The 55,528-nt window shown below is 72.6% G+C and carries 51 protein-coding genes and 1 pseudogene (1 of these 52 cut by a window edge); 24 read left to right on the top strand and 28 right to left on the bottom strand.

The window, feature by feature from the left end; translation table 11 throughout:
- Positions 1–1,408, bottom strand: the 5' portion of a protein-coding gene (locus tag Q392_RS16170; RefSeq protein WP_038209918.1) for a DEAD/DEAH box helicase. The gene continues 311 nt to the left of window position 1, outside the view; only the first 1,408 of its 1,719 coding nucleotides appear in the window; it begins with the start codon at positions 1,406–1,408; its stop codon lies off the left edge, out of view.
- Positions 1,409–1,734: 326 nt separating this feature from the next.
- On the opposite strand from Q392_RS16170, the gene ettA reads away from it, so the two are divergent.
- Complete coding sequence (gene ettA / locus Q392_RS16165) at positions 1,735–3,396, top strand: energy-dependent translational throttle protein EttA (protein WP_038209915.1); 1,662 nt, start codon at positions 1,735–1,737, stop codon at positions 3,394–3,396.
- Positions 3,397–3,432: 36 nt separating this feature from the next.
- On the opposite strand, the gene soxR is transcribed toward ettA, so the two are convergent.
- Positions 3,433–3,906 carry a redox-sensitive transcriptional activator SoxR gene (soxR, locus tag Q392_RS16160; protein ID WP_038210025.1) on the bottom strand — a complete coding sequence of 158 codons (474 nt, stop codon included), beginning with the start codon at positions 3,904–3,906 and terminating at the stop codon, positions 3,433–3,435.
- 132 nt (positions 3,907–4,038) lie between these two features.
- On the opposite strand from soxR, the gene Q392_RS16155 reads away from it, so the two are divergent.
- The 4 genes from Q392_RS16155 to Q392_RS16140 are packed head-to-tail and all read left to right on the top strand — an operon-like array spanning position 4,039 to position 11,071.
- Positions 4,039–5,214: an efflux RND transporter periplasmic adaptor subunit gene (locus Q392_RS16155; RefSeq protein ID WP_038209914.1), complete on the top strand. Its 1,176-nt coding sequence runs from the start codon at positions 4,039–4,041 to the stop codon at positions 5,212–5,214.
- Positions 5,215–5,224: 10 nt separating this feature from the next.
- The gene (locus Q392_RS16150; RefSeq protein ID WP_051953569.1) at positions 5,225–8,398 is read left to right on the top strand and encodes an efflux RND transporter permease subunit; all 3,174 of its coding nucleotides are present in this window, start codon (positions 5,225–5,227) and stop codon (positions 8,396–8,398) included.
- Entirely contained in the window at positions 8,391–9,872 is a 1,482-nt protein-coding gene (locus Q392_RS16145; RefSeq protein ID WP_038209912.1) for an efflux transporter outer membrane subunit, read from the top strand. The genes Q392_RS16150 and Q392_RS16145 overlap by 8 nt, the downstream gene beginning before the upstream one ends.
- Positions 9,869–11,071, top strand: coding sequence for an MFS transporter (locus tag Q392_RS16140; RefSeq protein WP_051953566.1), 1,203 nt, complete (start codon positions 9,869–9,871; stop codon positions 11,069–11,071). The genes Q392_RS16145 and Q392_RS16140 overlap by 4 nt, the downstream gene beginning before the upstream one ends.
- Here Q392_RS16140 and Q392_RS16135 read toward each other — a convergent pair.
- Together Q392_RS16135 and Q392_RS16130 are read right to left on the bottom strand one after the other, a co-directional pair.
- Positions 11,063–12,466: a TAXI family TRAP transporter solute-binding subunit gene (locus Q392_RS16135; protein WP_038209908.1), complete on the bottom strand. Its 1,404-nt coding sequence runs from the start codon at positions 12,464–12,466 to the stop codon at positions 11,063–11,065. The genes Q392_RS16140 and Q392_RS16135 overlap by 9 nt on opposite strands.
- A gap of 2 nt (positions 12,467–12,468) precedes the next feature.
- Positions 12,469–13,503, bottom strand: coding sequence for a P1 family peptidase (locus tag Q392_RS16130; RefSeq protein ID WP_038209906.1), 1,035 nt, complete (start codon positions 13,501–13,503; stop codon positions 12,469–12,471).
- A gap of 74 nt (positions 13,504–13,577) precedes the next feature.
- Between Q392_RS16130 and Q392_RS16125 the strand changes: the two genes are divergently transcribed.
- Genes Q392_RS16125 through Q392_RS16115 form a run of 3 tightly spaced genes read left to right on the top strand, consistent with a single transcriptional unit; the run spans position 13,578 to position 16,865 of the window.
- Positions 13,578–15,233, top strand: a complete 1,656-nt coding sequence (locus tag Q392_RS16125; protein WP_038209904.1) for an ABC1 kinase family protein — start codon at positions 13,578–13,580, stop codon at positions 15,231–15,233.
- Between the two features lie 31 nt (positions 15,234–15,264).
- A complete protein-coding gene (locus Q392_RS16120) occupies positions 15,265–16,554 on the top strand; it encodes an NAD(P)/FAD-dependent oxidoreductase (protein WP_038209903.1) in 1,290 nt (429 codons plus the stop codon).
- Between the two features lie 23 nt (positions 16,555–16,577).
- Complete coding sequence (locus tag Q392_RS16115; RefSeq protein ID WP_038209901.1) at positions 16,578–16,865, top strand: acylphosphatase; 288 nt, start codon at positions 16,578–16,580, stop codon at positions 16,863–16,865.
- A 9-nt stretch (positions 16,866–16,874) separates the two neighbouring features.
- Here Q392_RS16115 and Q392_RS16110 read toward each other — a convergent pair whose 3' ends face one another.
- A complete protein-coding gene (locus Q392_RS16110; protein WP_038209899.1) occupies positions 16,875–17,759 on the bottom strand; it encodes a universal stress protein in 885 nt (294 codons plus the stop codon).
- On the bottom strand, positions 17,756–20,560 hold the full coding sequence (locus Q392_RS16105; RefSeq protein WP_051953577.1) for an HAD-IC family P-type ATPase: 2,805 nt from the start codon (positions 20,558–20,560) through the stop codon (positions 17,756–17,758). Before Q392_RS16105 ends, Q392_RS16110 begins: the two co-directional genes overlap by 4 nt.
- A 243-nt stretch (positions 20,561–20,803) precedes the next feature.
- Here Q392_RS16105 and Q392_RS16100 point away from each other — a divergent pair, with 243 nt between their 5' ends.
- The 4 genes from Q392_RS16100 (at position 20,804) to Q392_RS16085 (ending at position 26,051) form a co-directional block, all read left to right on the top strand.
- Entirely contained in the window at positions 20,804–22,519 is a 1,716-nt protein-coding gene (locus Q392_RS16100; RefSeq protein WP_038209897.1) for a PHA/PHB synthase family protein, read from the top strand.
- A complete protein-coding gene (gene fabI / locus Q392_RS16095) occupies positions 22,520–23,290 on the top strand; it encodes an enoyl-ACP reductase FabI (protein WP_038209895.1) in 771 nt (256 codons plus the stop codon).
- A 1-nt stretch (position 23,291) separates the two neighbouring features.
- On the top strand, positions 23,292–24,707 hold the full coding sequence (locus tag Q392_RS16090) for a bifunctional enoyl-CoA hydratase/phosphate acetyltransferase (protein ID WP_038209892.1): 1,416 nt from the start codon (positions 23,292–23,294) through the stop codon (positions 24,705–24,707).
- A gap of 126 nt (positions 24,708–24,833) precedes the next feature.
- Positions 24,834–26,051 (top strand): acetate/propionate family kinase, encoded by a 1,218-nt coding sequence (locus Q392_RS16085; RefSeq protein ID WP_038209890.1) that lies wholly within the window; start codon positions 24,834–24,836, stop codon positions 26,049–26,051.
- 8 nt (positions 26,052–26,059) lie between these two features.
- Here the strand turns inward: Q392_RS16085 and Q392_RS32855 are convergent, their stop codons facing one another.
- The 9 genes from Q392_RS32855 to Q392_RS16045 form a co-directional block, all read right to left on the bottom strand.
- A complete protein-coding gene (locus Q392_RS32855; protein WP_169748311.1) occupies positions 26,060–26,404 on the bottom strand; it encodes a hypothetical protein in 345 nt (114 codons plus the stop codon).
- Positions 26,405–26,624: 220 nt separating this feature from the next.
- On the bottom strand, positions 26,625–27,842 hold the full coding sequence (gltS, locus tag Q392_RS16080) for a sodium/glutamate symporter (protein WP_038209888.1): 1,218 nt from the start codon (positions 27,840–27,842) through the stop codon (positions 26,625–26,627).
- 20 nt (positions 27,843–27,862) lie between these two features.
- The gene (locus Q392_RS16075) at positions 27,863–28,255 is read right to left on the bottom strand and encodes a hypothetical protein (RefSeq protein WP_038209886.1); all 393 of its coding nucleotides are present in this window, start codon (positions 28,253–28,255) and stop codon (positions 27,863–27,865) included.
- A 37-nt stretch (positions 28,256–28,292) separates the two neighbouring features.
- Positions 28,293–28,589 (bottom strand): copper-binding protein, encoded by a 297-nt coding sequence (locus Q392_RS16070; protein ID WP_038209883.1) that lies wholly within the window; start codon positions 28,587–28,589, stop codon positions 28,293–28,295.
- Between the two features lie 178 nt (positions 28,590–28,767).
- Positions 28,768–29,217, bottom strand: a complete 450-nt coding sequence (locus Q392_RS16065) for a DUF411 domain-containing protein (RefSeq protein ID WP_038209881.1) — start codon at positions 29,215–29,217, stop codon at positions 28,768–28,770.
- A 23-nt stretch (positions 29,218–29,240) separates the two neighbouring features.
- Complete coding sequence (locus Q392_RS16060) at positions 29,241–30,629, bottom strand: multicopper oxidase family protein (protein WP_038209879.1); 1,389 nt, start codon at positions 30,627–30,629, stop codon at positions 29,241–29,243.
- On the bottom strand, positions 30,629–32,089 hold the full coding sequence (locus Q392_RS16055; RefSeq protein ID WP_038209877.1) for a TolC family protein: 1,461 nt from the start codon (positions 32,087–32,089) through the stop codon (positions 30,629–30,631). Before Q392_RS16055 ends, Q392_RS16060 begins: the two co-directional genes overlap by 1 nt.
- A 78-nt stretch (positions 32,090–32,167) precedes the next feature.
- Positions 32,168–32,536, bottom strand: a complete 369-nt coding sequence (locus Q392_RS16050) for a DUF2946 family protein (RefSeq protein ID WP_038209875.1) — start codon at positions 32,534–32,536, stop codon at positions 32,168–32,170.
- 9 nt (positions 32,537–32,545) lie between these two features.
- A complete protein-coding gene (locus Q392_RS16045) occupies positions 32,546–33,346 on the bottom strand; it encodes a DUF2189 domain-containing protein (RefSeq protein ID WP_038209873.1) in 801 nt (266 codons plus the stop codon).
- 125 nt (positions 33,347–33,471) lie between these two features.
- Between Q392_RS16045 and Q392_RS16040 the strand changes: the two genes are divergently transcribed.
- Positions 33,472–34,224 (top strand): class II aldolase/adducin family protein, encoded by a 753-nt coding sequence (locus Q392_RS16040; protein ID WP_038209871.1) that lies wholly within the window; start codon positions 33,472–33,474, stop codon positions 34,222–34,224.
- A gap of 39 nt (positions 34,225–34,263) precedes the next feature.
- Positions 34,264–34,494: pseudogene (locus Q392_RS16035) on the top strand (4-oxalocrotonate tautomerase); the annotation flags it as partial.
- Between the two features lie 6 nt (positions 34,495–34,500).
- Here the strand turns inward: Q392_RS16035 and Q392_RS16030 are convergent.
- On the bottom strand, positions 34,501–36,564 hold the full coding sequence (locus Q392_RS16030) for a heavy metal translocating P-type ATPase (protein ID WP_157008025.1): 2,064 nt from the start codon (positions 36,562–36,564) through the stop codon (positions 34,501–34,503).
- 67 nt (positions 36,565–36,631) lie between these two features.
- On the opposite strand from Q392_RS16030, the gene Q392_RS16025 reads away from it, so the two are divergent.
- Positions 36,632–37,105, top strand: a complete 474-nt coding sequence (locus Q392_RS16025; protein ID WP_038209869.1) for a MerR family transcriptional regulator — start codon at positions 36,632–36,634, stop codon at positions 37,103–37,105.
- Between the two features lie 6 nt (positions 37,106–37,111).
- Here Q392_RS16025 and Q392_RS16020 read toward each other — a convergent pair whose 3' ends face one another.
- On the bottom strand, positions 37,112–38,023 hold the full coding sequence (locus tag Q392_RS16020) for a LysR family transcriptional regulator (protein ID WP_038209867.1): 912 nt from the start codon (positions 38,021–38,023) through the stop codon (positions 37,112–37,114).
- A 174-nt stretch (positions 38,024–38,197) separates the two neighbouring features.
- Between Q392_RS16020 and Q392_RS16015 the strand changes: the two genes are divergently transcribed.
- The 4 genes from Q392_RS16015 to Q392_RS16000 are packed head-to-tail and all read left to right on the top strand — an operon-like array spanning position 38,198 to position 41,272.
- Positions 38,198–39,457 (top strand): aromatic ring-hydroxylating dioxygenase subunit alpha, encoded by a 1,260-nt coding sequence (locus Q392_RS16015; RefSeq protein ID WP_038209865.1) that lies wholly within the window; start codon positions 38,198–38,200, stop codon positions 39,455–39,457.
- Positions 39,458–39,459: 2 nt separating this feature from the next.
- Entirely contained in the window at positions 39,460–39,933 is a 474-nt protein-coding gene (locus tag Q392_RS16010) for an aromatic-ring-hydroxylating dioxygenase subunit beta (protein WP_211260244.1), read from the top strand.
- A complete protein-coding gene (locus Q392_RS16005; protein ID WP_038209862.1) occupies positions 39,930–40,307 on the top strand; it encodes a chorismate mutase in 378 nt (125 codons plus the stop codon). The genes Q392_RS16010 and Q392_RS16005 overlap by 4 nt, the downstream gene beginning before the upstream one ends.
- Complete coding sequence (locus Q392_RS16000; RefSeq protein ID WP_038209853.1) at positions 40,304–41,272, top strand: Bug family tripartite tricarboxylate transporter substrate binding protein; 969 nt, start codon at positions 40,304–40,306, stop codon at positions 41,270–41,272. Before Q392_RS16005 ends, Q392_RS16000 begins: the two co-directional genes overlap by 4 nt.
- 10 nt (positions 41,273–41,282) lie before the next feature.
- Here Q392_RS16000 and Q392_RS15995 read toward each other — a convergent pair whose 3' ends face one another.
- The 8 genes from Q392_RS15995 to Q392_RS15960 all read right to left on the bottom strand — a co-directional run bounded on the left by Q392_RS15995 (position 41,283) and on the right by Q392_RS15960 (position 47,054).
- Positions 41,283–42,104: an alpha/beta fold hydrolase gene (locus Q392_RS15995; protein WP_051953561.1), complete on the bottom strand. Its 822-nt coding sequence runs from the start codon at positions 42,102–42,104 to the stop codon at positions 41,283–41,285.
- A complete protein-coding gene (locus tag Q392_RS15990; RefSeq protein ID WP_084217111.1) occupies positions 42,101–42,352 on the bottom strand; it encodes a hypothetical protein in 252 nt (83 codons plus the stop codon). Before Q392_RS15990 ends, Q392_RS15995 begins: the two co-directional genes overlap by 4 nt.
- 38 nt (positions 42,353–42,390) lie before the next feature.
- A complete protein-coding gene (locus Q392_RS15985; protein ID WP_038209850.1) occupies positions 42,391–43,407 on the bottom strand; it encodes a glycerophosphodiester phosphodiesterase in 1,017 nt (338 codons plus the stop codon).
- 41 nt (positions 43,408–43,448) lie between these two features.
- Positions 43,449–44,036 (bottom strand): DUF1439 domain-containing protein, encoded by a 588-nt coding sequence (locus Q392_RS15980; RefSeq protein ID WP_051953560.1) that lies wholly within the window; start codon positions 44,034–44,036, stop codon positions 43,449–43,451.
- A gap of 146 nt (positions 44,037–44,182) precedes the next feature.
- Positions 44,183–44,959 carry an amino acid ABC transporter ATP-binding protein gene (locus Q392_RS15975; RefSeq protein ID WP_038209849.1) on the bottom strand — a complete coding sequence of 259 codons (777 nt, stop codon included), beginning with the start codon at positions 44,957–44,959 and terminating at the stop codon, positions 44,183–44,185.
- The gene (locus Q392_RS15970; RefSeq protein WP_038209848.1) at positions 44,943–45,596 is read right to left on the bottom strand and encodes an amino acid ABC transporter permease; all 654 of its coding nucleotides are present in this window, start codon (positions 45,594–45,596) and stop codon (positions 44,943–44,945) included. Before Q392_RS15970 ends, Q392_RS15975 begins: the two co-directional genes overlap by 17 nt.
- 7 nt (positions 45,597–45,603) lie before the next feature.
- Positions 45,604–46,260, bottom strand: a complete 657-nt coding sequence (locus Q392_RS15965; protein WP_038209846.1) for an amino acid ABC transporter permease — start codon at positions 46,258–46,260, stop codon at positions 45,604–45,606.
- The gene (locus Q392_RS15960; RefSeq protein ID WP_038209834.1) at positions 46,260–47,054 is read right to left on the bottom strand and encodes a transporter substrate-binding domain-containing protein; all 795 of its coding nucleotides are present in this window, start codon (positions 47,052–47,054) and stop codon (positions 46,260–46,262) included. The genes Q392_RS15965 and Q392_RS15960 overlap by 1 nt, the downstream gene beginning before the upstream one ends.
- 171 nt (positions 47,055–47,225) lie before the next feature.
- On the opposite strand from Q392_RS15960, the gene Q392_RS15955 reads away from it, so the two are divergent.
- Positions 47,226–48,200: an NAD(P)H-dependent flavin oxidoreductase gene (locus Q392_RS15955; protein ID WP_038209831.1), complete on the top strand. Its 975-nt coding sequence runs from the start codon at positions 47,226–47,228 to the stop codon at positions 48,198–48,200.
- 20 nt (positions 48,201–48,220) lie between these two features.
- Here the strand turns inward: Q392_RS15955 and Q392_RS15950 are convergent, their stop codons facing one another.
- The gene (locus Q392_RS15950) at positions 48,221–48,496 is read right to left on the bottom strand and encodes a hypothetical protein (RefSeq protein WP_051953558.1); all 276 of its coding nucleotides are present in this window, start codon (positions 48,494–48,496) and stop codon (positions 48,221–48,223) included.
- A gap of 193 nt (positions 48,497–48,689) precedes the next feature.
- Here Q392_RS15950 and Q392_RS15945 point away from each other — a divergent pair, with 193 nt between their 5' ends.
- A complete protein-coding gene (locus Q392_RS15945; RefSeq protein ID WP_038209829.1) occupies positions 48,690–50,411 on the top strand; it encodes a long-chain fatty acid--CoA ligase in 1,722 nt (573 codons plus the stop codon).
- Positions 50,412–50,423: 12 nt separating this feature from the next.
- Here Q392_RS15945 and opgC read toward each other — a convergent pair whose 3' ends face one another.
- Positions 50,424–51,632 carry an OpgC domain-containing protein gene (gene opgC, locus Q392_RS15940; RefSeq protein WP_051953556.1) on the bottom strand — a complete coding sequence of 403 codons (1,209 nt, stop codon included), beginning with the start codon at positions 51,630–51,632 and terminating at the stop codon, positions 50,424–50,426.
- A 173-nt stretch (positions 51,633–51,805) separates the two neighbouring features.
- Here opgC and Q392_RS15935 point away from each other — a divergent pair, with 173 nt between their 5' ends.
- Complete coding sequence (locus tag Q392_RS15935) at positions 51,806–52,873, top strand: NAD(P)H-dependent flavin oxidoreductase (protein ID WP_038209826.1); 1,068 nt, start codon at positions 51,806–51,808, stop codon at positions 52,871–52,873.
- Positions 52,874–52,962: 89 nt separating this feature from the next.
- Entirely contained in the window at positions 52,963–53,874 is a 912-nt protein-coding gene (locus tag Q392_RS15930; RefSeq protein WP_038209823.1) for a DUF3014 domain-containing protein, read from the top strand.
- Positions 53,875–53,884: 10 nt separating this feature from the next.
- On the opposite strand, the gene Q392_RS31350 is transcribed toward Q392_RS15930, so the two are convergent.
- A complete protein-coding gene (locus Q392_RS31350) occupies positions 53,885–54,259 on the bottom strand; it encodes an energy transducer TonB (RefSeq protein WP_051953554.1) in 375 nt (124 codons plus the stop codon).
- 90 nt (positions 54,260–54,349) lie between these two features.
- On the opposite strand from Q392_RS31350, the gene Q392_RS15920 reads away from it, so the two are divergent.
- Positions 54,350–55,462, top strand: a complete 1,113-nt coding sequence (locus Q392_RS15920) for a glycoside hydrolase 100 family protein (protein ID WP_084217103.1) — start codon at positions 54,350–54,352, stop codon at positions 55,460–55,462.
- Positions 55,463–55,528 lie beyond the last annotated feature (66 nt).

Here is a 55,528-nt window from a genome sequence, read left to right as displayed (position 1 = left end):
GGCGCTTGGGGGCGTGCTGGCGCGGCTGCTGCGCGCCGTCGCGCTGCTGGCCGCGGCCGCCGCCGGCATTGCCGTTGCCGTTGCCGCCGCCCGGCTTCTTCGGGCCGCGTCCGCCTTCCTGGCCCTTGTTCTCGCGGATGCGCTGCATCATCTCCTGGCGCGCGGCCTTGGCGGCGGCGGCCATCACCTCGCGGCTGGGCGGGCGGCCGGCACCGCCCCACAGCGTCTGGCGGCCCATGGCGATGGGCTCGGCCCGCTCGCCCTCGTCGGGGCCGAAGCCCTCGATCACCTGCACGGGGATCTGCTGCTTGGTGAAGCGCTCGATCTCCTGCATGAAGCCTTCCTCGTCCAGGCACACCAGGCTCACGGCCTGGCCTTCCTTGCCGGCGCGGCCGGTGCGGCCGATGCGGTGGACGTAGTCCTCGGGCACGTTGGGGATCTCGTAGTTCACCACGTGCGGCAGGTCGTCGATGTCGATGCCGCGGGCGGCGATGTCGGTGGCCACCAGGGCGCGGATCTCGCCCGTCTTGAAGCCGCCCAGCGCCTGGGTGCGCGCGCTCTGGCTCTTGTTGCCGTGCAGCGCCATGGCCGTGACGCCGTTCTTGTTGAGGAAGTCGGCCACATGGTTGGCGCCGAACTTGGTGCGGGTGAAGACCAGCACCTGGCTCCAGTCGTGCTGCTGGATGATGTGCGCCAGCAACTGCTTCTTCTTGGCGCGGCCCACCGGGTGCACCACCTGCGTGATGCGCTGCACGGTGGTATTGCGCGGCGTGACCTGGATGCTCTGCGGGTTGCGCAGCAGGCCGTTGGCCAGGTCGCGGATCTCGTCGCTGAAGGTGGCGGAGAACAGCAGGCTCTGCTTGTCGTCGGGCAGCAGGGCCAGGATCTTCTTCACGTCGTGGATGAAGCCCATGTCCAGCATGCGGTCGGCCTCGTCCAGGACGAGGATCTCGACGGTGGACAGGTCCAGGTGCCCCTGCTGCTGCAGGTCGAGCAGGCGGCCCGGGGTGGCCACCAGGATGTCCACGCCCCGCTTGATGCGGTCGATCTGCGGATTCATGCCCACGCCGCCGAAGATGACGGTGGAGGTGAGGGGCAGGTTCTTGCCGTAGGTGCGCACGGACTCCTCGACCTGTGCGGCCAGTTCGCGCGTGGGCGTCAGCACCAGGGCGGCGATGCCGTCCTTGCCGAACTTGTTGGTCCTTCCCTGGCCCTTGGAGAGCTTGTGCAGCATCGGCAGGGTGAAGGCGGCGGTCTTGCCGGTACCGGTCTGGGCGCCGGCGAGGAGGTCGCGGCCCTCGAGCACGGCGGGGATCGCCTGGGCCTGGATGGGGGTGGGGGTTTCGTAGCCTTGCTCGCGCACGGCCTCGAGGATGGCCGGGGCCAGCTTCAGTTCGTCGAAGTTCATTGAATCGAAAGAGCGCCTGACACGGCGCGGTGTTTCAGTGGCGTGACCGCCCGCCGCGGGCCGCCTTGAAGGGGGCGGCCGGGCCAGTCGAGGGCATGTCGAGTTGGGGGGTGGGAGCCTGCGAGGCGGGTGCCTCGTCGTCCCCGGCAGGAAGCCGTGTCGCGGATAACTGTGTCCGGCAACGGCGCCATTGTCGCACGACTCGGCAGGGGCACGCTGCGCCGGCCTGCCTCACGGGGGATAATCCACGTTTTGCGCCGCCCGGCACCCGGGCCCTTCGCCGCGCACACCCACCCCCAAGCATTCGCAGGTAAGCAAGCACCGCCATGGCCCAGTACGTCTACACCATGAACCACGTCTCCAAGACCGTGCCGCCCAAGCGGCAGATCTTGAAGGACATCTCCCTCTCCTTCTTCCCCGGCGCCAAGATCGGCGTGCTCGGCCTCAACGGCTCGGGCAAGTCCTCGCTGCTGAAGATCATGGCCGGCGTGGACAAGGAGATCGAGGGCGAGGCGATGCCGATGCCCGGCCTGTCGATCGGCTACCTGGAGCAGGAGCCCAAGCTCGACCCCGAGCACACGGTGCGCGAGGCCATCGACGAGGCGATGAAGGAGGTCAACGACGCCAAGAAGCGGCTGGACGAGATCTACGCCGCCTACGCCGAGCCCGACGCCGACTTCGACGCCCTGGCCGCAGAGCAGGGCCAGCTCGAGGCGGTGATCGCCGCCGCCGGCACCGACTCCGAGCACCAGATCGAGATCGCCGCCGACGCGCTGCGCCTGCCGCCCTGGGACGCCAAGATCGGCCAGCTCTCGGGCGGCGAGAAGCGCCGCGTGGCGCTGTGCACGCTGCTGCTGTCCAAGCCCGACATGCTGCTTCTGGACGAGCCGACCAACCACCTGGACGCCGAATCGGTGGAGTGGCTGGAAATCTTCCTGCAGCGCTTCACCGGCACCGTGGTGGCCATCACCCACGACCGCTACTTCCTCGACAACGCGGCCGAGTGGATCCTCGAGCTGGACCGCGGCCGCGGCATTCCCTACAAGGGCAACTACAGCGAGTGGCTGCTGCAGAAGCAGAACCGCCTGGAGGCCGAGCAGAAGGGCGAGGAAGCCCACGCCAAGGCCCTGAAGAAGGAACTGGAGTGGGTGCGCCAGAACGCCAAGGGCCGCCAGGCCAAGAGCAAGGCGCGCATCCAGCGCTTCGAGGAGCTGAGCGACTACGAATACCAGAAGCGCAACGAGACGCAGGAGATCTTCATCCCCGTGGCCGACCGTCTGGGCAGCCAGGTGATCGAGTTCAAGAACGTCAGCAAGAGCTTCGGCGACCGGGTGCTGATCGACAACCTGAGCTTCAACATCCCGGCCGGTGCCATCGTCGGCATCATCGGGCCCAACGGGGCGGGCAAGTCCACGCTGTTCAAGCTGATCGCAGGGCGCGAGCAGCCCGACTCGGGCGAGGTGGTGATCGGCCAGACGGTGAAGATGGCCTACGTCGACCAGTCGCGCGACGCGCTGGCCAACGACAAGACCGTGTGGGAGGACATCTCGGGCGGCCTGGACATCATCAACGTCGGCAAGTTCCAGATGGCCAGCCGCGCCTATGCCGGCCGCTTCAACTTCAACGGCCAGGACCAGCAGAAGAAGGTGGGCAACCTCTCCGGCGGCGAGCGCGGCCGCCTGCACCTGGCCAAGACGCTGATCCAGGGCGGCAACGTGCTGCTGCTGGACGAACCCTCGAACGACCTGGACGTGGAGACCCTGCGCGCGCTGGAAGACGCGCTGCTGGAATACGCGGGCACCGTGCTGGTCATCAGCCACGACCGCTGGTTCCTCGACCGCATCGCCACCCACATCCTGGCGGCCGAGGGCGACTCGCAGTGGGTCTTCTTCGACGGCAACTACCAGGAGTACGAGGCCGACAAGAAGAAGCGCCTGGGCGAGGAGGGCGCGGCGCCCAAGCGCGTGCGCTTCAAGGCGCTGAAGTGATCGGCGGCGGGTGCGGAGATTGCTCCGCACCCGCCTTCATTCGGCGCCGTCCAGCGGCGGATCGCCGAGCCAGCGGCGCGGCCCCGCGCCGCGCAGGCCCGCCTGGTCGCCCACGTTGGAGAGCAGGCAGCGCTTCATCGACAGGCATCCGCAGCCGATGCACTCCTGCAGCCCCATGTTCAGGGCCTGCAGCTCGGCGATCCGCGCCTCGATCCGCTTCTTCCACTGGCTGGACAGGCGCTGCCAGTCCCGGCCCGTGGGCACGTGGTCCTTGGGCAGGTGGGCCAGTTCGGCCGCCACCTCGTCCAGCGTGAGGCCGACCTTCTGCGCGAACACGATGAAGGCCACGCGGCGCAGGACCGAGCGCGGATAGCGGCGGTGCCCCGACTCGCCGCGCACCGATGTGATCAGGCCGCGCGACTCGTAGAAGCGAAGCGCAGACGCGGCGATGCCGCTGCGCTGCGCGATGCGTCCGATCGTGAGCAGCGGGTCCGGCTGGGAAGAGGACATGGCGGCCACCTCTTGACTTCAAGTTAACTTGAACTTTGATCATAGCGATTTCGACGGCGACCCGGGGTGACCGGGAGCGCCGTCGCGGCGGCCTTCGGGGCGCCGTCCTCCTGGCCTGAAGAAGGAAATCCTATGGTTCAACGCAATCGACCCCGTCCCGCCGTGCGCGGCGCGGGAGCCCTGGCCGCCGCGGCGGCCCTCGCGGCGCTGCTGGCGGGCTGCCAGCCCGCCGCCGGCACCGCACCTGCCGCGTCGCCGCCCGAGGTCACCGTGTCGCCGGTGCTGGCGCGCAGCGTCAGGCCCTGGGACGAGTTCAACGGCCGGATCGTGGCGGTGCACAGCGTGGAGGTGCGGCCCCGCGTGAGCGGCGCGATCGAGCGGGTCGCCTTCGTGGACGGGCAGGAGGTGCGCCGCGGCGACCTGCTGTTCGTGATCGACCCGCGGCCGTACCGCGCGGCGCTGGCGAGCGCGCAGGCCGGGCTGGAACGCGCGCGCGCCGCTGCCTCGCTGGCGCAGCTGCAGGCGCAGCGCGCACAGACGCTGGCCGCCGGCCAGGCCATCTCGCAGGAAGAGCACGACACGCGCAGCGCCGGCCTGGCGCAGAGCCGGGCGGACGTGCGCGCCGCGGAGGCGGCGGTGGCGCAGGCACGGCTGGCGCTGGAGTTCACCGAGGTGCGCTCGCCTATCGCGGGCCGCGCCGGGCGGGCGCTGCTGACGGCGGGCAACCTCGCGCAGGCCGACCAGAGCCTGCTCGCGACCGTGGTGTCGCAGGACCCGGTGCAGGTGCACTTCGATGCCGACGAGCAAAGCTACCTGCGCTACCTCTGCGCGGCGCGCCGGGGCGAGCGCGCCGTGCAGGTGGGGCTGGCGGACGAGGCCGGCTTCCCGCACACCGGCCGGCTGGACTTCATGGACAACCGCGTGGACCCGGCCACCGGCACCATCCGCGCGCGGGCCGTGCTCGCCAACCCGGCGCATCGCTTCACGCCGGGCCTGTTCGCCCGGGTCCGGCTGGAAGGCGGCGGTGAGGCCGAGGCGATGCTGGTCGACGAGCAGGCGGTGCTGACCGACCAGGACCGCAAGTACGTCTACGTCGTGGGCGACGACGGGAAGGCCGTGCGCAAGGACGTGACGCTGGGCCGCAGGGTGGGCGCCCTGCGCGTGGTGCAGTCCGGCCTGGACGGGCGCGAGCGCGTGGTGGTCGACGGCATGCAGAAGATCTTCTATCCCGGCATGCCGGTGCAGGCGCGGGAGCGGTCGCCGCAGGAAAAAGAAGACGCGCGCGTGGTCCGGGCCCCGGCACGCTGAAGGAGGCGCCGTGGACCTCTCCAAGTTCTTCATCGACCGGCCGATCTTCGCGGTCGTGCTGTCCGTCGTCATCTTCGCGCTGGGGCTGATCGTCATCCCCGCGCTGCCTTCGGGCGAATACCCCGAGGTCGTGCCGCCCAGTGTGGTGGTGCGCACCACCTACCCGGGCGCCAACCCCAAGGAGATCGCCGAGTCGGTCGCCATCCCGCTGGAGGAGGCGGTCAACGGGGTGGAGGGCATCATGTACATGAAGTCGGTGGCCGGCTCGGACGGCAGCCTCGCGCTCACCGTCACCTTCAAGCCCGGCATCGACCCGGACACCGCCGCGGTGCGCGTGCAGAACCGGGTGAGCCAGGCTCAGGCGCGCCTGCCGGCGGAGGTGCGCCAGTACGGCATCACCACGCAGAAGCAGTCGCCCACGCCGCTGATGTACGTGAGCTTCTATTCGCCGGACCAGCGCTACGACGCGCTGTACCTGCGCAACCACCTCAGCCTGCGCGTCAAGGACGAGCTGTCGCGCCTGGACGGCGTGGGCGACGTGGGCGTCTACGGCGCGGGCGAGTACGCCATGCGCGTCTGGCTCGACCCGGGCCGGCTGGCCGCGCGCGGCCTCACCGCGGCCGACGTGGTGCGGGCGGTGCGCGAGCAGAACGTGCAGGTGTCCGCCGGCCAATTGGGCGCGGAGCCCGCGCCGCGCGACAACCCGATGCTGCTGTCCATCAACGTGCAGGGCCGCCTGCACAGCGAGGCGGAGTTCGGCGACATCGTGGTCAAGCACGGCGAGGCGGGCCAGCTGGTGCGGCTGGCCGACGTGGCGCGCGTCGAGCTCGGCTCGGGCGACTACTCGCTGCGCGCGCTGTACGACGGCATGCCGCAGGCCACCATCGGCATCTTCCTGTCGCCCGGCGCCAACGCGCTCGCCGTGGCCGAGGCGGTGTATGCCCGGCTGGAGGCGCTGTCGCAGGCCTTCCCGGAGGGCATGGCCTACCGCGCCGTGTGGGACCCGACCGTGTTCGTGCGCGCCTCCATCCAGGCGGTGCAGAAGACGCTGCTGGAGGCGGTGGTGCTCGTGGTGCTGGTGGTGGTGCTGTTCCTGCAGACCTGGCGCGCCTCGGTCATTCCGCTGGTGGCCGTGCCGGTGTCCATCGTCGGCACCTTCGCGGGGCTGTACCTGCTGGGCTACTCGATCAACACCCTGACGCTGTTCGGCCTGGTGCTGGCCATCGGCATCGTGGTGGACGACGCGATCGTGGTGGTCGAGAACGTGGAGCGCTACATCGAGCAGGGCTTCTCGCCGCGCGAGGCGGCGCACCGGGCCATGCGCGAGGTCTCGGGGCCCATCGTCGCCATCGCCCTGGTGCTGTGCGCCGTGTTCGTGCCCATGGCCTTCCTGAGCGGGGTCACGGGGCAGTTCTACAAGCAGTTCGCGGTCACCATCGCCATCTCCACGGTGATCTCGGCGGTCAACTCGCTGACCCTGTCGCCCGCGCTGGCGGCGCGGCTGCTGCGCCCGCACGGCGCGCCGAAGGACGCGCTCACGCGCGGCATCGACCGCTGCTTCGGCCGCCTGTTCGGCGCCTTCAACCGCTTCTTCCTGCGCGGCGCGCACCGCTACGAAGGCACCGTGTCGCGCACGCTGGGCCGGCGCGGGCTGGTGTTCCTGGTCTACGCGCTGCTGCTGGCCGCCACGGCCGTGTTGTTCCGGGCGGTGCCCGAGGGCTTCATCCCCACGCAGGACAAGCTGTACCTCTTCGCCGGCGCCAAGCTGCCGGAGGGCGCCTCGCTCGCCCGCACCGAGGCCGTGACGCGCCAGCTCAACGACATCGCGCACCAGGTGGAGGGCGTCGAAAGCGTGACGGCCTTCGCCGGGCTCAATGCGCTGCAGCAGGTGAACACGCCCAACGTCACCAACTCGTACATCGGCCTCAAGCCCTTCGGCGAGCGCACGCGCAGCGCGCAGCAGATCGCCGCGGAGCTGGGCGAGCGCTTCGCCGCCGTGCAGGGCGGCTTCGCCTACGCGCTGATGCCGCCGCCCATCGAGGGCCTGGGCAACGGCTCGGGCTACTCGCTGTACCTGCAGGACCGCGCGGGGCTGGGCTTCGGCGCGCTGCAGAACGCGCTGGCTGCCTTCCAGGCCGAGGTGGCGAAGACGCCGGGCATGGGCTATCCAGTCAGCGCCTACCAGTCCAACATCCCGCAACTGGAGGTCCGGCTCGACCGGGCGAAGGCCAAGGCCCAGGGCGTGGCGCTGACCGACGTGTTCGAGGCGCTGCAGGCCAACCTGGGCTCGGTGTACGCGAACGACTTCAACCTGTTCGGCCGCGTCTACCGCGTGATGGTGCAGGCCGACAGCGCGCACCGCCAGCAGGTGGCCGACATCGGCCGGCTGCAGGTGCGCAATGCGGCGGGCGAGATGGTGCCGCTGGGCGCGCTGGCCACCGTCGTGCCCACCTTCGGGCCGGACCCGGTGGTGCGCTACAACGGCTACCCGGCCGCCGACGTGATCGGCGACGCCGACCCCCGCGTGCTGTCCTCCGGCCAGGTGATCGCCCGGCTGCAGGAGATCGCCGGGCGGGTGCTGCCGCGCGGCATCGCGCTCGAATGGACCGACCTGAGCTACCAGCAGGTCACGCAGAGCCGCGCGGCGCTGGCCGTGTTCCCGGTGGCGGTGATCCTGGCCTTCCTGGTGCTGGCCGCGCTGTACGAGAGCTGGACCCTGCCGCTGGCGGTGGTGCTGATCGTGCCCGTGTGCATGTGCGCGGGCCTGCTGGGCGTGTGGCTCAGCGGCGGCGACAACAACGTCTTCGTGCAGGTGGGCCTGGTGGTGCTGATGGGGCTGGCCTGCAAGAACGCGATCCTGATCATCGAGTTCGCGCGCGAGATGGAGATGCGCGGCATGGACACCGTGCAGGCCGCGCTGCAGGCCTGCCGCCTGCGCCTGCGGCCCATCGTCATGACCTCGGTGGCCTTCATCGCCGGCGCGGTGCCGCTGCTGCTGGGCGCCGGCGCCGGCAGCGAGATCCGGCTGGCGACGGGCGTGACCGTGGTCGGCGGCATGCTCGGCGTCACGGTGTTCGGCCTGTTCCTCACGCCCGTGTTCTACGTGGCGCTGCGCCGGCTCGCGGGCACGCGGCTGGCCGCGCCCGGCGCCGGTGCGGCGGGAGAGGAGGCGACGCATGCGTGAAGCCGTTGCAAGCCTGTGCCGCCGCCTGTGCGCGATGGCGGCCGCCGCCGCGCTGGCCGGTTGCGCGGTCGGCCCGGACCACCGGACGCCGCCGCCGCCCGCCGCGCTGCCGGATCGTTTCGCGCGGGACGCGCTGCCGTCCGCGAACGACGCGCCCGCCGACGCCGCGTTCTGGCGCGCCTTCCGCGACGACCGGCTCGATGCCCTGGTGGCCCGCGCGCTGGACGCCAACCAGGACCTGCGGCTGGCGCTGGCACGCTACGAGCGTGCGCTGGCCATGGGCCGCGAGGCCGGCTTCGACCGGCTGCCTACCGTCACCGCGCAGGGCAGTGCGCGGCATGCCCGGCTGTCCGAGGCCGAGGCCCAGGGCCGGCCGCGCTCCGTCGGGAGCGTCGGCGTGGCGATCCAGGCCGGCTGGGAGATCGACCTGGCCGGCCGGGTGCGCCGGCACATCGAGGCCAGCCGCGCCGATGCCGAGGCGGCCGGCGCCGATGCGCAGGCCCTGCGCATGGCGATCGTCGGCGAGGTGGCGGGTACCTACGCGCAGTTGCGCGGCCTGCAGGCGCGCCTGCGCGTGGCGCGCGAGAACGCGCAGGCCCAGCAGGAGACGCTGCGGCTGGTGCAGGCGCGGCTGGCGGGCGGGCGCGGCACCGCCTTCGACGAAGCCCGGGCGCGCATGCTGCTCGAAGGTACGTCCTCGCGCGTGCCGGCGCTGGCCGCGCAGATCGCTGTCGCCCAGCACCGCCTGGCGGTGCTGACCGGCCTGCCGCCGGGCGCGCTGATCGACGAACTGGATGCGCCCGGCCCGCTGTTCGCGCTGCCGCCGCGCCCGGACGCGGGCACGCCCGCCGCGCTGCTGCGCCGGCGTCCCGACGTGCGCGCGGCCGAGGCGCGTCTGCACGCCGCCACCGCGCGCGTGGGCGTGGCCAGCGCCGATCTCTTCCCCCGCGTCACGCTCGGGGCCGTGCTGGGCAGCGTCGCCGGCGGCGGCAGCGGCCTGTGGCGCAGCGCCAGCGAGTCGAACAGCGCCGTGCTGGGCATCGACTGGTCCTTCCTCGACGTGGGCCGGGTGCGCGCGCGCATCGAGGCCAGCCAGGCCGATGCCGCCGCGGCGCTGGCCGATTACCAGCGCGCGGTGCTGGCGGCGCTGGAGTCCGCGGAGAACGCGCTGGCGCGCTACGACCGCACGCGCGAGGAGGACGCCTTCCTGGCGCGCGCGGCGCTGGACAGCGAGGCCGCGCTGCGGCTGGCGCGCGTGCGGCTGGACGCCGGCAGCATCGGCCTGCTGGAGGTGCTGGACGCCCAGCGCGCGCAGTTGGCCGCACAGGATGCGTGGGCCGACAGCCGCACGCGCGCCGCGCAGGCGGCCGTGGCGCTGCACCAGGCGCTGGCCGGCGGATGGCCGAATGCGCCGGGCCGTGATGGCGCCGGCCCGGCCCGGGCGAACGCGCTCGCCAGCGCGCAGACGCGATGAACACGCGAGCGTCCACCCTGCGCGCCGTCCCGCAGGCCGAAGCCCGCTTCGACCGCGCCGTCGTCGTGCTGGTGATCCTGGCGGGCGTGGTGTCGGCGCTGCACGTGGGCAAGGCGCCGATCGCCATGAACGGCGTGGCGCGCGACTTCGGCCTGGGCCCGGCGGACCTGGGCGGCATGCTGTCGGTCTTCGCCGTCGTCGGCCTGCTGGGCAGCATGGCGGCGGGCCTGCTGGCGATGCGCTGCGGCGACCGGCGCGTGCTGGTCGCGGGCCTGTGCATCCTCGGGCTGGCCAGCCTGGCGGGCGGTGCGGCGCCCGCCTATGGCTGGCTCCTGGCGAGCCGGGTGGTGGAGGGCCTGGGCTTCGTGCTGGTGATGGTCGCGGCGCCGGCGGCGCTGAACCGTCTGACGCCGCCGGCGCGCCGAAGCGTGGTCTTCGGCTTCTGGAGCACCTTCATGGGCATCGGCATCGCGCTGTCGATGCTGCTGGGGCCGATGCTCGGCGGCTGGCGCATGCTGTGGCGGCTCGACGCGGCGCTCGCGCTGCTGATGGCGCTGTGGCTTGCATGGCGGCTGCCCGCACCGCCCGTGGCGGCGGACGCGCGGCCGGATGCGTGGCAGGGCGCGCGCGCCGTGCTGCGCTGCTGGCCGCCGCTGCGGCTGGCGCTGGCCTTCGCCGCCTACAACCTGCAGTTCTTCGCGCTGATGGCCTTCCTGCCGGCCTTCCTGGGGCAGCGCGCCGGCCTGTCGGAAGGGCAGGCCGGGTTAGCGAGCGCCTTCGTCGTGGTGGCCAACATCCTCGGCAACGTGGCGGCGGGCGCGCTGCTGCAGCGCGGCGTGCCTGCCGGGCGGCTGATGGCCGCGGCCTGCACCCTCACGGGCGCGCTGGGCCTGGCCGTCTTCCTGCCCGCCATGCCGGCGCCGGCGGTGATTCCGCTGTGCACGCTGTTCTCCGCGCTGGCCGGGGTGCTGCCGGCCGTCCTGCTGGCCAGCGCGCCGGGCGCGGCGCCCGCGCCGGAACTCGCGCCGATGAGCCTGGGCCTGCTGATGCAGGGCAACTACCTGGGGCAGGTGCTGGCGCCCGCGCTCGCCGGCCTGCTGCTGTCGGCCGTGGGCTGGCCCGCCGTCGGCGTGCAGATCGCCGTGGGCGCGCTGCTGGGCGTGGTGCTTGCCGGTGCGCCCGGCACCCGTTCACGGTGACGGCGATGGTGCGGGTCCCGTGCCCGCCGCTGCCGGGCGCTTCGCCAGCAGCCGCTTGCGCACCGCGTGGATGTTGTTGCGCAGCATGTAGAGCTCCTGCGCGTACGAGAGCGGCACCGTCACCTTGTTGGCGACGCGGTCCAGCTCGTCCAGTTCGTCCAGCAGCTCGTTGCGCTCGCCGGTGCCGGCGTCCACCTTGGCCTCGATCTCGCGCAGCCGCGCGTACCAGCGGAACACGCGCCGCCGCACGCGGAAGGTGTACAGCGGCGGCACGATGCGCGACAGCGGCAGCAGCAGCACGACCAGGCCGCCGAGCACCAGCCACATGCGCTCGACCAGGTTGCTGGCCCAGAAGGGCAGGAAGCGCTGCCAGAAGGGCGGCGTGCCGTTGATGGCGCGGTCGCCCTCGGGGCTGACGGGCAGCTCGCTGGTGCGGGTGTTGGGGAAGTCGCGCGCGCCGTTGAACCAGCCGGCGCCGCTGTGGATGCCCTGCGCCGCCTGCGCGAAGAGCTGGCGCAGGGCGGGGTGCGTGTCCTCGCGCGTGAGCAGCGAAGTGGTGGCGGCCAGCATGGCCACGTCGTGCGGCGGCACGTCGGCCGCCAGGTCGACCACGCCGCGCGGCAGGTCCACCGCCGAGAAGAAGGGGAAGATGCGCGTGTACGCCTCGGCCTGGCCCAGGTCGGCCAGCGCGACGCCCGGCGTGCGCAGCAGCCGCTGCACCAGCGGCGACTGCGGCGCCGAGGCGAGCACCACCACGTCGAGCAGGCCGGCTTCCAGCGCCTCGGTGGCGGGTGCCTGCTCGAGCTGCGACAGCCGCATCTGCGGCGGGTCGAGCCGGTTGGCGCGCAGCATCCGTTCGAACACCTCCGGCACGCCGCTGCCGGGGGTGCCCACGTTCACCCGCAGGTCCTTCAACTGCGCCAGCGAGGTGATGGCGGGCGCGCTGCGCCGCGCCGGCCGTGCGGACCGCGCGGGCGTCGGCTCGGGCAGCGCCTCCTGCCGGTAGAAGATCCACAGCGGCTCGTAGAACAGGGCGCCCAGCGAGGTCAGCCCCGCCTCCTCGTCGGCCACCGGGTCGGCCGCGCCGCCGCGCACGAAGCCCACGTCGGCCTGCCCCTCGCGCAGCAGGCGCAGGTTGTCCAGCGAGCCGCTGGTGGCCTGCTCGACCACCGTGATGCCGTTGGCGCGCAGGGCAGTGGCGTAGCGCCGGCCGAATTCGGCGTACGCGCTGCCGGCCGGGCCGGTGGCCAGCCGCACCGTCTTCGGCGGCTGCGGCTCCAGGTAGACGTAGGCGGCGATCAGCACGCCGATGACGATGAAGACCACCGGCCCGGCCGACGCGATCAGGTCGCGCACCGCCAGCACCGCGAGCTTGACGAAGCGGGGCACGCGCATGCTCAGCCCCGCGCGTCCAGGTCCGCCATGGCGGGGAAGTGCATCCCGCCCACGCGCACGCCCTGCGCCGCGCGCACCGCGCGCACGGTGGCGCGGGCGACCGCCTCGGCCGCCATGACGGACAGCACCGTCATGCCCGGACCGTCGTCGGCCAGCGGCACGCGGCCGGTGGCCAGCGCGAACAGCGTGTCGCCGTCGCTCATGGTGTGCACCGGGTTGATGGCGCGCGCCAGGCCGTCGTGCGCCACGCTGGCCAGGCGGTTGGCCTGCACCTTGGTGATCCGAGCGTCGGTGGCGACCACGCCGATGGTGGTGTTGGTGCCCGCCAGCAGCGGCCGCGGCAGTTCGCCGCGCAGCAGGCTGCGGCGCGTGTCGCGCAGGGCGCGGCCGTCGTCGGTGCGCGCGCCGGCCAGCACGGCGCCGGTGTCGGGGTCGATCACGTCGCCCAGCGCATTGACGGCGATCAGCGCGCCGACCGTGAGGCCGCCGACCTTCACCGAGGCGGTGCCGATGCCGCCCTTCATCGCGTGCTGCGCGCCGAAGAGCTTGCCCACCAGCGCGCCGGCGCCGGCGCCCACGTTGCCTTCGGCCGGCGCCTGCGTGCCGGCGGCGGCGCAGGCGGCGTGGCCGGCCGCGGCGTCGGGGCGGATGCGCGCATCGCCTGAATGGGAGAGCGGCAGATCGAACAGCACGGCGGCGGGCACGATGGGCAGCGTGCCGAAGCGCACGTCCAGGCCCACGCCGTGCTCCTCCAGCCAGCGCACGGCGCCGTCGGCCGCGGCCAGGCCCCAGGCGCTGCCGCCGGCCAGCACGATGGCATGCACCTGCTGCACCAGGTTGCCGGGCGCGAGCAGGTCGGTCTCGCGCGTGCCGGGCGCGGCGCCGCGCACGTCCACGCCGGCCACCGCGCCCTCGCGGGCGATGACGACAGTGCAGCCGGTGGGCCGGCGGGTGTCGGTGAAATGGCCGACCTCCAGGCCGGCGACGTCGGTGATGGCGCCCTCGAAGGGCAGGGGAGCGAGTGGCGATCGGGGCATCGGCCGGCATGATAGGCCCGGCCTGCGCCGCTATCCTTGTCCGTTCGTTACCTCTGCCTTCCTCCGGAATCCCCATGCTCCAGACCGCCATGGTCGCCGTGCGCGATCGCCAGCGCCTGCAGGAAATCGTCGGCGTGCTGCTGCGGCACGGGCTGGGCGACGTGGCCCGGCGCCTGCGCCTGGCCGGCTGGCTGCCGGCCGGCGGCGGCGACGATGCCCTCAGCGCGGAGGTGCGCGAGGCGAGTACCGCGCAGCGCCTGCGCATGGCGCTGGAGCAACTGGGGCCGACCTTCGTCAAGCTGGGCCAGATGCTGGCCACCCGTGCCGACCTGCTGCCGCCGGAGTGGACGCGCGAGCTGGAGCGCCTGCATGCCGCCGCCGCGCCTGTCCCCTGGGAGGAGATCGGCCCGCGCCTGGAGGCGGACCTGGGCGGGCCGGTGGACGGCATCTTCCCCGGCTTCGCGCACGAGCCGATCGCGGCCGCGTCGATGGCCCAGGTGTACCGCGCACAGCTGCCGGACGGCCGCGCCATCGCGCTGAAGGTGCGCCGGCCCGGCCTGCGCCGCCGCATCGATGCCGACCTGCGGCTGCTGGGCCAGCTCGTCGCGCTGGCGGCGGAGCACTGGCCGGCGCTCACGCGCTACCGCCCGCGCGAGGTGCTGGCCGAACTGCACGCGGCGCTGCGCGAGGAGATGGACCTGACGCAGGAGGCGCGCAACACCGAGGCCGTGGCCGCCGAGCTGGCCGGGCGCGGGGACGTGTGCATCCCCCGCATCCATTGGGCCTACACGACCGAGCGCGTGCTGGCGATGGATTTCGTCGAGGGCGTGACGCCAGGCGATTCCGCGCAGCTCGCGGCGCAGGGGCTGGACGGCCCGCGCGTGGCCCGGCGCGGTGCGCAGGCCTTCCTGCAGATGGTGCTGGACGGCGGCGTCTTCCATGCCGATCCGCATCCGGGCAACCTCTTCGCGCTGCCGGGCGATCGCGTGGCCTTCATCGACTTCGGCATGGTCGGTCGCCTGTCGCCGCGGCGGCGCGAGCAGCTGCTGTCGCTGCTGGCCGCCATCGTCGGCGGCGACGCGGATGCGCTGGTCGGCGTGATGCTCGATCTTTCCGAGGGCGGCGCGCCGGACGTCGCCGCGCTCGCGGCCGGCGCCGAGCGCTTCGTCGCCCGGCACGGCGGCGGCGTGCACGACCTGGTGCAGGCGATCGACGACTTCATGGCCATCGTGCGCGGCGCGAGCCTGTACCTGCCGGCCGACCTGGCGCTGCTGTTCAAGGCGCTGGCGACGGCCGACGGCATGCTCAGGCGGCTCGACCCGGCGCTCGATCTCGTCGCCACCGTGGCGCCGATGGTGCGCAGCGCCATGGCTGCGCGCTATTCGGCGGGTGCCGTCGGCGCGCGCGGCAGGGCCGCGGCCGCGCAGCTCTACGACATGGCCGACGACCTGCCGCAGGTGCTGCGGCTCGTGCTGCATCACCTCAAGCAAGGCCGGGTGCATGCCGAGGTGGAGGTGCGGCACTTCGACCGCATCGCCGATGCACTGGAGCGTGCGGCCACCCGGCTGGCCATCGCCATCGTGGCCGCCGCCTTCGTGCTCGGCCTGGCGCCGCGGGTGCTGGGCTGGGGGCCGACGTGGGGCGGCATTCCCGTCTTCGGGCTGCTCGGCCTGGCGCTCACGGTGGCTGCGCTCATCGTGCTGCTGTGGACTTTCAGGCACCGCCGATGAAGCCCGGCGCGGCCGTGCCTACCATCCCTGCATGAGCACGACGGCATCGGGCGGCGGACAGCGCCACGTGGTGGTGATCGGCGCCGGCGCGGTGGGCTGCGCCAGCGCCATCGAGGCGCTGCGGCGCGGGCTGCAGGTCACGCTGCTGGAGCCCGGCGAGCCGGGCGGCGAACAGGCGAGCAGCTTCGGCAACGCCGGCTGGTTCTCCTCGCATTCGGTGGTGCCGCCGGCGCTGCCCGGCGCCTGGCGCAAGGTGCCCGGCTGGCTGGCCGATCCGCTCGGCCCGCTGGCGGTGCGCTGGGGCCACCTGCCGCGCGCGCTGCCGTGGCTGCTGCGCTACCTCGCCTCGGGCTGGACCGAGGCGCGCGTGCAGCGCATCGCCGAGGCGCTGCGCACCCTGCTCGCGGACGCGCCTGCGCTGCACAGCGAGCTGGCGCGGGAGGCCGGCGTGCCCGAGCTGGTCGAGCAGCGCGGCCTGCTGCACGTGTACCGCTCGCGCGCCGAATTCGAGGGCGATGCGCTGGCCTGGCGCGTGCGGGCCCGCTGCGGCGTGCAGTGGGAGGAATGGGCCGAGCCCGAACTGCGGGCGCATGAACCCGACCTCGACGCGCGCTACACGCTCGGCATCTTCGTGCCCGAGGCCGGCCACTGCCGCCAGCCGGGCGCCTACGTGGCCGCGCTGGCGCGCCATGCCGAGCGCATGGGCGCACGGCGCCGCGCAGCCCGCGCGACCGGCCTGCGCATCGAGGGCGGCCGTCTGCGCGCCGTGCTGACGGATGCGGGCGAGCTGCCGGCCGACGCTGCCGTCATCAGCGCCGGCGCGCGTTCGGGGGACTTGGCGGCGCAGGCGGGCACGCCGGTGCCGCTCGAATCGGAGCGCGGCTACCACGTCGTGCTGCCGGGCGTGACGGCGCCCGGCCCGCGCACGCCGATGATGGCCGCCGACGGCAAGCTGATCGTGCACGCGATGCGCGACGGCCTGCGCGCCGCCGGCCAAGTGGAAATCGCCGGCCTGGCGGCGGCGCCCGACTGGCGGCGCGCCGAGATCCTGCGCCGGCACCTGGCCTCGATGTTCCCGGCGCTCGATGTCCCGCCCGCGCAGGTGACGACGTGGCTGGGCCACCGCCCCAGCCTGCCCGACGGGCTGCCCTGCATCGGCCTGGCGCGCGGCAGCGACGACGTGGTGCTCGCCTTCGGCCATGGCCACGTGGGCCTGGGCGGCTCGGCGCGCACCGGACGGTGGGTGGCGCGGCTGCTGGCCGAGCGCCGCGCCTGGCCCGAGCTGGCGCCCTTCGATCCTCGGCGCTTCGGGCGCGGCTGACGTGCAACGAACAGGAGCCTTCCATGCCGGACCTCCGCCAGCATCTCGTCATCCACGGCCGCGTGCAGGGCGTGGGCTATCGCTGGGCCATGGTGCAGCAGGCCGAGGCGCTGGGCCTGCGTGGCTGGGTGCGCAACCGGCGCGACGGCACGGTCGAGGCGGTGGCTGCCGGCGATGCGGCGGCCGTGCAGGCGCTGGCCGGCTGGGCGCGGCAGGGGCCGCCGGCCGCGCAGGTCACGCGTGTCGAGGTGGGCGAAGCGGCGGATGATGGGGAACTGCCTCCCGCCTTCGAGCAGCGCCCGACGGCCTGACCACCCGCCTCACGCGTCTCGAGCAGGCGGGATGACCAGCATGTCCCCCTCGGCCATCTCCAGCGCGCGCTGCGCGGTGCTGCCCAAGAGCAGCGTGGCCAGGGCGCCGCGGCCGCGGGTGCCCATCACGATCAGCTCCTCCGGGCAGCGCTCGCCGTGCTGCGACAGCAGGTGCGCGGCGTCGCCGTACGCCAGCGCCAGTTCGATGCGCTCGCGCGTGTCCTGCGGCAGGTCGGCCTCGGCCAGCCAGGCCAGCATCTCGCGCTGGGCGGCGTCGTGGCCGGCGCGCCGGGCCTCGCCGGCGTCCATGCCGGCCAGCACCGGGTAGGGGTTGCCGAAGGCGTGGAAGACGGTGAAGCGCGCCTGCGGGAACAGGCGCGCCGCCTGCTCCAGCGCATGTCGCGCGGCGTCGGAGAAGTCGGTCGCCACGCGCACCTGCAGGTAGGGGCCGCGCACGCGGCAGCGCACCACCAGCAGCGGCACCGGCAGGCGGCGCGCCAGCGCGTCCACGGTGGAACCCAGCACGATGCGGCTGAGCGCCTCGTGCCGCGCCACGCCGGTGACCACGAGGCCGCTGCCCTCGGCCTGCGCGGCGGCGATCACCTTGTCCGCCACGTCGCCCTGCTCGACGCGCACGCGCATCGCCACCGGCGAGCCGGCCAGGTCGCAGCGCAGCCGCCGCTCGGCCACCGACAGCGGCGAGGGCTGCGGCTGGCGGTCGAAGGGGCGCAGCGGCGGCTGCTGCGACGGGTCCACCACGGTCAGCGCGACGGCCGGCGCGTTCCACTGCCGCGCGAGCTGCACGCAGCGGTCGAGCGCGCGGTCGCAGCGCGGGCCGAGGTCGGTGGCCAGCAGCAGGGCCGGCGGCGGGGAGGAGGAGGCTGATGCGTTCATGTGAAGGACTCCCGGGTGGACGACGAGGACGAAGGGCGGGGCGCGGCCAGTTCCTCGAACACGCCCCAGCGGCGCAGCAGCGCCTTCTCGATCTCCAGCAGCACCATGCAGGCCAGGCCGATGGCGAGGATCGCCGCGCCGTCCACCAGCGGCACGGCGCGCGAGTCGAACAGGCGCTGCATCCATGGCGCGTAGGTGAAGGCGAGCTGCGCCGCCACCACCAGCGCCACCGCCGCCAGCACCGCCGGCGTGCCCCTGGCGCCGCGCCAGGTGAAGGAGCGCATGTGCAGGTAGCGTACGTTGAAGAGGTAGAAGATCTCCAGCACGCACAGCGTGTTGACGACCATGGTGCGCGCCAGCTCCACCGAGTGGCCGCGGTGCATGGCCCAGAAGAAGATGCCGAAGCTGCCGGCCATGAACAGCAGCGACACCACCGCCACCCGCCACAGCATGAAGGGCGAGAGCAGCGGCGCCTCGGGCCGGCGCGGCGGGCGCTGCATCACGCCCGGCTCGGGCGGCTCGAAGGCCAGCACCAGGCCCAGCGAGATGGTCAGGATCATGTTGATCCACAGGATCTGCGGCGTGGTCATGGGCAGCGTCAGGCCCAGCAGCATGGCGGCGACGATGGCCAGCACCTCGCCGCCGTTGCTCGGCAGCGTCCAGGCGATCACCTTGCGGATGTTGTCGTAGACGGTGCGGCCCTCGCTCACGGCGGCGACGATGCTGGCGAAGTTGTCGTCGGCCAGCACGATCTGCGCCGCCTCCTTGGCGGCGTCGGTGCCCTTGTGGCCCATCGCCACGCCCACGTCGGCCTGCTTGAGCGAGGGCGCGTCGTTCACGCCGTCGCCCGTCATCGCCACCACCTGGCCCTCGGCCTGCAGGGCGCGCACCACGCGCAGCTTGTGCTCGGGGTTGGTGCGGGCGAAGACGCTGGCGCGTCGCGCCAGGCCGCGCAGTTCCTCGTCGCTGGCGGCGTCCACGTCGGCGCCGGTGGCGACCACCGGCCGCTCGGCCAGGCCGAGCTGCGCGGCGATGGCGGCGGCGGTGGCGGCATGGTCGCCGGTGATCATCTTCACGGCGATGCCGGCGCTGCGGCAGTCGGCCACGGCGGCGGTGGCCTCGGCGCGCGGCGGGTCGATGAAGCCGATGACGCCGAGGAACACCAGTTCGCGCACGTCGCCGAAGTCCAGCGCGTCGGCGCCGTCGGGCAGGGCAGGCAGCCGGCGGGCGGCGAAGCCGAGCACGCGCTCGCCGGCGGCGGCGGCCTCGGCGATGGCGGCCTCCCACTGCGCGGGCTGCAGCGGCCGGACCTGGCCGTGCGCGTCGAGCTGGCCGGTGCTCATCGCCAGCACGCGTTCGGGCGCGCCCTTGACCAGCAGCTCGGCGCTGCCATCGGCGCGCGCATGCAGCGTGGCCATGAAGCGGTGCTGCGCGTCGAAGGGGATCTCGTCGCTGCGCGGGTGGCCGGCGCGCAGCGCGGCGGCGTCCAGGCCGGCCTTCACCGCCAGCGCCACCAGGGCGCCTTCCATCGGGTCGCCGTCGACCTTCCATTCGCCGCCCTGCTGCGCGAGCTGCGCGTCGTTGCACAGCAGGCCGCATTCGATCAGCCGGCGCGCGTGGGCGGGCAGGGCGCCGCAGCCGGGCGGCAGTTCGAGCGCGCCCACCGGCGCGTAGCCCGAGCCGCTGACGGCGATCGTCACGCCGTCGGCCACCACGCGGCTGGCCGTCATCTCGTTGCGCGTGAGCGTGCCCGTCTTGTCGGAGCAGATGACGGTGGTGGCGCCCAGCGTCTCCACCGCCGGCAGCCGGCGCACGATGGCGCGCCGCGCCGCCATGCGCCGCACGCCGATGGCCAGCGTGATGGTGATGACGGCCGGCAGGCCCTCGGGCACCAGGCTCACCGCGATGGCGACCACCACCATCAGCGCGTCGAGCCACGCCGCGCCCTGCACGCCGACCGCGAAGGCGAACAGCAGCGCCGCGCCCGCGATGCAGAACAGCGTGAAGCGCCGGCCGAAGGCATCGATCTGCCGCAGCAGCGGCGTGACCAGCGACTGCACCGAGCCCAGCAGGCTGCTGATGTGGCCGATCTCGGTGTGGCGGCCGGTGGCCACCACCACGCCCTGCGCCTGCCCGGCCGCCACCAGCGTGCCGGAATAGGCCATCGATGCGCGGTCGCCCAGCGCCGCGTCGGCGGCGACGGGGCCCTCGTGCTTCACGCTGGCGACGGACTCGCCGGTGAGCACCGCCTCGTCCACCAGCAGACCGCGGGCGCGCAGCAGGCGCAGGTCGGCCGGCACGCGGTCGCCGGCCTCCAGCAGCACCACGTCGCCCGGCACCAGCTCGGCCACCGGCACCTGGGCGCGGTGGCCGTCGCGCAGCACGCGGGCATGCGGGGCCAGCATGGCGCGCAGCGCGTCCATCGCCTCCTCGGCCTTGCCTTCCTGCACGAAGCCGACGACGGCGTTGACCAGCACGACGCCGACGATCACCGCCGCGTCCACCAGGTGGCCGAGCGCGCCCGCCAGCACCGCGGCGGCCAGCAGGAACAGGATCAGCGCGTTCTGGAACTGCGACAGGAAGCGGCGCAGCGGCGAGACGCGCGCCGCGGTGGGCAGTTCGTTGGGGCCGTGGTGCGCCAGGCGCCGGCGCGCCTCGTCGGCGTGCAGCCCGTCGCCCGAGGCGCCCAGGCGCTGGAGCGCGGCGTCGGCCGCCAGCGCATGCCAGGCGTGCGCGGCGGCGGGAGTGTCGGAAGAGGGGGCGGTGTCTGCGGATCCGGCGGCAAGAGAAGCGGCGGGCATCGTCATGCGCCGATGGAACCACAGCCGGCGCCGCGATGGGGGCAATACGGCAGTGCCGCGTGCGGGCAATGGGCGGGATTCGCGGCTCTGATTGACATGGATCAATCGAAGCCCAATACCCGGCGTCCGACGCAGGCGAAGGGTAGCGGCGGCCGGCCGGTTGCCGCTACCCTGCGGTCGACCGCGCCGCGCGGCCGCTCCCGCTCCGCACTGCACGCCCGCCGACCTCCGCCTTCCTGCCGCATGCACCGCACCACGTCCTCCAACGCCTCTCCCGCTTCGGACCTCGACACCCTGGCCCGCGCCGCGCTGGCCCGCGCGACCGGCGCGCTCTCGCCGGCGGCCGGCATGCTGGCCGCGCTGGACTGGAGCACCCACCTCATGTCGGCGCCCGGCAAGCGCGCCCTGCTGGCGCAGCAGGGCCTGCAGCAGATGCAGGACCTGGCGGCCTTCGCGCGCCGCAGCCTGTTCGATGCCGAGCCCGCCGACGTTGCCTCCGACCGCCGCTTCGCCGCGCCCGAATGGCAGCAGTGGCCGTTCAGCCTGTGGCGCGAATCCTTCCTGGCCGCGCAGCGCTGGTGGGAGGCCGCCACCCGCGGCGTGCCCGGCGTGGAGCGCCACCACGAGGACCTGGTGGCCTTCGGCGCGCGGCAGTGGCTGGACATGCTCTCGCCCGGCAACCTGCCCTGGGCCAACCCGGTGGTGATCGAGCGCACGCTGCGCGAGGGCGGCGCCAACCTGATGCGCGGCTTCGGCCACTGGGCGGAAGACCTGCAGCGCCAGGCCGACGGCGCGCCGCCGGCCGGCACCGAGCGCTTCCGCGTCGGGCACGAGGTGGCCGTCACGCCGGGCAGGGTCGTGCTGCGCAACCGGCTGATCGAGCTGATCCAGTACGCGCCGGCCACGCCCACCGTGCACGCCGAGCCGGTGCTGATCGTGCCGGCCTGGATCATGAAGTACTACATCCTCGACCTCTCGCCGCACAACTCGCTGGTGAAGTACCTGGTCGAGCAGGGCCACACGGTGTTCTGCATCTCGTGGAAGAACCCGCACGAGGCCGAGCGCGACCTGGGGATGCAGGACTACCTCGACCTCGGCCTGCGCGCCGCGCTCGACGCGGTCAACGCCATCTGCCCGAAGCGCAAGGTGCATGCCACGGGCTACTGCCTGGGCGGCACGCTGCTGGCCATCGGCGCCGCGGCGATGGCACGCGACGGCGACGAGCGGCTGGCGACCACCACCTACTTCGCCGCGCAGACCGACTTCTCCGAGCCCGGCGAGCTGGGCCTGTTCATCGACGAGAGCCAGCTCAGCCTGCTGGAAGCGCAGATGCAGCAGACCGGCTACCTCACTGCGCAGCAGATGGCCGGGGCCTTCAGCATGCTGCGCAGCTACGACCTGCTGTGGTCGCGCATGGTCAACGAATACCTGCTGGGCGTGCGCGCGCCGATGAACGACCTGATGGCCTGGAACGCCGACGCCACCCGCATGCCGGCGCGCATGCATTCCGAATACCTGCGCCGCCTGTTCCTCGACGACGACCTGAGCGAGGGCCGCTTCCCGGTCGACGGCCGGCCCGTCTCGCTGGGCAGCCTGCGCCTGCCGACCTTCATGGTGGGCACGCTCACCGACCACGTGGCGCCCTGGCGCTCGGTGCACAAGCTGCACTTCCTCAGCCCGGCCGAGATCACCTTCGCCCTGACCACCGGCGGGCACAACGCCGGCATCGTCAACCCGCCCGTGCCCGACTCGCGGCGCAGCCATCGCCTGCTGACGCGCCCGGCCGGCGAACACGGCCTCGCGCCCGACGAGTGGCTGGCGCAGGCGCCGGAGCATGCCGGCTCGTGGTGGCCGGCGTGGCAGCAGTGGCTGGCCGCGCATTCCGGCGCGCGGGTGAAGCCGCCGCGCATGGGCGAGGCGCTGGCCGATGCGCCGGGCCAGTACGTGAAGGAACGCTAGGTGGGCCGCCTTTCGCTGCAGGGCCGCAGGGGACTGGTGGTCGGCATCGCCAACGAGCACAGCATCGCCTGGGGCTGCGCCAGGGCCTTCCACGATGCCGGCGCCGAACTGGCCGTGACCTGGTTCAACGACAAGGCGCGCCCCTACGTGGAACCCTTGGCGCAGCAGGTGCGGGCCGCCGTCGCGCTGCCGCTGGACGTGGAGCAGCCGGCGCAGATGGAAGCGCTGTTCGACGCGATCGCGCAGCAATGGGGAAAGCTCGACTTCGTGCTGCACTCCATCGCCTTCGCGCCGAAGGGCGACCTGCACGGCCGCGTGGTCGACACCTCGCGCGAGGGCTTCGCGCGGGCGATGGACATCTCGTGCCACTCCTTCGCGCGCATGGCGCGCCTGGCCGAGCCGCTGATGAAGGACGGCGGCAGCCTGATGACCATGAGCTACGTCGGCGCCGAGGAAGTCATCCCCGACTACGGCGTGATGGGCCCGGTGAAGGCCGCGCTGGAAGCCGGCACGCGCTATCTGGCGGCCGAGCTGGGGCCCAAAGGCATCCGCGTCAATGCCGTCTCGCCCGGCCCGTTGGCGACGCGCGCCGCCTCGGGCATCCCCAACTTCGATGCGCTGCTGGACGACGCGCGCCGCCGCGCGCCGCTGCGGCGGCTGGTGGACATCGACGACGTCGGCGCGCTCGCCGCCTTCCTGGCCAGCGACGCGGCGCGCAACATCACCGGCAGCACGCTGTACGTGGATGCGGGCTATCACATCCTGGGTTGACATGAACGACACCACCGCCGGCCTCGGCCTGATCCGCAACCGCACCTTCGACGAGATCGCCGTCGGCGACAGCGCGAGCCTCCAGCGCACGCTCACCGCGCAGGACATCCAGCTCTTCGCCGTGCTCTCGGGCGACGTGAACCCGCAGCACCTCGACGCGGAGTTCGCCGCCTCCACCCGCTTCCATGGCGTGATCGCGCACGGCATGTGGGGCGGGGCGCTGATCTCCGCCGTGCTGGGCACGCGGCTGCCCGGGCCGGGCACCGTGTACCTGGGGCAGACGCTGAAGTTCCTGCGCCCGGTGCGCGTGGGCGACACGCTCACCATCACCGTCACCGTGGCCGCGCGCGACGAGGCGAAGAAGCGCCTGACCCTGGCCTGCGCCTGCACCAACCAGGCCGGCGAGGCGGTGATCGAGGGCGAGGCCAGCGTGCTCGCGCCTACCGAGAAGATCGAGCGCGCCGCCGCCACGCTGCCCGAGGTGCGCATCAACGCCGCCGGCGACGGCCTGCCGCGCCTGCTGGCGCACGTGAAGCCGCTGGGCGCCATCCGCGTCGCGGTGGTGCATCCCTGCGATGCGCTGAGCCTGGGCGGCGCCATGGACGCGCGCGCCGCCGGCCTGATCGAGCCGGTGCTGGTCGGCCCGCGCGCCAAGGTGGAGGCCGCCGCGCTCGCCGCCGGCGTCGACCTGGCGGGCATCGCCATCGAGGACGTGCCCCACAGCCACGCCGCCGCCGCCCGCGCCGCCGAACTGGCCGGCCAGGGCGCGGTCGAGGCGCTGATGAAGGGCAGCCTGCACACCGACGAACTGATGAGCGCCGTGCTCGACGCCCGCGCCGGCCTGCGCACCAAGCGGCGCCTGTCGCACTGCTTCCTGATGCAGACGCCGGCCTATCCGCGTCCCTTCATCCTCACCGACGCCGCGATCAACATCGCGCCGACGCTGGACGAGAAGGCCGACATCATCCGCAACGCCATCGACCTGGCGCACGCCATCGGCGTGGCCGAGCCGCGCGTCGCCATCCTGGCGGCGGTGGAGACGGTCAACCCGCGCATGGCCGCCACGCTCGACGCCGCGGCGCTGTGCAAGATGGCCGACCGCGGCCAGATCGCCGGCGGCGTGCTCGACGGCCCGCTGGCCTTCGACAACGCCGTCTCGGCCGCCGCCGCGCGCGTCAAGGGCATCGCCTCGCCGGTGGCGGGGCAGGCCGACGTGCTGGTCGTGCCCGACCTGGAAAGCGGCAACATGCTCGCCAAGCAGCTCGAGTACATGGGCGACGCCGCCACCGCCGGCATCGTGCTCGGTGCGAAGGTGCCCATCGTGCTGACCAGCCGCGCCGACGCGCGCGACACGCGCATGGCATCCTGCGCCATCGCCGTGCTGCTGGCGCACCGCTGGCGCACGACGCCGCCGTGAAGGTATGGCAACAGCACTCAACACCCGTTCACGCTGAGCCTGTCGAAGCGCCGCACAGGGCTTCGATCCTTCGACAGGCTCGGGACAGGCCGAACTCAGCCCGAACGGTTCTTGTGGATCAGCCTCATGGCAACCAACGACCCTCCCTTCATCCTCGTCCTCAACTGCGGCTCGTCCAGCATCAAGTTCGCGCTCTTCGAGGCCGGCGCCGGCGAGCCCGCGCGCCGTCCGGCGTGGAACGGCAAGGTGCAGGGCATCGGCGGCCCGGACCCCGACTTCGGCGCACGCGACGTGCCGGTGGTGCCCGTGCCGCTGGACCCGGCGCATCCCTACCGCGCCGCGCTGCAACTGATACGCGAACACACGCTGCGCTGGCTGGCCGGCCGCCCGCTGGCCGCCGTGGCGCACCGCGTGGTGCATGGCGGCAGCAAGTACTTCGCGCCGGTGCGCGTCGATGCGCAGGTGCTGGCCGACCTGCGAAGCTACGTCCCGCTCGCGCCGCTGCACCAGCCCTTCGCGCTGGAGGCCATCGAGATCCTGCTGGCCGAGCGGCCCGATCTGCCGCAGGTCGCCTGCTTCGACACCGGCTTCCATCACACGCTGCCGCGGGTGGAGCAGATGCTGCCCCTGTCATGGGACGCGTGGCAGCGCGGCCTGCGGCGCTACGGCTTCCACGGCCTGTCCTACGAGTACATCGCCGCCGCGCTGGCCGAGCGCCACGGCCGCGAGGAGGCCGGGCGCGCCCGCACCGTCGTCGCCCACCTGGGCAGCGGCGCCAGCCTGTGCGCGATGCAGGGCCTGGAGAGCGTGGCAACGACGATGGGCTTCTCGGCCCTGGACGGCCTGATGATGGGCACCCGCACCGGCGCGCTGGACCCCGGCGCCGTGCTGTACCTGATGGAGATCGAGAAGCTGAGCCTGGCGCAGGTGGGCCGAGCGCTGTACCACGAGTCCGGCCTGCTGGGCATCTCGGGGCTGTCGAGCGACGTGCGCGTGCTGCTGGCGCGGGAAGACGAGGACAGCGAGGCGGGCGAGCGCTGCCGCGCGGCGCTGGAACTCTACGTGCGCCGCATCGTGCGCGAGATCGGCGCGCTGGCTGCGGTGCTGGGCGGGCTGGACCGGTTGGTGTTCACGGCCGGCGTCGGCGAGCACCAGCCGGCCATCCGGGCGCGCGTGTGCACGGCGCTGGCGTGGCTGGGCGTGGAGGTGGACGAGGCGGCCAACCGGGCCCATGCGGCGCGCATCGGCACGTCGGAAAGCCGGGTCGACGTGGCGGTGGAGCCGACGAACGAGGAGTGGGTGGCGGCGAGGGATGCGGCGGGGCTGGTGTGGTCAAGCCCCTAGGACATTGTTCATCGAGGTGCCGACATCAGGCTGGGAGGTTGCATGATGTCGAGCACCTGACGCCGTGGCTCGCTGTCCGTACTATTCAGCCATTGCTTCAGGTTGCGGCACATCGACACGTCTTTGGCTGCCATAGCGAGCGCGGTGGCTTGGAGACTATCGAGTTCAACCTCCAGTTCGCCAATACTCGTATTTGGCATCTCTCTGTGCATCCTCTCTAAGTTGAATACTCGCAGGGCAGAAGCTTGTCCCTCGTTGAGAATCTTCCACTTTCTGAATGCCGAGAGCAGTTCGCCCGCTTCACTGGGAAGGGCTTCGTTGCATTGAAGCACCAGGGCCTCAGTGAACGACACCGATCGCATCGAATGAAGAACGGGCCATTCGATCTGAGCGCTCGCCAGCCCGCACGTTGTGAACAAGCAGACCCACAGCACTTTCCGCAAAGCACGCATCAAACACACCTCCCAGCATCTCGGCTGATGTCCACTTCTGGCCGATTGCAGAAGTTTAGGCCGAGTAGGCGCCGCGCGTGTCGTTGCACATTCCGCCTTTCGAGAATCTTTCCACGCCTACTCACCGCCCCATCACCCCGATCACCACCGCATTCACCAGATCGATGAAGAACCCGCACACCAGCGGCACGACGATGAAGGCGCGCGGCGCCGCGCCGTGCTCGCGGGTGACGGCGCTCATGTTGGCGATGGCGGTGGCGGTGGAGCCGAGGGCGATGCCGCCGAAACCGGCGCACATGACGGCCGACTCGTAGTTGCGGCCCATGCAGGGGTAGACCACCCACAGCGTGAAGGCGATGGCCAGCGCGATCTGCAGGGCCAGGGTGGTGCCGACGAAGGCGGCGGCCTGCGCCAGGGTCCACGGCTGCAGGCCCATCAGCGCCATGGTGAGGAAGACGCCCAGGCACACGTCGGAGATCAGCGCCACGCCGGGCTGCATGCTGGACCAGTTCCACAAACGGCCGTCCTTCTGCGGCAGCAGGCTGCACACGTTGCGCAGCACGATGCCGGCGAGGAGGCAGCCGACGAAGTCCGGCAGGCGCAGGCCGGTCAGTTCGATCAGCGTGCCGATGCCGCGCCCGAGCAGCAGCGCCACGTTGAGCCACAGCACCGCCAGCAGCACGCCGTGGTAGTCGATGCGCACGTGGGTCTGCCGGTCGTAGGGCTGGCCGATCTCCAGTTCCGACGTGGCGGCGGCGGGCACCAGGTGGTGGCGGCGCATCAGCCAGGCGGCGATGGGGCCGCCGATGCAGCAGGCGGCGATCAGGCCGATCATGTTGCTCGCCAGGCCGAGCGTCTCGGCCTCGGCGATGCCCAGGTCGCGCACGAAGTGCGGCGCCCAGGCCAGCGTGGTGCCCACGCCGCCGGTCAGCGAGATGGAGCCGGTCATCAGGCCGGCGCGCCGGTCCAGCCCGAACAGGCCCGCCATGCCCATGCCCAGCAGGTTCTGCAGCACGATGAAGCCCACGGCCAGCGCCAGCAGCATGGCCAGCGCCGGCCCGCCGCGCGCCAGGGTGCGCACGTCGGAGCCCAGGCCGATGGCGGCGAAGAAATACAGCAGCAGCATGTCGCGCGCGCCCAGCTCGAAGTGCGTGCGCAGCCCGGTGGCGGCGTACAGCGCCGCCACCACCGCGACGCACACCAGCCCGCCGGCCACCGCCTCGGGGATGCTGTAGCGGCGTAGTGCCTCGATGCGCTGCGTCAGCTCCTTGCCGACGAAGAGCAGCAGGATCGCGAGCGTGAAGCTGTTGAAGGCGTTGACGTGGAGTTCGGCGGGCATGGATGCGCGGCTTCGCTGGCTCAGCCGTGGGATTTCGCGTCCGTGACCAGCGCGGCATCCACCTCGCGGATGCGGCGCTCCTCGTAGTAGCCGCCGTACTCGGTGTAGCGCAGGAAGGGCCGGCCGCACTGCGCGCAGACCCACACGTCGCAGCGGTTGTACGGATGGAAGGCCGGCGCGATGGGTGCGCGCGGCGACCAGTAGCCGGTGCCCTCGGGGTGGTATTCCTCCAGCGTCGGCTCCTCCCAGGCCGCCTCGCCCTCGGCGCGCAGGCTGCCGACGCGGCGCAGGCCGGATTCGGGGAAGCTGCCGGGGAAGGCCTCCCAGCCGGGGCAGGCGAGCACGGCGCACGCCTCGCATGCGCCCGCGCTGCCGTGCCGCCGGGCCAGGGCGATCAGTTCTTCGGTGGTCATGCGCGCATTGTCCCGTCGGCGGCGCGCGGCCGCCGCGTCACTTCGCGGGTTCCAGCGACAGCAGGGTCAGGGCGCCGTCCACGTTGTCGGCGGTGATGCGCACCTTGTCGCCGGCCTTCACGTCCTTGAGCAGGGCCGGGTCCTTGACGCGGAAGACCATGGTCATCGCGCCCATGTCGATGTTGGGGATGTCGCCGTGGCGCAGGGTGATGCGGTTCTGCGCGGCATCGACCTTGCGGACCTCGGCATCGACCTTGGGCAGGCCGGCGCCCTGCTGCGCGAAGGCCGATGCGGAAAGCAGCGAGAGGGCGAGAGTGGCAAGGGTTTTCTTCATCGTTCGGTTCTCCTGGAAGAGAGGTTGGAAAGTTTCATGTCGGACCGCGCGCCGTCAACAAGGACCGTTCAGGCTGAGCTTGTCGAAGCCCGTGACGGCACTTCGACCCTTCGACAAGCTCAGCACAGGCCAAGCTCGGTGCGAACGGATTCCGTGCTTTCTTGAAAGCAGATCCGTCTCAGCGATAGCTCTGGAACACACGTGTCTGGCCGCCGGCCAGCACCAGCAGCACGTCGTAGGGGTCGCGGCGCTCGCCGTAGACGGCGCCGTCCATGCCGGGCGAGCCGACGGGCATGCCGGGCACGGCCAGGCCGATGGCGCCCTTGGGGCGCTCGGCCAGCAGGCGCTTGATCTCGCGGGCAGGCACGTGGCCTTCGATGGCGAAGCCTTCGACGAAGGCGGTATGGCACGAGCCGAGTTTCTGCGGGATGCCGGCGCGGGCGCGCGCGGCGTTGTTGCCTTCGTCGCGCACGCGGGTGGCAAAGCCGTTGGCGTCGAGGTGCTTCACCCAGTCGTGGCAGCAGCCGCAGTTGGGGTCTTTCCAGACCTCGACCATCGGCGCGGCGGCGAAGGCGCCGGGGGCCAGCAGGCCGAGCGGGGCGGCGAGGAGAAGAGTGCGTCGTTTCATCGGTGGCTCCTTGAACAGGCTGATCAGTGATGTTGATGGGGTGAGTGGCCGCCGGGCTTGCGCACGCTGGCGGCGGGTGCGGCCTGATTGCCGGCCGCATCGGGTGCGCGCTGCGCCGGCGGCGGCGCGCCGGCCGCCTCGCGCGCGACGGTGCCGCCCGGGTGCCGGAACCAGCCCGGGTCTCGGTAGTCGTTCGGCCCCTGGCCGCGGCGCACCTTCAGCAAGGTGAACATGCCGCCCATCTCGGCCGGGCCGAAGGGGCCCTGGCCGGTCATCATGGGCAGGGTGTTGTCGGGCAGGGGCATCTCCATGCTGCCCATCTCGGCCATGCCGCGCTCGCCCATCACCATGTAGTCGGGCACCAGCTTGCGGATCTTCTCGCCGATGCCCGCGTGGTCCACGCCGATCATGGTCGGCACGTCGTGGCCCATCGGGCCCATGGTGTGGTGGCTCTTGTGGCAGTGCAGCGCCCAGTCGCCTTCCTCGTCGGCGACGAACTCGATCTGCCGCATCTGGCCCACGGCGACGTCGGTCGTCACCTCGGGCCAGCGCGCGCCCGGCGGCACGGGGCCGCCGTCGGTGCCCGTCACCTCGAACTCGTGGCCGTGCAGGTGGATGGGGTGGTTGGTCATCGTGAGGTTGCCCACGCGGATGCGCACCCTGTCGCCCTGGCGCACGCACAGGTTGTCGATGGCCGGGAACACGCGGCTGTTGAAGGCCCAGGTGTTGAAGTCCGTCATCGTGTTGACCTTGGGCGTGGCGCTGCCGGGCTCCACGTCGAAGCTGCCGAGCAGGAAGCAGAAGTCGCGTTGCACGCGGGCGATGCGCGGGTCGGCGCGGTCCTTCGGGTGCGTGACCCAGAAGCCCATCATGCCCATCGCCATCTGCACCATCTCGTCTGCATGCGGGTGGTACATGAAGGTGCCGGGCCGGCGCGCGGTGAACTCGTAGACGAAAGTCTTGCCCGGCGGGATGTGCGGCTGCGTGATGCCGCCGACGCCGTCCATGCCGTTGGGCAGGCGCTGGCCGTGCCAGTGCACGGTCGTGTGCTCGGGCAGGCGGTTGGTCACGAAGAGGCGCACGCGGTCGCCCTCGACCACCTCGATGGTGGGGCCGGGCGATTGGCCGTTGTAGCCCCACATGTTGACCTTGAAGCCCGGCGCCATCTCGCGCACCACCGGTTCGGCGACGAGATGGAATTCCTTGACGCCGCCCTTCATGCGCCAGGGCAGCGTCCAGCCGTTGAGGGTGACGACCGGGTCGTAGGGCCGGCCGTTGGGCGGAGTGAGCGGCGCGGCGGTGGCCGCGGAAGACTGCGAGGCCGCCTCGGGCACGGCGGCCAGCGCGACGCGGCTGACGGCGGTGGCGGCAGCGCCCGCGAGCGCGCCGGAGAAGAAGTGGCGGCGGTCCATCAGTGGCCTCCCTCGCTCGCGGCGGCCACGGCCGGCCCCGCATCGCCCTGCAGCGCCGACACGCCGGCGGGCGAGCTGCCTGTCAGTGCCATCTGCAGATCGACGTCGGCCAGCCAGAAGTCGCGCTGCGCCTGCATGGCGGCGTTGACGGCCAGCATGCTGGCGCGCGTCTCGGCCAGCAGCTCCCACACGCTGGAGACCATCGCGTTGTAGCGCAGCACCATCTCGTCGTTGACCTTCCGGCGCAGCGGCAGCACCTCGCTCTGGTAGCGGTGCGCCACCTGCCAGGCGTGGCGGCGGGCGGCCTCGGCCTCGCGCGCCTCGCTGGCGGCGGCCAGGGCCACGGCGCGCACGCGGGCCGCGGATTGCAGGTACAGCGCCTCGGCCCGGGCGTTGCGCGACTGGCCCCAGTCGAAGAGGGGGATGGGCACGTCCAGTTCCCAGCCGCGCTGCGTGCTGCGGCTGCGGTCGGCGTCGTTGGCGAAGGTGGTGTTGCGCGCGATGCCCAGCTCCAGGCCATTGACGGTGCGCGTCGCGCGGGTCAGCCCCAGCGCGTCGGCAGTGGCGGCGCTGCCGGCGCGGGCGGCGCGCAGGTCGAGCCGGTCGCGCAGCGCCTGGGACTGCAGGTCGCCGGCCTCGGGCAGCGCGGCGGGCAGGGCGGGCAGGCGGTCGGGCAGGTGCAGCTTCGCGGCCTGCGAGGCGTCCAGGCCCAGCAGGCGGACGAGCTGCTCGCGCGACGACGCGGCCGCCTGTTCGGCCCGCGCGAGCTGCGCGGCGGCATCCGCGTGCAGCAGTTGCTCGCGGGCGGCCTGCAGCGTGCTCCAGTTGCCCACGCGCTGCATGCGCCCGGCCAGCTCGGCGCCGGCCTCGGCGGCGTCGCGCGCGTCGCGCAGGTAGGCGGCGCCCTGCTGCGCGGCCACGGCGCGCACCCAGGCGCGGCGCGCATCGGCCGCCAGCTGCAGCACCTGCTGCGCGGCGTCGAGCTTGGCCGTCTCGTGCCGCTGGCCGGCCCAGCGCGCCTGCCAGGGCAGGGCGATCAGGCCGACGACATTGAAGCTGACGAGGCGCTCCAGTTCCAGTTCGCGCCCTTCGCGCAGGCGGCTGAAGGAGAGCACCGGGTTGGGCAGGCTGGCCGCCTGCACGCGCTCGGCGTCGGAGAGCTGCAGCGTGGCGAAGGCGGCCTGCATGCGCGGGCTGTGGGCGAGTGCGATCCGCACGGCGGCCTCGGCGTCCAGCGGCCGGGCGAGCAGCGCCTCCACCTGGGCGGCGGAGGCTTCATCGGGTGCGCGGTGGACCGGCGCATCGGCCAGCAGCGGGTGGCCGGCCAGCAGTTGCTGCACGTCCTGCTCGCCGCCGTCGGGCGAGAGGCTGGCGCAGCCGGCGAGCAGCAGCGCCGCGGCGAGGAGGGCAGGAAGAGCAAGAAAAGGACGCGGCCCGGGCCGGTCGGGGAAGGGGTTCAAGGTGACGCTCCTGGAGGCAACACATCGGCGCCGCGGCCTCGCGTGGAGGCTGCAGCGGACGGACTACGGGCAGGAAGGTCAGGAAATGGGCGGCTTGTCGGCCTGCTGCGGCAGCGCGCTGGCGAAGCGCTGCGCCGGTGCCTGCGGCTGCGCCAGGGTTGGCGCGGCGGCCGGGGCCGCCGGGGCGTCGCCGGTCATCGCGGCCGAGTGGCAGAGCTGGCACAGCGAGCACTGCGCGTGGTGCGAGGCGTCGCCCGGCGCGTCGTGGCCGGCGGTGTGCGCGGCGGATGCCGCATCGGCCGCCTCGTGGCAGGGCGGCATCGCATCGGCACCGGCGACGGCAGCCTGCGAAACGGCCGCCGGCGCCGTTTCCATCGCCATCGCGCCGCCCATCCAGCCGCGCAGGGGCAGCAGGACGATGGCCAGGACGAGGACGAGGATGCGCACCCGCCGATTCTAGGCGGCCGTGGGTTCCGAAGGCCCCACGGCGCCCCGGTAGGCATGCCAGGTGGCGTGGCCGAGCCAGGGCGCGACCACCAGCAGGCCCAGCGCCCACGGCAGCAGCAGCGCGCCCAGCGTGAGCGCGACGATGAGCGCGCCCCACAGCAGCATCACGCCCGGCTGGCCCAGCACGAGCTGGAAGCTGCGCAGCCCGGCGGTGATGGCGTCGGTGTCGCGGTCCAGGATCATGGGGATGGAGATCACGCAGGTGGAGAACACGATGGCCGCGAACACGCCGCCCACCATCGCGTAGGCGGCCACGAATTCCAGGTTCTCGGGGTTGAAGACCGCCTGCACCACGCCCGTGGTGCTGGGCATGCCGGTGTTGAAGAACACCGCGAACACCACCAGCGAGGCGCGTCCCCACAGCAGCTCCAGCACCAGCAGCACCAGCACCAGCATGGCCATGGAGCCGATGCGCCGGTCCCAGCAGGTGAGCGAGGCCGCGAAGTCCGGCGGCAGGCCGGCTTCGCGCCGGCGGCTGGCCTCGTACAGGCCCATCGCCAGGAAGGGGCCGACCAGGAAGCAGCCGGAGACGATGGTCATCGTGTACTCGGGCCGGCCGCGGAACACCAGGCCGATGGCGGCCGCCATGCACCAGAAGGCCAGCCCGAAGAACAGCGAGAGCGGCCAGGCCGCGGCGAGGTCGCGCGCGCCCGCGGCCAGCCAGTGCAGCGGGGCGCTCCAGCCCAGCGGACGCAGGGGCGGGGCGGCGGGCGCGGTCTCGTCCGGGGTGGAAGCGGGGGCATCGGTCATGGCTGCGGTGGAAGAAGATGGCGATGCCCCGATCTTGCGGACGGCGGGCGCGCCGTCAATCCGGCTTTGCCGAGGGCGCGCAGGCGGCGGCGGGCCGGCTGCATGCGTTCTAATTCCCGCTGACCATGGCCAGCCCCACGCGCCCGACCCGCACCGAACGCGACGTCCGCATCGACCTCGCGGCCGCCTACCGCATGGCCGCCATCAACGGCTGGGACGACACCGTCTACACCCACCTCTCGGCCAGCGTGCCGGGCGAGCCGGGCCACTACCTCATCAACCCCTTCGGCGCCACCTTCGACGAGATCACCGCCTCCAGCCTGGTGAAGGTGAACGTGCAGGGCCGCGTGGCCGACGGCTCCGGCGCGCGGGTCAACCCGAGCGGCTTCGCCATCCACGGCGCGGTGCACGCGGCGCGGCCGGAGGTGGAGTGCGTCATCCACCTGCACACGCCCTGGGGCGTGGCGCTGTCGATGCTGCCGGGTGGGCTGCAGCCGACTTCGCAATGGGCGATGCGGCTGCACGGCCGCCTCGGCCGCCATGCCTACGAAGGGCTGGCGCTCGGGCCCGAGGAGCAGCAGCGCCTGGTGGCCGAGCTGGGCCCGCTCGACGGCCTGCTGCTGGAGAACCACGGCCCGCTGGTCGTGGGCCGCAGCGTGGCCGAGGCCTGGATGCTGATGCACATGCTGGAGCGGGCCGCCCGGGCGCAGTTGCGCGCGATGGCCGCCACCGGCGGGCAGGTGCTCGTCGCCTCGCCCGAGCTCGCGTCGCTCACCTACCGGCAGTGGGTGGGCGACGGCAGCGAATGGGACGGCGACCTGGAGTGGCCGGCCCTGCTGCGGCGGCTGGACCGCAGCGCGCCCGGCTACCGCGACTGACGCCGCCCTTCCTTTTCATTCCCATCTCATCGGAGAGACCCCATGCCCACCATCCGCGTCGAAATGTTCGAAGGCCGCACCGTGGAACAGAAGCGCGCCCTGGCCGGCGCCATCACCGAGGCCGTCGTGCGCACCCTCGGCGGCTCGGCCGACGGCGTCGACGTCGTGTTCTTCGACATCCCGCGCCACGACTGGGCCACCGGCGGCCAGTTGTGGAGCGACAAGGGGCAGCCGCAGGCCCCGGCGGCCCCCGGCGGCAGCGGCGCCTGAGCGCCTTCAGTTGCCGCCGCGCGCCGGCCGCAGCAGCCGCAGCCCGTTGAACACCACCAGCAGGCTGGCCCCCATGTCGGCGAACACCGCCATCCACATGGTGGCGCTGCCCATCAGCGCGAGCGCGAAGAACACCGCCTTGATGCCCAGCGCCAGCGCGATGTTCTGCCACAGCACGGCGTGCGTGCGGCGCGAAAGCCGCACCGTCTCGGCGATGCGGCCGGGGTCGTCGTTCATGATCACCACGTCGGCCGCCTCCATCGCAATGTCGGTGCCGGCGCCGCCCATGGCGAAGCCGATGTCGGCCTGCGCCAGCGCGGGCGCGTCGTTGATGCCGTCGCCCAGCATCGCGGTCGGGCCGTAGCGCACGCGCATCTCCTTCACCGCGGCGAGCTTGTCCTCGGGCAGCAGGCCGCCGCGCGCGTCGTCGATGCCGGCCTGCACGGCGATCGCCTTCGCGGTCGTCGGGTTGTCGCCGGTCAGCATCACCGGCGCGACGCCCAGGCGCTTGAGCGCCTCCACCGCCGCGCGAGAGGCGGGGCGCAGCGTGTCGGCCACCGCGAACACGGCCCGCACGCCGCCCTCGTCGGCCAGCAGGGTGAGGGTGCGGCCCTGCGCCTCGTGTTCGGCCAGCAGCGATTCGAGCTCGGCGCTGCACTGCCCGCGCTCCTCGATCAGGCGGTGGTTGCCGAGCACGTAGCCGGTGCCGTCGATGCGTCCGCGCACGCCGCGGCCGACCAGCGCCTCGAAGACGTCCACCGCGGCGTGGTCACCGTCCAGCCCCTGCGCGATGGCGTGCGACACGGGGTGGTCCGAGCGGCCCGCCAGGCTGGCCGCGATGCGCTGCGCCGCGGCGGCGTCCGCGCCGCTCCAGGCCTGCCAGTGCACGAGTTCGGGCTTGCCGGCGGTGAGCGTGCCGGTCTTGTCCAGCGCCACCGCCTTGAGCCGGCGCGCGCCTTCCAGGTGCGTGCCGCCCTTGATGAGGATGCCGCGCCGCGCCGCCGCCGTGAGGCCGCTGACCACGGTGACGGGCGTGGAGATCACCAGCGCGCAGGGGCAGGCGATGACCAGCAGCACCAGCGCCTTGTAGATCGCGTCGAGCCAGGCCCAGCCCAGCAGCAGCGGCGGGAGCACCGCCACCGCGAGGGCGATGGCGAACACGGCCGGCGTGTAGACGGCGGCGAAGCGCTCGACGAAGCGCTGCGTGGGTGCGCGCGAGGCCTGTGCCTGCTCCACCGCCTCGATGATGCGGTCCAGCGTGGTCTGGCCGGCGGCGGCCGTCACCTGCAGCTGCAGCTCGCCGCCCTGGTTGACGGTGGCGGCGAAGACCGCGTCGCCGGGCGCCTTGTCCACCGGGATGCTCTCGCCGGTGACGCTGGCCTGGTCGACCGTGCTGCGGCCGGTGCTCACCGTGCCGTCCAGCGGGATGCGTTCGCCGGGGCGCACGCGCACCGTGTCGCCGACCGCGACCTCGCGCGCCGCGATGCGCTGCCAGGTACCGTCGGCCCGGCGCACCTCGGCCTCGTCCGGCGCCAGCGCCATCAGCCCGGCGATGGCGTTGCGCGCGCGGTCGGCGGCCTTGTGCTCGATCAGCTCGGCCAGCGCGTACAGCGCCATCACCATCGCCGCCTCGGGCCACTGGCCGATGAGGAAGGCGCCGGTCACCGCCACCGCCATCAGCGCGTCGATGCCCAGGCGCCCGCGCAGCAGCGAGCGCAGGCCGCTTCGGTAGATGCCGGTGCCGGCCAGCGCGATGGCCACGGCCGCCAGCGCCATGCCGAAGGCGCGCCACGCGCCGGTCTCGGGCAGCAGCAGGTGGCTCAGCTCGGCGCCCAGCGCCACGGCGAGCGCGGCGGCGATGCGCTGCCAGCCCGGCAGCGGGCCATGGTCGTGGCCGTCGCCCGCGTCGGCGTGCTGGTGGTCGTGCGGGCCGCCGTGGTCGTGTTCGTGGTCGTGGCGCCCGGCCTCGGCGGGCCGGGTCCGCAGCGTCATCGGAGCGCCGCAGCAGCCGTCGCCGCAGGCGGTGTCGGAGGGGGCGGAGGTGACGGTCGGGCGAGGGGTGGCAGACATGGGAAAGCAACGGGCCTTTCGTGTTGTGACAGCATTGGAAAGGTTGAAGTCACTTCAAGGTCAAGCCATGGTCCAGGCAAACCCGCCCTCCACGCAGGGCTACCGCATCGGCGAGGCGGCGGCCGCCAGCGGCGTGAGCGCCGCCAACATCCGCTGGTACGAGAAGCAGGGCCTGGTCGCGCCGCAGGGCCGCAGCGACAACAGCTACCGCCTCTACAGCGCCGCCGACGTGCACACGCTGCGCTTCATCCGCCTGTGCCGGGCGATGGACATGTCGCTCGACGAGGTGCGCACGCTGCTGGCGCTGGACCTGCGCAGCAAGGCCGACTGCGACGCCGCCTGCGTCGCGCTCGACGCGCACCTGGGCCACGTGCGCGAGCGCCTGCGCGAGCTGCGCGCGCTGGAGAAGGACCTGCTGGCCCTGCGCGATTGCTGCGACGGCAGCGGCCCGCAGTGCCGCATCATCGAGACGCTGCATGCGCGGGCCGACGCGCCGCTGCCCGGGGGCGAGCGCGGCACGCCGGCGACGCGGCACGTGTAGGCCGCGTCAGGCCCCGCCGTCCGCGAAGCACTCCGCCACCAGCCCCCGCAGCCACTGGTTGGCCGGGTCGCGGTGCACGCGCGCGTGCCAGAGCATGTGGATCGCGATCTCGGGCAGGTTGGCCGGATGCGGCAGGGCGACCAGGCCGAAGGGTTCGGTCACGCGCTGCGCCAGGCGGTGCGGCACGGTGGCGACGAGGTCGGTGCCGTGCAGGATGTGGCCCACGGCGACGAAGTGCGGCACCGTCAGCCGCACCTGCCGCTCGATGCCGCTGCGCGCCAGCACCTCCTCCACGATGCCGTGGCCGGTGCCGGGCGAGACCACGGCCAGGTGCTGCGCGGCGCGGAACTCGCGCAGCCCGAAGCGCCCGCGCGCCAGCGGATGGCCCTGGCGCATCAGGCACACGTAGCGCTGCGTGAACAGGCGCCGCTGGAAGAAGCCCGCCTGCAGCTGCGGCAGCAGGCCCAGGGCCAGGTTGACCGCGCCGGCCTCCATCTCGGCCTTCAGCGGCTGCGCGGCGCCGCGGGCGGTGGTCAGCGTCACGCCGGGCGCGCGTCGGGCCAGGGCGCCCATCAGCGCGGGCAGGAAGTAGATCTCGCCGATGTCGCTCATGCCCAGCGAGAAGGCGCGCGTGCTGCGCGCCGGGTCGAACTCGGTGCGCTGCGTCACCGCGCCCTGCAGCAGCGCCAGCGCGGCGGCCACCGGCTCGGCGAGCTGCTCGGCCAGCGGCGTGGGCTCCATGCCGCGCGGCGTGCGCAGGAACAGCTCGTCGCCGAAGCTGCGGCGCAGGCGGGCCAGCGCGTTGCTCACCGCCGGCTGGCTCAGGCCCAGCGTGTCGGCCACGGCCGAGACGCGCCGCTCCACCATGAGCTGGTGGAAGACCACCAGCAGGTTGAGGTCCATGTCCTGCAGATCCATATTCATGATGGTGATGGCGCGTATTCACGGGATTCTATTGGTGGATAGCGCAGCAGCGCCGATCATCGGCAGCACTCAGGAAAACGCCGGGCCGCCCCAAGTTTTCTTGTCCCCCTCGGGGGCGGGCTGGGCGCAGCCCGGCCCTGGGGGCACCATCTACAGGAGACAGCCACGATGAACGACACCGCCGAAGCGGTGCCCATTCGCTGGGAGAGCGAAGGCACCAGCCGCATCCCCTTTGCCGCCTACACCGACGAGCAGCGCCACCGCGAGGAGCTGGAGCGCTTCTTCTACCGCGGCCACTGGTGCTACGTCGGCCTGGAGGCCGAGATCCCGAACCCCGGCGACTTCAAGCGCACGGCGGTGGGCGAGCGCTCGGTCATCATGGTCCGCGCCGCCGACGGGCAGGTCCACGTGCTGGAGAACGTCTGCGCGCACCGCGGCATGGCCTTCTGCCGCGAGCGCCACGGCAACCGCAAGAGCTTCACCTGCCCCTACCACCAGTGGAACTACAACCTCGCGGGCAAGCTGATGGGCGTGCCCTTCCGCCGCGGCGTGCGCGGGGAGGATGGCGAGATGCAGGGCGGCATGCCGGAGGACTTCAAGACCGACGAGCACGGCCTGACGAAGCTCAAGGTCGCCACGCGCGGCGGCGTGGTGTTCGCCAGCTTCGACCATGAGGTCGAATCGCTGGAGGACTACATGGGGCCGGTCATCCTGAAGTGGTTCGACCGCCTCTTCAACGGCCGCCAGCTGAAGATCCTCGGCTACAACCGCCAGCGCATCCCGGGCAACTGGAAGCTGATGCAGGAGAACATCAAGGATCCGTACCACCCGGGCCTGCTGCACACCTGGTTCGTCACCTTCGGGCTCTGGCGGGCCGACAACAAGTCGCAGCTCGTGATGGACGCGCACCACCGGCACGCGGCCATGATCTCCACCCGCGGCACGCAGGGCCAGGCGGGGCAGGCGACGACGGCGGTGTCGAGCTTCAAGGAGAGCATGAAGCTGGAGGACGACCGCTTCCTCGACATCGTGCCGGAGCCCTGGTGGGGCGGACCGACGGCCGTGATGACCACGCTCTTCCCGAGCGTGATCCTGCAGCAGCAGGTCAACAGCGTCTCGACGCGCCACATCCAGCCCGACGGGCATGGCGCCTTCTTCTTCGAGTGGACGCACTTCGCCTTCGAGGACGACAGCGAGGAGATGCTGCGCCGCCGCCTGCGCCAGGCCAACCTGTTCGGTCCGGCGGGCTTCGTCTCGGCCGACGACGGCGAGGTGATCGAGCTGTCGCAGCAGGGCTTCGAGAGCAAGCCCTGGCACCGCGCGCTGGCCGAGCTGGGCGGGCGCACGGCGGAGGACACCGACCACATGGTCACCGAGGGCCTGATCCGCGGCATGTACGAGTACTGGCGCAAGGTGATGGAGAAGTGACGATGCTGAACTTCGAGGAATTCTTCGAGCTGACGCAGCTCTATGCCCGCTACGCCTCGGCGCTCGACGCGGCCGACTGGGACGCCTGGCCCGAGTTCTTCACCGACGAATGCAGCTACCGCCTGCAGCCGCGCGAGAACCACGAGCGCGGCTTCCCGCTGGCGACGCTCTCCTTCGAGAGCAAGGCGATGCTGCGCGACCGCGTCTACGGCATCCGCGAGACGCTCTACCACGACCCGTACTACCAGCGCCACGTGGTCGGTGCGCCGCTGGTGCGCAAGGTGGAGGCCGGCCGCATCCACTGCGAGGCCAACTACGCGGTGCTGCGCACCAAGCTCTCGCAGCTCAGCACGGTGTTCAACGTCGGCCGCACGCTGGACGAGGTGGTGCGCACGCCGCAGGGCCTGCGCTTCGCCGTGCGCCTCGTCGTTTACGACAGCGAGATGATCCCCAACTCCATCATCTACCCGATATGAGCGGCGCAGGCACCGAACCCGACCCGCACGGCCCGCCGCTGCGGCGCTTCATCGACCCGGCCTATGTGCCGCTGTGCCGCGACCTCGCCGAGGTGCGCGAGCGCATCGACGCGCTGGACGCGCAGATCGTGGCGCTGCTGGCCGAGCGCGGCCGCTATGTGCGCGACGCCGCCCGCTTCAAGCACGACGCCTTCCAGGTCTCGGCGCCGCAGCGCCAGCAGCAGGTGTTCGACAAGGTGCGCCGGCTGGCAGAGCAGCACGGCGCGTACCCCGAGGTGGTGGATGCCTGCTACCGCGCGATGGTGGCCGGCTTCATCGCGCGCGAGCAACAGGACCATGCGCAGATGATGCCGATTCAGGAGGGCAAGGCATGACGCTTCGACGTTTCGTTTCCATCGCCGCGGGCGCGCTGCTGCTGGTCGCGTCCGCACAGGCGCAGGACTGGCCGCAGCGCCCGGTGCGCGTCGTCGTGCCCTTCGGCGCCGGCTCCTCGCCCGACATCCTGGCGCGCATCGTCAACGACCGCCTGGCGCAGCGCCTGGGCCAGCCGGTGATCGTGGAGAACAAGCCCGGCGCCGGCGGCAACGCGGGCACCGACCTCGTCGCCAAGGCCGCACCCGACGGGCAGACCTTCCTGCTCTCCGTCAACGCACCGCTGGTCTACAACACGGTGCTGTACCGCAATCTGCCCTACGACCCCTTCCGCGACCTGGTGCCCGTCTCGCTGGCGGCGACCACGCCGAACGTCTGCGCGGCCAATGCGCAGCTCGGCATCGACTCGGTCAAGGGCTGGCTCGACGCGCTGCGCCGCAACCCGGGCAAGTACAACTTCGCCTCCACCGGCAACGGCTCGATCTCGCACCTGGGGGTGGAACTCATCAAGGCGAGGACGCAGTCCTTCGCGGTGCACATCCCGTATGCCTCCTCGGCGCAGGCCGTCACGGCGCTGGTGCAGGGCGACGTGCAGTTCGCCTGCCTGCCGCCGGTGACGGTGATGCCGCAGGTCAAGGCCGGTCGTCTCAAGGCGCTGGGTGTCACCTCGGCCGAGCGCTCGGCGCTGCTGCCCGACCTGCCCACGCTGCGCGAGTCGGGCCTGCCCGACATCCAGGCCGTGCCGTGGTTCGCCTACATGGCGCCCAAGGGCACGCCGCAGCCGGTCGTGGACCGCATGAGCCGCGAGATCGCCGCCGTGCTGGCCGAGCCGGAGACGCGGCAGAAGCTGCTGACGGCGTACTTCGATCCGGTCGGCAGCACGCCGCCGCAGCTCGCCGCCTTCATGCGCGAGGAGCTGCAGCGCTGGAAGCCGGTGATCGAGCGCGCGGGCCTGAAGCCGGACTGACGGCCCCGCCTCAGGGCGCGGCGCCGTCGTGCCGGTCGAGAAAGGCGGCGATCAGTCCCACCACGCGCTGCGGGTCCTCGCGCTGCGGCACGTGGCCGATGCCTTGCAGCAGCTCCACCTGCACGGGGCCCGCGCAGCCCTGGCCGATCAGCGTGGCGTGGCGGGTGGTGCCGTACTCGTCCTCTTCGCCGTGGATGGCCAGCGCCGGCACGCGCACCTGCGGCAGCAGGTCGACCAGCGTCCAGTCGGCGAAGCGCGGCGAGAGCCAGGTGTCGGTCCAGGCGCGCACCACCCAGGCCGCCTTGTCGCCGTGGTATTTCGCCAGGCGCTCCAGTTGCAGCGGGTCCTTGAACTGCTCGCGCGCCACGCGGATGCCCTCCAGCGTGCGGTCCTCGGCGAAGACCTGCGCGGCGATCGTGACCAGCGCGCGGCAGGGCGTGGGCTGCGCGGCCGCCGCGCAGATCGCCATGCCGCCGCCCACGCTGTGGCCCAGTGCGACATAGGCGTCCAGCCCGAGCTGTTCGCACAGGGCCGGCAGGACCAGGCGCGCCTCCTCGGCCACGAAGCCGAGCGCGGGCAGGTCGGGCCGCGGGTCGGAGCGGCCGAAGCCCCAGCGGTCGTAGGCGATCACGCGCCGGCCCGTGGCCTGTGCCAGCAGCGCCGGGAAGTCGCGCCACAGCGCCACGCAGCCGAGCGAGTCGTGGAGCATGAGGATCGGCGCCGCGCCGGCGGCCGCCGCCGGCTGCCATGCGCGGGTGAACAGGCGCCCTTGCGGGAGCGCGACCCATTGGTCGTGCACCTCGGGCGGCAGGGTGGGGGGCGTGGCGGTCATGGGTTCGACGGACGGGAGTTCAGCGTGGCGCGCGCCTTGTCGATCCACAGCTGAAGGCTGTCGAGCAGGTCCTTCTGGCTGAAGGAGCAGCTCTCCTCGCTGAAGAGCGCGCTGGATTCGAGGCGGTCGAGCAGGTTCAGCAGCACCTCGGCATAGCGCGGCGGCAGGGCCTGGTGCAGCGGGGTGGCGTGGCGGGCGGTGTCGCACAGGCGGCCGACGACAGTGCCGTCGCGGCGCGCGGCGTCCAGGTGCCGCGCGATGGCGTCCAGTGCGTCGAGGGGCGCGCTCAATTCTTCAGCCCCCGCGGCAGCGCCATGCCGCGCTCGCGCATCAGGGCGCGCAGCACGTCGGGCTCGTCGGTGATGAGGCCGTCCACGCCCAGGTCGATCAGCCGGGCCATGTCCTCGCGGCGGTTCACGGTCCAGGGGATCACCTGCTGGCCCAGCGCATGGGCCTCGGCCACCTGCGCCGCCGTCAGGTCGGCGAAGGCGGGCGCCCAGGTCACCGGGCCGGTGCCGCCGGCCGCCGCGGCCTGCACCAGGCGGGGCGTCGAGCCGGCGTCTTCCACGCGCAGGCCGCCCGTCCAGCGGGCGTCGCGCAGCGTGCGCGGGCTGGTGAGGAAGGCGCGCGCGAGCTGCGGCGTCTCCTGCGCCACCAGCGCGAGCGTGCGCCAGTCGAAGCTCTGGATCGTCACGCGCGGCGCCACGCCGGCGCGGCGCACCTCGGCCAGGATGGCGCGCACCATCGGCTCCGGCGCGGCGCTGGCGGCAGGGCGGGTGGGGTCGGTCTTGGTCTCGATGTTGAAGCGCAGGCCGTCGGCGCCCCTGCTGCGCGTCAGCTCGAACAGTTGCGCCAGCGTGGGGATGCGCTGGCCGTCGCGCGGCGCCTGGCGCGGGAACTGCTGGCCGTACTTCGTCGCCGGGTTGGTGCGGCCCACGTCGTAGGCCTGCAGCTGGGCCAGCGTGAGCGTGTGGATCGCCGGGCCGGCCGCCGCCAGCCAGCGGCCCTGTGCGTCGCGCGTGTGGTCGGGGTTGAGGGCGGCGTCGTGCGAGATCACGGGCACGCCGTCGGCAGTGAGGGCGATGTCCAGCTCCAGCGTGCTGACGCCGATCTCCATCGCGCGCTCGAAGGCGGCCAGCGTGTTCTCGGGGACGAGGGCGCGGCCGCCGCGGTGGGCCTGCAGGTCGAAGGGGCTGCCGCGCTTCGCGGCGGAGGGCGCGGCGGGCGTTGCGGCACAGCCCGGCAGCAGCCAGGGTGCCAGCAGGGCCGGGGCGAGGAGGGCGGATCGGCGCGTCGGGTTCATGCACGGCATTCTGCCGCCGGCGCGCGGCGGCCCCGCGGCACTCAGCGCAACTGCACCTTGATGCCGTCGTCCAGCACGGTGATGTCGCCGATCTCGTAGGTCTTGCGGCCCACGGTCAGCTCCTCGGGCCTGAAGGTGTGCAGCGGCTGGCCCTGCAGCGCCTCCTGCGCCACGGCGGCGCCGACGCGCTGCAGGCGCACGGCGTCCTGGCCGCCCAGGCCCTCCAGCTCCACCCGCTCGGCGCGCGGCTGGTCCAGGCGCAGCGTCAGGGCCGGCGCGTCGTAGCGCAGGGCGCTGCTGATGGCCAGCCAGCCGCCCACCGTGCCGGGGTCGAGGAAGGGGCTGGCGATGGCCACGCGCAGGGTCAGCGCGGCGCGGTTGGCGGCGGGCTGGAGGCCGAGCCGCGGGTCGGACAGCTGCACCGTGAACAGCCCGCCGTAGCCTTGCTGCAGGGGGAAGCGGCGGCGTACCTGGGCCTCCAGCTCGGCGCGCGTGGCGGTGTACTCGCTGGTGAAGAAGTTGAAGCCGGCGCGGGCGGGCAGCGCAATGGCGGTGGCGGCGCCGGCCAGGCCGGTCAGCAGCGTGCGGCGGTGCAGGAGGGCGGGGGCGGGACGGGCGGCGAGCGGCATGGCCGCTTCGATTGTGGGGACTGTGAGCGGTTCCCCGAACGGCGGCGCGTCAGGTCGCCTTGAATGAACCCCGACCGTTCACGCTGAGCCTGTCGAAGCGCGGCACCAGGGCTTCGACAGGCTCAGCCCGAACGGTGCGTGCCGTCTCAATCGTGCAGCGACGAAAGAAACTGTTTCAGCTCCGGCGTCTTCGGGCTGCCGAACAGTTCCGCCGGCGGCCCCATCTCGTGCACGCGGCCCTGGTGCATGAAGATCACACGGTCGCTCACCTTGCGCGCGAAGTTCATCTCGTGCGTGACCATCAGCAGCGTCATGCCCTCGTCGGCCAGCGACTCGACCACGCGCAGCACCTCGCCGACCAGCTCGGGATCGAGCGCGGAGGTGATCTCGTCGCACAGCAGCACGGCCGGCTCCATCGCCAGCGCCCGCGCGATGGCCACGCGCTGCTGCTGGCCGCCGGAAAGCTGGTCGGGCATGGCGTCGAACTTCTCGGCCAGGCCGACGCGGGCCAGCAGCTTCCTCGCCTGCGCCTCGGCCTCGGGCTTCGCGCGCTTCTTCACCAGCGTCGGCGCCAGCATCACGTTGCGCCCGACCGTCAGATGCGGAAAGAGGTTGAAGCTCTGGAAGATCATGCCCACGCGCTGGCGCAGCTCGCGCATGGCGGCGGCGCTCTCGTGCAGCAGCGGCTTGGCGTCCACGGTGAGCGCGCCTTCCTGGAACTCCTCCAGCCCGTTGATACAGCGCAGCAGCGTGCTCTTGCCCGAGCCGCTCTTGCCGATGATGGCGATGACCTCGCCGCGCAGCACCTCCAGGTCGATGCCCTTGAGCACCTGGTTCGCGCCGTAGGACTTCTTCAGCGCGGTGATGCGGACGATGGGCGCACCGGGCTCCACGTGGGTCGGTGCATCAAGGACGGCTGCCACGGGTCTTCCTTTCGAGGTGCCTGGCGTAGAGGCTGACGGGGAAGCACAGCGCGAAGTACATCAGCGCCACGCAGGCGAACACGGTGAAGGGCCGGAAGGTGACGTTGGCGATCATGCTGCCGGCCTTGGTCACCTCGACGAAGCCGATCACCGAGGCCAGCGCCGTGCCCTTGATGACCTGCACCAGGAAGCCGACGGTGGGCGCGATGGCGATCCTCACCGCCTGCGGCAGGATGACGTGGCGCAACTGCTCGCCGAAGCCGAGGGCCAGGCTGCCCGAGGCCTCCCACTGCCCCCTGGGGATGGCGGCCACGCAGCCGCGCCAGATCTCGGTGAGGAAGGCGCTGGTGTAGAGCGTCAGCGCCACGGCGGCCGCCGTCCAGGCCGAGACCTCCACGCCCAGCAGCGCGATGCCGAAGTAGGCCAGGAAGAGCTGCATCAGCAGCGGCGTGCCCTGGAAGAGCTGCACGTAGCCGGCGGTGAGCTTCTCCGTCAGCCGGCCGCCGCGCAGCCGCAGCGCCAGCAGCAGCGCACCGACGATGCCGCCGCCGACGAAGGCGATCAGCGAGAGCACCACCGTCCAGCGCAGCGCCAGCAGCAGGTTGCGCAGGATGTCCCAGAGGGTGAATTCGCCCATGCCGCGCTCACCGGCCGAAGAAGAAGCGCGGCCCCGCCCAGTCGAACAGCCGGCGCACGGCGATCGACAGGCCCAGGTAGACCAGCGTGGCGACGATGAAGGCCTCGAAGGCGCGGAAGTTGCGGCTCTGGATCAGGTTGGCGGCGTAGCTCAAATCTTCCACCGAGATCTGGCTGCACACGGCCGAGCCGAGCATCACGATGATGATCTGGCTGACCATCGCCGGCCACACCTTCTTCATCGCCGGCGGCAGTACCACGCGCAGGAAGACCTGGGCGCGGGTCAGCGCGAGGCTCACGGCCGCCTCGATCTGCCCCTTGGGCGTGGCCTCGATGCCGGCGCGGACGATCTCGGTGGCGTAGGCGCCCAGGTTGAGCACCATGGCGATGATCGAGGCTGCCTCGGGCGTGAGCTTCACGCCTGCGGCCGGCAGGCCGAAGAAGATGAAGAACAACTGCACGATGAAGGGCGTGTTGCGGATCAGCTCGACGTAGGTGCCGACGATCCACTTCAGCCAGCCCGGCCCCCAGGCGCGGGCCCAGGCGCAGGCCACGCCCACCGCCATGCCGAGCACGGTGGCGATGGCCGTCAGCCCGAGCGTCCAGGCCACGCCCTTGAGCAGCAGGGGCCATTCCGCGAGGACGGCCCAGAAGTCGAAGCTCATCAGACGGGCAGGTCGCCGGCGGGCTTGCCGAGCCACTGCTTCGACAGCTTGTCCAGCGTGCCGTCCTTCTTCGCCGCGGCGATGATCTCGTTGACCCTGGCCTTCAGCGCATCCTCGCCCTTGGCGATGCCGACGAAGCAGGGGCTGTCCTTGAGCAGCAGCTTGAACTCGGTGTTGATCTGCGGGTTCTTGCGGATCATCTCGGCCGCCACCGCGCCGCTCATCGCGATCACCTGCGTCTGCCCGGCCACGTAGGCGGCCACGGTGGCGTTGTTGTCCTCGAAGCGGCGGTAGTCCACGCCGGGCGGGGCGGCCCTGTTCAGCTCCTGGTCCTCCATCGCGCCGCGCGTCACGGCCACCGACTTGCCCACCAGGTCCTTGAAGTCCTTCACCGGCATCGTCTTCTTCGCGAACACGCCCTGGAAGAAGGGCGCGTAGGCCGACGAGAAGTCGATCACCTTCTCGCGCTCGGCGTTCTTGCCCAGCGTGGAGATGACCAGGTCGGCCTTCTTCGTCTGCAGGTAGGGGATGCGGTTGGCGCTGGTCACCGGCACCAGTTCCAGCTTCACGCCCATGCGGCTGGCGATCAGTTTCGCCGCGTCGATGTCCAGGCCCTGCGGCGCCATGTCGGTGCCGACGAAGCCGTAGGGCGGGTAGTCGGTCGGGATGGCGACCTTCAGCGTCTTCGACTTCATGATGTTGTCGAGCGCGTTCTGCGCCTGGGCGGCGCCGGCGGCGGCCAGCGCGGCGGCCGTCAGCAGGCCGCCGGCGAACAGGCGTCGGGGGATCTTCATGGCAAGGCTCCGGGGTCGTTGGAAGAGAATCGCCTGCCTGCAAGCACGAGGCGTGCCACGCGGCCCGCGCACCGCCCGCCGGCTGCCTTGTCGCCAGCGTGGCAGCGCGCCCCGCCCCGTCGTGGCGATGATCGGCGGGTTTGCTCAACCCCCACCCTCGGGAGACACCGCTTGAAAACCCGCATCACCGAACTCTTCGGCATCCAGCACCCCATCATCCAGGGCGGCATGCACCACGTCGGCTATGCCGAGCTGGCCGCGGCCGTCTCCAACGCCGGCGGGCTGGGCATCATCACCGGGCTGACGCAGAAGACGCCCGAGCTGCTGGCCCGCGAGATCGCGCGCTGCCGAGAGATGACGGACAAGCCCTTCGGCGTGAACCTCACCTTCCTACCCACCTTCGCCAAGCCGCCGTACCCGGAGTACATCGCGGCCATCATCGAGGGCGGCGTCAAGGCCGTGGAGACCGCCGGCCGCAGCCCCGAGGAGCACATGCCGCAGCTCAAGGCGGCCGGCATCAAGGTGATCCACAAGTGCACCTCGGTGCGCCACTCGCTCAAGGCCGAGCGCATCGGCTGCGACGCGGTGAGCGTCGACGGCTTCGAGTGCGGCGGCCACCCGGGCGAGGACGACGTGCCCAACTTCATCCTGCTGCCGCGCGCGGCCGAGGAATTGAAGATCCCCTTCGTCGCCTCCGGCGGCATGGCCGACGGCCGCAGCCTGGTGGCGGCGCTGGCGCTGGGCGCCGAGGGCATGAACATGGGCACCCGCTTCATCGCCACCAAGGAGGCACCGGTGCACGAGAACGTGAAGCAGGCGATCGTCGCCGCGTCCGAGCTGGACACGCGCCTGATCATGCGCGGCCTGCGCAACACCGAGCGCGTGCTGAACAACGCCGGCGTCGAGCGGCTGCTGGAGATCGAGCGCGAGAAGGGCGCCGCGCTGAAGATCGAGGACATCTTCGAGCAGGTGGCCGGCATCTACCCCAAGGTGATGGGCGAGGGCCACATGGAGGCCGGGGCCTGGAGCTGCGGCATGGTGGCCGGGCTGATCCGCGACGTGCCCACCGTGAGGGAGCTGGTCGACCGCATCATGGCCGAGGCCGAGGCCATCATCCGCCAGCGGCTGGAAGGCTTCCTCGGCTGAGGCCGCGGGCGCTCAGCCGCTCAGCGCTTGTCGCCGCCCATGTTCCGCCGGGCACGCTCCAGCGGCGGGCCGAGGTCGGTGTCGACGACGCCGCGCTCGACATCTTCCAGCGCACGCCGGCCCTTCGTGGACGGCCGCCCGTCGCGCATCTGCTGGCTGTCGCTGGACTGGTCGCGTTCGTGCGGCAGGCGCGGGGCCCGCTGCGTCCCTTCTCCGGACTGCTGCTCGACCTTCGTCCTGCCCCGGTCGTCGGGCGGCGGGTTTCCGCCGGGTGGCGAGGTGTTGGTGGGGCTCATCGCGGCGCTTCCTTGGCGTTCGCCACCATGGTGGCGCGGGCGCTGCCGCGCACAGGTAGGACGGCGCGGACCGCAGGCGTAGGCCGTCCGGCGGGCGTTCGGCGTCACCCAGGTGACGCCCGGCGGGGCTTCCCCGCATGCCCCGCGACGGGCCCTCGGCGTACGCTCGGCGTCTTCACGGAGACCGCCCGCAATGCCCATCCCTGCCGAGATCCAGGAACGCCCCCATCACCGCTTCTGGCCCAAGCGCCTGCCCTACCAGATCACGCTGCCCGCCACCTCGCTGTGGCACAACCTGAAGACCTCCGCCGAGCGCTACCCGGACAAGCCGGCGCTGGTGTACTTCGACCGCGTGACCACCTACCGCGAGCTGGCGGCCCAGGTCGATGCGCTGGCCGGCGCGCTGCATGCGCTGGGCGTGCAGCGCGGCGACCGCGTGCTGCTGGACATGCAGAACACGCCGCAGCTCGTGGCCGCGCATTTCGCCATCCTGCGCGCCAACGCGGTGGTGGTGCCGGTCAACCCGATGAACCGGGCCGAGGAACTGAAGCACTACATCAGCGACCCGGACGCGAAGGTCGCCATCACCACCGCCGACCTGGCGCCCGAGCTGGCCAAGGCCAGCGGCGCGCTGCCGCCGGGCGAGCGCCTGGCGCACCTGGTGGTCAGCCAGTTCACCGACGCCTTCGACGCCGCCGCGGCCGACACGCCCGCGATGGCGCCGGCCTGGCGCGACTGGCTGCTCCCCACGCGGCCCCTGCCGCAGCTCGACGGCGGCGAGGTCCACGCCTGGGCCGAGCTGATCGCGCGCAACGCGCCGCCGCCCGAGCACACCGCCGGCGCCGACGACATGGCGCTGCTGCCCTACACCAGCGGCACCACCGGGCTGCCCAAGGGCTGCATCCACCACCACTCCAGCCTGATGCACAACGCGGTGGCGGGCCAGATGTGGGGCTGCGCCAGCGCCGAGACGGTGGTGCTGGCGGTGGTGCCGATGTTCCACATCACCGGCATCGTGAGCATGATGCACACGGCCATCCTCGCCGGCGCCACGCTGGTGCTCATGCCGCGCTGGGACCGCGACGTGGCCGGCCACCTGATCTCGAAGTGGAAGGTCACGAGCTGGACCAACATCCCCACCATGGTCATCGACCTGATGGCCAGCCCCAACTTCAAGGACTACGACCTGTCCAGCCTGATCTACATCGGCGGCGGCGGGGCGGCCATGCCGCAGGCGGTGGCGCAGCGGCTGCTGGAGGAGTTCGGCCTGGCCTACCAGGAGGGCTACGGCCTCACCGAGACGGCGGCGCCCTCGCACAGCAACCCGCCCGACCACCCCAAGCAGCAGTGCCTGGGCATGCCCTTCATGAGCGTCGACGCGCGCGTGGTGGACCCGGAGACGCTGCAGGAGCTGCCGGTGGGCGAGTCGGGCGAGATCATCATCCACGGACCGCAGGTCTTCCAGGGCTACTGGAAGCGGCCCGACGCGACCGACGCCGCCTTCATCGAGTTCGAGGGCAAGCGCTTCTTCCGCTCCGGCGACATGGGCCGGATGGACGAGGACGGCTACTTCTTCATCACCGACCGCCTCAAGCGCATGATCAACGCCAGCGGCTTCAAGGTCTGGCCGGCGGAGGTGGAGCTGCTGATGTTCCGGCACCCGGCGATCCAGGAGGCCTGCGTCATCTCGACCAGGGACGCCTACCGCGGCGAGTCGGTGAAGGCGGTGGTGGTGCTGCGCCCCACCCACAAGGACACCACGGCCGAGGACATCGTCGCCTGGTGCCGCGAGAACATGGCGGCCTACAAGGTGCCGCGCCAGGTGCAGTTCGCCGACGCGCTGCCCAAGAGCGGCAGCGGCAAGGTCATGTGGCGGCTGCTGCAGGAGGCGGAAGAGGCGCAGCAGAAGGCCTGAGCGGCCGCGGCCTCAGTGCCCGGCCGCTGGCGCGTGCCGCGGCGTGGGGCAGGTGCCGCGGCGCTTGCCGCTGCGCCGCTCGTGCCGCTGCACCGCCCACGCCACCGCGTACATCGCGCCGAACACCGCGGCCAGCATCAGCACGTCGCCCCACCAGGGACGCACGTGGTGGTCGCCGCCCCACAGCGCCTGCACCAGCAGCACCGCCACCAGGTGCGTGCAGAAGACCGACAGCGAGGCCGAGCCCATCGTCTCCAGCCAGGTCATGCGCGGCAGCCGCGCCAGCCAGGCCGGACCGTAGTGCAGGGCGACGATGCCGATGGCCACCAGGTCCAGCACGCGCAGCGGCGCCAGGCGCCACTTGTCGAACAGCAGCGTGTTCAGCGCGTGGTGGTCGGCAAAGGGCGCCTGTCCGCCGGGCCCGAGGTGGCGCCACAACAGGCCGGCCGCGGCCACCGCCACCGCTGTCCGCACCCACGGCGCCGGCAGCGCGATCGGCCGCGCGCCGGGCGCCGAGCGGCCCGCGCCCAGCGCCAGGCCGCCGAACCACAGCGCCTGCCAGGCCAGGGTGTCGAAGGAGCCCGTCTCCGCGTACGGCACCGGCACTTTCAGCCAGCCCTGCATCACGGTGGCGTACAGCCAGGGCGTGGCGTCCAGCTGCGCCGCCAGCCAGCCCAGCGCCGACAGCGCCAGCGGCAGCCGCCAGCCGTGGCGGAAGGCCCAGGCCATCACCCACGGGCTCATCAGCATGAAAAGGATGTACATCGGCAGGATGTCCAGCAGGGCAGGCTGGTACACCAGCGCCAGCGCGAAGGCGAAGGCCTCGCGCGGATGGGCCAGGTAGTAGAGGATCAGCTCCCGCGCGCCCGGCGACTGCAGATGCACCTTGAGCGCGAGCGCGGTGATGACGGTGAACAGGAAGAGCAGCAGCGCCGCCTGGCTCATGTAGAGCGTGACGGCGCGGCGCCAGAAGGCCTGCTGCATCGCATCGACCCCCTTCGCGTAGCCGATGCGGCCGTACACCAGCCCGCAGACGAAGGCCGACAGCAGCACGAAGCCCTCTGCCGCCGAGACGAAGCCGAAGGGCTGGCCGACCGGGTCGGTGAGCATCGTCGGCACGTGCGTGAGCGTCATCAGCACGAGCATCAGGCCGCGGGCGGCATCGATCTCGTGGTAGCGGCGGGCGGCGGGCAGTGCGGCGGGCGTGGCTGGCGAGGGCAAGAAGAGGGCTCCGGGGTGAGAGAGAACGACCTGCGTTCGGCGCGCGAGTTCCCACAGCCTGCCAGCGATACGCGCATGGGGTTGTCGGACCGCGGCGCGAACCGGCCTGCGCGGCAGGTCGCACAATCGTGGTGCAGGCCGCGCCCTTCGTCCGCCGCCAGGAACCGACACGCATGCTTTCTTCTTCCTCGTCCCTTGCAGCCCTGCTGGGCACCGAATTCCCGCTCGTGCAGGCGCCGATGGCCGGCGTGCAGGGCAGCCGCCTGGCCATCGCCGTGAGCGGCGCCGGTGCGCTCGGCTCGCTGCCGTGCGCGATGCTGTCGACGGAGGCGATGCGCAGCGAACTGGCGGCGCTGCGCGACGCGCTGGGCGAGCGGCCCTACAACGTCAACTTCTTCTGCCACCAGGCGCCGGTGCCCGACGCCGCGCGCGAGGCGGCCTGGCGCGAGGCGCTGGCGCCCTTCCTGCGCGAGTTCGGCATCGACCCGGCCGCCATCCCCGCCGGGCCGGGGCGCAACCCCTTCAGCACGGAGGCGGCCGAGGTGCTGGCCGAGTTCCGCCCGCGCGTGGTGAGCTTCCATTTCGGCCTGCCCGCGCCCGATCTGCTGGCGCGGGTGAAGGCCTGGGGCGCGGTGGTGCTGGCCTCGGCCACCACGGTGGAGGAGGGCCTGTGGCTGCAGGCGCACGGCGCCGACGCGGTCATCGCCCAGGGGCTGGAGGCCGGCGGGCACCGCGGCCACTTCCTCTCGCACGACCTCACGCGCCAGCCGGGCCTGTTCGCGCTGCTGCCGCAACTTGTGGCGCAACTGCGCGTGCCGGTCATCGCCGCCGGCGGCATCGCCGATGCGCAGGGCGTGGCCGCCGCGATGGCGCTGGGCGCCGCCGGCGTGCAGGTGGGCACCGCCTGGCTGCTGTGCGACGAAGCGACCACCACGCCGCTGCACCGGGCGGCGCTGAAGTCCGAGGCGGCGCGCCACACGGCGCTGACCAACCTGTTCACCGGCCGTGCGGCGCGCGGCATCGTCAACCGGCTGCTGCGCGAGGCCGGCCCGATGAGTGCCGCCGCGCCCGAATTCCCGCTCGCCACCGCCGCCATCGCGCCGCTGCGCGCCAAGGCCGAAGCGCAGGGCAGCGGCGACTTCTCGCCGCTGTGGTCCGGCCAGAACGCCACCGGCTGCCGCGAGGTGCCCGCGGCCGAGCTGGTGCGGGCGCTGGTCCGGGGCTTCGGCCGGGCCGGCTGAGGCGCCGGCTCACAGCCCGTTACGGAACCTCCGGCGCACACGCGCTCCAATGAGAGGCTTTTTGCTCGAGCACGAAAGGAACCGCCCGGATGACTGACCGCGAACCCGACTTCCGCCCCCGCGCCGGGCACCCCGTCGGCCTCTATGCCCTGGTGCTGATCGTGCTGCTGGCCGCGGGCTGGTTCGGCTGGCGCTGGTGGCAGCAGCGCGAGGCAGAAGGCGCCGCGCCGCCGGCCGCCGCCGTGCAGCCGCCGCCGGAGGCCACGCCCGACGCGCCCCCCGCCACGCCGCCCGCCGCCTCGACCGAGCCGCAGAATCAGGTCGACGAGATCGCCCAGCCCGACGCCGACCTGCCCGCACTGGCCGATGCCGACGCGCGCGTGCGCTCCGCGCTGGACGGCCTGCTGGGCGCGAAGAGCGTCGGCACCTTCCTGCAGACCGAGGGCTTCGCGCGCCGCTTCGTCGCCACGGTGGACAACCTGCCGCGCGAGCATGCGCCGGTGCAGGCCTGGCCGGCGCGGCCCACGCCGGGGCGCTTCGCGCTGGCGGGCGAGGGCGAGCAGCGCACCGTCGCACCCGACAACGGCGCGCGCTACACGCCCTTCGTGCTGTTCGCCGAGGGCGTGGACGCCGGCAAGGCGGCGGCCCTCTATGCGCGGCTGTACCCGCTGTTCCAGCAGGCCTACGAGGAGCTGGGCTACCCCGGCAAGTACTTCAACGACCGGCTGGTGGCCGTGATCGACCACCTGCTGGCCGCGCCCGAGCCGGCCGAGCCGGTGGCCATCCGCGTGGTGGAGGTCAAGGGCGAGGTGCCCAGCGAGAAGCCCTGGGTGCGCTACGAATACGCCGACCCGAAGCTCGAATCGCTCTCGGCCGGGCAGAAGGCGATGATGCGCGTCGGGCTGGTGAACGAGCGGCGCCTGAAGGCCAAGCTGCGCGAGCTGCGCGGGCACGTGGCCACCGCCAAGGTGGGCAGCGGCGCGCAGGGCGCCCGGCCCTGAGGTCGGCGCCTCACGGCACCGCCCCGCCGCCGACGATGCCGAAGGTGAACGGCACCTCGCGCCACACAGCCTCGGCGCCCGGGGTGGGGCGGAAGCGCCATTGCATGACCGTCTCCAGCGCCGCGCGGTCGAGTCGGGCGAAGCCGCTGGTCTGGTGCAGTTGCGCCTCGCGCGGGCGCCCGTCGGGGCCGGTGAGCACCCGCACCACCACGCGGCCCTGCTCCCTGGCCTGGATCGACGCCGCGGGGTAGGGCGCGCTGGGGCGGTGTTCCGCCTCGGCCGGGGCGTCGGCACGGACGGCCGGCGTGGTGCCGGCGCAGCCGGCGGCGAGGGCTGCCGCGGCGAGACAGGCCAGCAGTGGCGCAGGAACGGATCGCTGAGGCATGGGTGCAAGCGGGTGGGCGTCGCGGGCTCGCCAGCATAGCGCCCGCCGCAACGACAATGCGGCCCGCGCGCGCCGGCCGCGCCTTGCTGCATGACATCCACCGACCCTGTTCCGAACACCCTCATCGACGAAGCCACGCAGGCCTCGCTCGCATTGCTCGAAGCCAACCTCACGCCGCACGGCATCCTCGCGGCCAGCCGCACCGAGGCCGCGGCGGCGCGCCGCTACACGCGCATCTTCGGGCGCGACGCGGCCATCTGCGTGATGGCGATGTGCGGCAGCGGCGTGCCGGCGCTGGAGCGCGGCGCCGTCGCCAGCCTCGACGCGCTGGCCGCGCAGCAGGCGGCCAACGGCCAGATCCCGAAATACGTGGACCCCGAAGGGCAGGACGCCGACTTCTGGTACCTCGGCTGCATCGACGCCACGCTGTGGTGGCTGATCGCGGTGGACCACGTGCGCCGCCACGGCGACGTCGGCGCGCAGCACTGGGAGCGCGAGGCCGCGCTGGCCATCCGCTGGCTGCAGGCGCAGGAGCACCAGCACTTCCGCCTGCTGCAGCAGAACGAGGCCAGCGACTGGGCCGACATCATGCCGCGCTCGGGCTACGTGCTTTACACCAACGCGCTGTGGTTCGAGGTCAAGCGCCGCTTCGGCCTGGACCATGCCGACGAGACGCGCCACCACTTCAACCACCTGTTCAACCCCTTCCAGCGCGACCTGCCCGAATACCACCGCGCCCGCCTGCTGCGCCACTACGCGCGGCGCGGCCGGCGCGATCCCGGCCTGTACCTGAGCTTCGTCAACCTGTCCTTCGTCGGCGACGAGGGCGACGTGTTCGGCAACCTGCTGGCGCTGATCGGCGGCCTGGCGAACGAGGCGATGGCGCACCGCATCGTGCGCGCCATCGACGCCGCGCACGCCGCCGAGCCCTGGCCGGTGCGCGTGACGCTGCACCCCATGGCGCCCAGCCACCCGCTCTGGCGTGCCTACATGGGCCGGCACCAGCAGAACCTGGCGCACCAGTACCACAACGGCGGCCTGTGGCCCTTCGTCGGCGGCTTCTGGGTGATGGCGCTGGCCCGGCTCGGCCTGGCCGAGCGCGCCTGGTTGGCGCTGGAGCAGCTGGCCGAGGCGAACGCGCGGGACGGCTGGCGGTTCACCGAGTGGTTCCATGGCCGTATGCGTCCGGCCAACCCACATTGAAGTTCGATAGCCGGCCAAGGATGCTTGTGTCCACGGACTTTTGCGTGGACACATGGACACTTTGGA

Source organism: Xenophilus azovorans DSM 13620 (genome assembly GCF_000745855.1).
Classification (GTDB): Bacteria; Pseudomonadota; Gammaproteobacteria; order Burkholderiales; family Burkholderiaceae_C; genus Xenophilus; species Xenophilus azovorans.
Note: the sequence above shows the minus strand (reverse complement) of the source record. Positions and strands in the feature narration are given on the sequence as shown.

Excerpts from the sequence above, each read along its gene's own strand:
- ettA (WP_038209915.1), top strand. The coding sequence starts at position 1,735 with ATGGCCCAGTACGTCTACACCATGAACCACGTCTCCAAGACCGTGCCG.
- soxR (WP_038210025.1), bottom strand. The coding sequence starts at position 3,906 with ATGTCCTCTTCCCAGCCGGACCCGCTGCTCACGATCGGACGCATCGCG.
- Q392_RS16155 (WP_038209914.1), top strand. The coding sequence starts at position 4,039 with ATGGTTCAACGCAATCGACCCCGTCCCGCCGTGCGCGGCGCGGGAGCC.
- Q392_RS16145 (WP_038209912.1), top strand. The coding sequence starts at position 8,391 with ATGCGTGAAGCCGTTGCAAGCCTGTGCCGCCGCCTGTGCGCGATGGCG.
- Q392_RS16140 (WP_051953566.1), top strand. The coding sequence starts at position 9,869 with ATGAACACGCGAGCGTCCACCCTGCGCGCCGTCCCGCAGGCCGAAGCC.
- Q392_RS16135 (WP_038209908.1), bottom strand. The coding sequence starts at position 12,466 with ATGCGCGTGCCCCGCTTCGTCAAGCTCGCGGTGCTGGCGGTGCGCGAC.
- Q392_RS16130 (WP_038209906.1), bottom strand. The coding sequence starts at position 13,503 with ATGCCCCGATCGCCACTCGCTCCCCTGCCCTTCGAGGGCGCCATCACC.
- Q392_RS16125 (WP_038209904.1), top strand. The coding sequence starts at position 13,578 with ATGCTCCAGACCGCCATGGTCGCCGTGCGCGATCGCCAGCGCCTGCAG.
- Q392_RS16120 (WP_038209903.1), top strand. The coding sequence starts at position 15,265 with ATGAGCACGACGGCATCGGGCGGCGGACAGCGCCACGTGGTGGTGATC.
- Q392_RS16115 (WP_038209901.1), top strand. The coding sequence starts at position 16,578 with ATGCCGGACCTCCGCCAGCATCTCGTCATCCACGGCCGCGTGCAGGGC.
- Q392_RS16110 (WP_038209899.1), bottom strand. The coding sequence starts at position 17,759 with ATGAACGCATCAGCCTCCTCCTCCCCGCCGCCGGCCCTGCTGCTGGCC.
- Q392_RS16105 (WP_051953577.1), bottom strand. The coding sequence starts at position 20,560 with ATGCCCGCCGCTTCTCTTGCCGCCGGATCCGCAGACACCGCCCCCTCT.
- Q392_RS16100 (WP_038209897.1), top strand. The coding sequence starts at position 20,804 with ATGCACCGCACCACGTCCTCCAACGCCTCTCCCGCTTCGGACCTCGAC.
- Q392_RS16090 (WP_038209892.1), top strand. The coding sequence starts at position 23,292 with ATGAACGACACCACCGCCGGCCTCGGCCTGATCCGCAACCGCACCTTC.
- Q392_RS16085 (WP_038209890.1), top strand. The coding sequence starts at position 24,834 with ATGGCAACCAACGACCCTCCCTTCATCCTCGTCCTCAACTGCGGCTCG.
- gltS (WP_038209888.1), bottom strand. The coding sequence starts at position 27,842 with ATGCCCGCCGAACTCCACGTCAACGCCTTCAACAGCTTCACGCTCGCG.
- Q392_RS16075 (WP_038209886.1), bottom strand. The coding sequence starts at position 28,255 with ATGACCACCGAAGAACTGATCGCCCTGGCCCGGCGGCACGGCAGCGCG.
- Q392_RS16070 (WP_038209883.1), bottom strand. The coding sequence starts at position 28,589 with ATGAAGAAAACCCTTGCCACTCTCGCCCTCTCGCTGCTTTCCGCATCG.
- Q392_RS16065 (WP_038209881.1), bottom strand. The coding sequence starts at position 29,217 with ATGAAACGACGCACTCTTCTCCTCGCCGCCCCGCTCGGCCTGCTGGCC.
- Q392_RS16060 (WP_038209879.1), bottom strand. The coding sequence starts at position 30,629 with ATGGACCGCCGCCACTTCTTCTCCGGCGCGCTCGCGGGCGCTGCCGCC.
- Q392_RS16045 (WP_038209873.1), bottom strand. The coding sequence starts at position 33,346 with ATGACCGATGCCCCCGCTTCCACCCCGGACGAGACCGCGCCCGCCGCC.
- Q392_RS16040 (WP_038209871.1), top strand. The coding sequence starts at position 33,472 with ATGGCCAGCCCCACGCGCCCGACCCGCACCGAACGCGACGTCCGCATC.
- Q392_RS16030 (WP_157008025.1), bottom strand. The coding sequence starts at position 36,564 with ATGTCTGCCACCCCTCGCCCGACCGTCACCTCCGCCCCCTCCGACACC.
- Q392_RS16025 (WP_038209869.1), top strand. The coding sequence starts at position 36,632 with ATGGTCCAGGCAAACCCGCCCTCCACGCAGGGCTACCGCATCGGCGAG.
- Q392_RS16020 (WP_038209867.1), bottom strand. The coding sequence starts at position 38,023 with ATGGATCTGCAGGACATGGACCTCAACCTGCTGGTGGTCTTCCACCAG.
- Q392_RS16015 (WP_038209865.1), top strand. The coding sequence starts at position 38,198 with ATGAACGACACCGCCGAAGCGGTGCCCATTCGCTGGGAGAGCGAAGGC.
- Q392_RS16010 (WP_211260244.1), top strand. The coding sequence starts at position 39,460 with ATGCTGAACTTCGAGGAATTCTTCGAGCTGACGCAGCTCTATGCCCGC.
- Q392_RS16005 (WP_038209862.1), top strand. The coding sequence starts at position 39,930 with ATGAGCGGCGCAGGCACCGAACCCGACCCGCACGGCCCGCCGCTGCGG.
- Q392_RS16000 (WP_038209853.1), top strand. The coding sequence starts at position 40,304 with ATGACGCTTCGACGTTTCGTTTCCATCGCCGCGGGCGCGCTGCTGCTG.
- Q392_RS15995 (WP_051953561.1), bottom strand. The coding sequence starts at position 42,104 with ATGACCGCCACGCCCCCCACCCTGCCGCCCGAGGTGCACGACCAATGG.
- Q392_RS15985 (WP_038209850.1), bottom strand. The coding sequence starts at position 43,407 with ATGAACCCGACGCGCCGATCCGCCCTCCTCGCCCCGGCCCTGCTGGCA.
- Q392_RS15980 (WP_051953560.1), bottom strand. The coding sequence starts at position 44,036 with ATGCCGCTCGCCGCCCGTCCCGCCCCCGCCCTCCTGCACCGCCGCACG.
- Q392_RS15970 (WP_038209848.1), bottom strand. The coding sequence starts at position 45,596 with ATGGGCGAATTCACCCTCTGGGACATCCTGCGCAACCTGCTGCTGGCG.
- Q392_RS15965 (WP_038209846.1), bottom strand. The coding sequence starts at position 46,260 with ATGAGCTTCGACTTCTGGGCCGTCCTCGCGGAATGGCCCCTGCTGCTC.
- Q392_RS15960 (WP_038209834.1), bottom strand. The coding sequence starts at position 47,054 with ATGAAGATCCCCCGACGCCTGTTCGCCGGCGGCCTGCTGACGGCCGCC.
- Q392_RS15950 (WP_051953558.1), bottom strand. The coding sequence starts at position 48,496 with ATGAGCCCCACCAACACCTCGCCACCCGGCGGAAACCCGCCGCCCGAC.
- Q392_RS15945 (WP_038209829.1), top strand. The coding sequence starts at position 48,690 with ATGCCCATCCCTGCCGAGATCCAGGAACGCCCCCATCACCGCTTCTGG.
- Q392_RS15935 (WP_038209826.1), top strand. The coding sequence starts at position 51,806 with ATGCTTTCTTCTTCCTCGTCCCTTGCAGCCCTGCTGGGCACCGAATTC.
- Q392_RS15930 (WP_038209823.1), top strand. The coding sequence starts at position 52,963 with ATGACTGACCGCGAACCCGACTTCCGCCCCCGCGCCGGGCACCCCGTC.
- Q392_RS31350 (WP_051953554.1), bottom strand. The coding sequence starts at position 54,259 with ATGCCTCAGCGATCCGTTCCTGCGCCACTGCTGGCCTGTCTCGCCGCG.
- Q392_RS15920 (WP_084217103.1), top strand. The coding sequence starts at position 54,350 with ATGACATCCACCGACCCTGTTCCGAACACCCTCATCGACGAAGCCACG.